This is a genomic window from Albidovulum salinarum, from assembly GCF_025673475.1.
Classification (GTDB): Bacteria; Pseudomonadota; Alphaproteobacteria; order Rhodobacterales; family Rhodobacteraceae; genus Albidovulum; species Albidovulum salinarum.
Map to the genome: position 1 here is coordinate 1 of NZ_JAOVQO010000013.1, position 54,619 is coordinate 54,619.

Here is a 54,619-nt window from a genome sequence, read left to right on the forward strand (position 1 = left end):
ACACCGCCACGCGGCGCGCGGTGCGCGAGATGATCGAGGCCTTCGGCGCCTTCATCGAGGTCCATGTCGCGACCTCGCTTGAGGAATGCGAGCGCCGCGACCGCAAGGGGCTCTACAAGCTCGCCCGTGAGGGCAAGATCAAGGAGTTCACCGGCGTCTCGGATCCCTACGAGGAGCCGCAGAACCCCGAGCTCAAGGTCGAGACCGAGAACGTCGACGTCGACAACTGCGCGCATCAGGTGATCCTGAAGCTTGAGCAGATGGGACTGATCAGGGCCTGACGCATAAAGATAGAGAAGGCCCCGAGGAACTCCTCGGGGCCTTCTCTTTTACCCCTGTCACCCTGCGCGGCGCATCCGTCTCAAGAGCCCGTCCTTCAACACGAAGTGGTGAAGCATTGCGCCGGCGACATGTAAGGCGACCAGCGCGACGAGAAGGTTGAACATCGCCTCGTGGACGTCGCCCAGATCCCGAATCCCTCCGAACCAAGCGGCGAGGCCGGTGGCGGGCATCGCGATCATCAGCGCGTATAGCGACCAATGCGTCACTGCGGCGACGGCCTTCACGCCCGGATGGCCGCCCTCGGGCGCCGCTGGCGCGCCATGCCGAAGCCGCAAATACAACCGCGCGAGCGCCAGCGCGAGAATTGCGCCGCCTGCGACGACATGAACGAGCAGCGCGCCCGGTCCGACCTCCTCGCCGCGACCGAAGGCGCGCCACGCGGAGGCAATCGCATTCCCGCTGCCATAGCTCACGACGATGAGCGCAAGAACGATCCAGTGCAGTGCGATCTGTACGCGAGTATACCCTGACGCCTGTTTCATCTGCTCCTCACACATTCCCGGCGGATATCATCCGCCTTCGACCGAACGCGTGGCGCGACGAAATCCGTCGCGAAGAAATCAGATGCTCAGTGGACGCTGACCGGAGCCATGTCGTTCTGGCGCGCGAGGATAAAGGCCATCTCGCGGTCCTTGACCAGCGCCAGCCGCTCGCCGCTCGCATCATGGACCGCGTAGAGCGTGTCGAGACCGTCCGCCTGCGCCTGGATCTCCTCGGGCAGGTCGGAAACCTCCACCGCGCGGACATAGACGATGCGCTCGCCCGCCTCGGGTCCGAAGTCGTACTTGGTGTGCATGTTACCCTACCTCCTTACCCTTTGGTGATGCGGATCGTCTGCACCACCTTCTCCGGCACCGAGCGGCGCAGATCGACATGGAGAAGTCCGTTCTCCATCGTCGCGCCGGCGACGTCGACGCCCTCGGCCAGAACGAAGCTGCGCTGGAAGGCCCGCGCGGCGATGCCGCGATGCAGGAACACGCGGCCCTCGTCGGCATCGTCGGCCTGGCGGCCGCGAATCATCAACTGCCGGTCCTCGACGGTGATGCCGATGTCGTCCTCGCGGAAACCGGCCACCGCCAGCGTGATGCGGAACTCGTGCTCGGAGGATTGCTCGATATTGAACGGCGGATAGCCGTCATTGCCGGACTTGGCTGTGCGCTCCACCAATCGCTCCAACTGGTCGAACCCCAGAAGGAAAGGGTGGGCGGCAAAGGTCAGTTTTGTCATCTCTGCATGTCCTCGGATACAAGCGACACATCGCGGAACCCCGGTTTCCGGCAGTCCCGCACTGGGAATATGGATATCTCGCGCCGCCGCGACAAGGCATGGCGACGCTAAATGCTTCCCGCAATCACGCGGAATTGCTATCTTTCCAAGGCCGCGATGCCGCGACTCAAGAACACAGGGATGGAATGAACGTCCGAATGGAAATGGACAACACGGAGGTTCTGCGCGTCAAGCTCGAGGTACTCCGACAGGAGCACCGCGATCTCGACGAGGCGATCCATTTGATGGAGACCTCCGGCCGCGCCGATCAGCTCACGCTGAAGCGGCTGAAGAAGCAAAAGCTGATGCTGAAGGACCAGATCGCGCGGATCGAGGACATCCTTACCCCCGACATCATCGCCTGACCCCCAATCAGACCGCGAGCCACCAGAACCCCGCGCCGAGCGCGAGGCAAAGCGGCCCAAAAAGCCGCCGGTCGAGTGTCGCGAAGGGCTCCTCTGGATAGCGCCGGCGCCAGGCCGGCAGCCACGCCGCGACGCCGCGTCCGGCGAGGATCGCGCCCGTTAGCGCGAGCGCGAAGTCGCGCGGCAGGCCCGGCGCCCACCAGAGAAACGAGGCCGCCGCCATCAGTGCCGATGCGCCCAGCGAACAGGCCACCGCACCCGGCATATCCTGTCGGCCCGGCGTGCCGATCACCGCCCGCGCCAGCGCCGCTTCATCGCGTAGCGGAAACCAGAATCCGATTCCCCAGGCGATGTGCAGCACCGCCAAGAGCATGAGGATCGTCGTGAGCGCCAGGACGAGAAGCGTCATGACGGCACCCTAGCGCGGGCCCCGGCGCCGTCAACCGCCGCCACCGGGCGCAATCCGCCCCCGATCCGCCGGTTCGGGCCCTTGCCCCGCCCCCGCCCGTCGCTATAGTGCGCGCTCCATTCCGGGGGTGAAGGACAGCACCATGAGCGTGAAGGTCGGCATCATCATGGGGTCGCAGTCCGACTGGCCCACGATGAAGGAGGCGGCATCGGTTCTCGACGAGCTGGGCATCGCCTACGAGGCGAAGATCGTCTCGGCGCACCGCACGCCCGACCGGCTCTGGGCCTATGGCAAGGCGGCTACGGACCGGGGCTTGCAGGTGATCATCGCCGGCGCCGGCGGAGCCGCGCATCTGCCCGGCATGATGGCCTCGAAGACCCGCGTCCCGGTGATCGGCGTGCCGGTCCAGACCAGGGCGCTTTCGGGCGTCGACAGCCTCTATTCCATCGTCCAGATGCCCAAGGGCTACCCGGTCGCCACGATGGCCATCGGTGCGGCCGGCGCCGCCAATGCCGGGCTGATGGCCGCCGGTATCCTCGCCCTTCAGGACCCCGCCCTCGCCGTCCGGCTCGATGCCTGGCGCGACGCCCTTTCCGCCTCGATCCCCGACGAGCCCAAAGATGACTGACACCCTGCCCGCCGGTTCCGTGATCGGCATTCTCGGCGGCGGCCAGCTTGGCCGCATGCTCTCCGTCGCCGCCGCGCGGCTCGGCTACAGAACCCATATCTACGAGCCGATGGCCAATCCGCCGGCGGCCGATGTCGCCCATGCCGTGACGACCGCGCCCTACGAGGATCTCGCCGCACTTGAAGCCTTCGCGAAGTCGGTCGCCATCGTCACCTACGAGTTCGAGAACATTCCGACCTCGGCCTTGGACGCGCTCGAGGCGCATTGCCCGATCCATCCGAACCGCCGCGCGCTCTCGATCAGCCAGGACCGGCTTATCGAGAAATCGTTCCTGCGCGATCTCGGCCTGATGACCGCGCCCTATGCCGCCGTCGACGACGCCGCCGACCTCGCCGAGGCCGTCGAGGAGATCGGCACGCCGTCGATCCTCAAGACCCGGCGGCTCGGCTATGACGGCAAGGGCCAGGAGCGGCTGAAATCCCCCGATGACGCCGAGGCGGCGCTGGCCGCGATGAAAGACGCGCCGGCGATCCTCGAAGGCTTCGTCGAGTTCAGCCACGAGGTCTCGGTCATCGCCGCGCGCAGCCTCACCGGCGAGGTCGCGGCCTTCGATCCGGGCGAGAACGTGCATGTGGGCGGTATTCTCAGCACGACGACCGTGCCCGCGCGGCTGACCGAGGCCCAGCGCACCGACGCCGTGCTCCTCGCCGCCAAGATCCTCAACGCGCTGAAATATGTCGGCGTCATGGGCGTGGAGCTCTTCGTCACGAAGAAGGGCCTCATCGTCAACGAGATCGCGCCTCGCGTGCACAATTCCGGCCACTGGACCCAGAACGGCTGCGCCGTCGACCAGTTCGAGCAGCACATCCGCGCCATCGCGGGCTGGCCCTTGGGCGACGGATCGCGCCATTCCGACGTGGTGATGGAGAACCTGATCGGCGACGACATCGCCCGCATCCCCGCGATCGCGCGCGAGAAGCACACGGCGATCCATCTCTACGGCAAGGCCGAGGCGCGGGCGGGCCGCAAGATGGGCCATGTGAACCGCGTCACCCCGCGCTAAGCGTCAGCCCCCGGGCAGATGCGCGACGATCCTGAGGGGGCCGCCCGAGCCGCCCTCGATCATCATCGGCAGCGCCACGATCATCGCGCCAGTCGCGGGAAGATCGCTCATGTCGCCGACATTCTCGAAGGCCGGGATGTTGTGGGTCATGAGCTCGACATGGGCCGCGAAATCCTTCGACTGGCCATAGTCGATCGACGGCGTGTCGATCCCGACGGCGGCGATCCCGCGTTCCACCAGCAGCGCCGCGCCATCGGCCCCGAGACCGGGGAAATGCAGCTTCGCCACCGCCTCCTCGCCGCGCTCGTCGGTCCCCATATAGGCGGTGCGGTCACCGTAGAGCCCGGCCCGCCCGGTGTTCAGGAGCACGATCGTGCCGGCCCCGATCGGCCCGTGCTCGGCCTCGAACGCCTCGATATCGGCGGCGCTCACGCGGTAGTCGACATCGGCCGCCGCCTTTTCCGCCACGTCAATCACCACGCCCGGCCCGATGAGCCGGTCGAGCGGCACCTGATCCGTCGTATGCGCCCCTTCGGCGAAGTGGATGGGCGAGTCCATATGGGTGCCACCGTGCTCGGCGGCGGCGAAATTATAGGCCGAGTAGAACCAGCCGCCCTCGGTATGGCCGTGGAAGACCTCGGTCTTGGTGAACATCTCGGCCGTCGGCCAGTAGACCGAGTTCTCGTTGAAGGGATGGGTGAGGTCGATCCAGCGCCCCGCGGTGAGGTCCTGCGCCGTGGCCGACAGCGCGAGGCCGCACCAGAGGACGGCGGTCGACAGTCCGGTATGCATGGCAATCCCCCTGTCTGAGGTCGAGCGGCGTTGCAAGGCGCCGCGGCCATTCACAGGGTAGCGCAGCCGGACCCGGCGACCAAGTCGCCAAGGCTCACTCGATCAGCCGCTCGGCGGCCTCGAGATAGGTGAGGTCGTGGTCGAACCGGCCTTCCGCGAGGAACTCCAGAACCTGGGCAATCACCAGCGGGTTGTTCATCATGAAAGTGTGCGTGACGGGCAGCACGATATGATCCCGCATCCCGCCGATCCGCGTGCTGTCGACGCTGACCTTGCCATCGTCCTCGCCCTTGATCACCGCCGAATAGACCGGGTTGAGCGACCGGTTCCCCGCGATGATGCCAAGGTCGAACTGGACCGCCGGCAGCGCGTTCGGAACACTTCCCGGCCCGGTGCCAAGCTCCAGCCCCGCCGGGCCGTTGATCCAGCGGAACGGGCCGAGATCGCCGAAGGCGTCCACCAGCTCCGAGCCGTGGTTGGGCGGCGCCAGCATCACCACCCGCCCCATCCGCTCCGGCCGGTTGTCGGCCAGCCAGGCCCGGACCAGGATGCCGCCCATCGAATGGGTGACGAACGACACCTGCTCCGCGCCGCATTGTCCGACCGCGGGGCCGACATATTCGGCCACAAGTTCGGCGACCGGCGCCTTCGTGGACGGGTAGTCGACGTTGATCACCTGGTGCCCTGCCCGCTCCAGCGCCGCCCTCATCACCAGCAACGACGTGTCGGTCCGCGCCAGCCCATGCAGCAGCACGATGCAATCGGCCCGCACGGGGCCGGCGGCAATGGTCGCAAGGGCGAGAAGCAGCGGCTTGATCATGGTTCTGACATAAGAAATTCTCGCCCGCGAAGCGAGCCCCTTGCTCTCGCCCCGACGCTTCGTCACTCTGGCGCGATGAAATCCCGACTGCCCCGTCTGGCAACCCGCGCCATAATCCTCGCCGAGGGGAGGCTTCTGCTCGTCAACGCCTTTGCCGGCCGGCGCTCGGATCTCTGGTGTGCGCCGGGTGGTGGGGTGGAGCCGGGCCGCTCGCTGCCGGACAATCTCAAACGCGAGGTGCACGAGGAATGCGGGCTCGACATCGCGGTCGGGCCGCTCGCGCTGGTCAACGAGTTTCACGATCCGCGCACCGGGTTCCATCAGGTCGATCTCTTCTTCCGTTGCACGATCACCGGAGGCCGGCTCGATCCCGGCTGGGCGGACCCGTCGCGCGTCGTTCATACCCGCCGCTTCTTCGCGCGAGAAGAGCTGCAAGATATCCGGCTGAAGCCCGACAGCCTGCCGCGCATCGCCTTCGGCGCGGAAGGACCCGCCCATTACGACCCGCTGGAGGTCATCGTCCAATGAGCCGCGCCTTTGTGAAGGAGGACGGGCCCGACAACGAGCCCCTCCCCGATCTTCCCGTCTCGCCGCATCCGAACTACGTCACGCCGCGCGGGCTCAAGGCCTTGCGCGACCGGCTCGCGACACTCCAGGCCGAGCTTGCCCGGCTCAAGGCGCGCGCCGAGCGGCTCGACAAGCTGCCGGAAAAGGCCGCAGAGCGCGATATCCGCTACGTCGAGGCGCGGCTCCGCTCGGCGATCCCCGTCGACCCGGCTGACCAGCCCTCGGGCGAGGTCGCCTTCGGCGCGCGGGTGACCGTGGCCGACGAGGACGGCGCGGAGGCGGTCTACGAGATCACCGGCGAGGACGAGGCCGACGCGAGCCTCGGCCGCATCGCGCCGCAATCGCCGCTCGCGCGCGCGCTTCTCGGCGCGCGGGTGGGCGACGTGGTGGAGTGGAAACGCCCGGCGGGGCGGGCGGAGCTGGAAATCCTCGCCATCGCCTATGCCTGACGGGCCGGGCGCACCGCGAAGGCGACGCCGCCGAGGACGAGGATCGCCGAGAGCGCGAAGCGTAGGGTAAGGACCTCGCCCAGAAGCGCCATCCCGCCTACCAGCGCGATCACCGGCACGGTGAGCTGCGCCACCGCGCCCCGCGCGGCGCCAAGCTCGGGCAGCACGCGGTACCAGAGCGCGTAGCCAAGCCCCGAAGTCACCGCGCCCGAGATCACCGCGAGGAGCACCCCCGCCGCCGTCGCCGGAACCGCGTCCGCCGGGGCGTATGCGAAGACGAGCCCCGCCACCGGCACCGCGAGGATGAAGTTCCAGGCCGTGGCGCCGAGCGGGTCGCGGGCGCCCCGCGCCGAGAGCGAGTAGAAGCCCCAGCCGATCCCCGCCGCCGCCATCAGCGCAGAATGCAGCAGGACCTCGCCGGCGCCCGATCCCGGCGTAAGGAGGTAGACCAGCCCGAGGAAGGCCATTCCCGCCCCGACCCAGCGCCGGGCCGGCACCCGCTCGCCTAGCGCCAGCGCGCCCGCGAACATCGTGACCTGCACCATCCCGAAGAGGATGAGCGCCCCCGACCCGGCATCGAGCGCGAGATAGGCGAACGAGAAGCCGAAGAGATAGACGAGCAGCGACAAGGATCCCGCGACCCGCCCCCGTGTACCGGGCCAGACCGCGCCGCGCCCGGCCAGTGCCCGCAGCCCGACCAGCGCCCCGAGCATGCCCGCCCCGGCCAGAAGCCGGATCACCGCGAAATCGACCGGACCGATCAGCCCCGTCCCGACCGCCATCCGGTTCAGCACCGAATTCGCGGCGAACGCCGTCATGGTCAGCGCGGTGAGCAAGAGCAGTCGCATGGCCCTGCGTACACCGCCATGCCCGCGCCGCCAACGGCCTTCGTCGCGCGACCGGAGGGGTTAAGTCCTGCGCCCAACGCGGATCATGGCGGGCGTGGTTTCTTCTCCGGAAACGGGAGCAGCGTTGCGTCGTGGCGACGGAGGGCGTGCGTCGACCACCAGCCACGCGCCCGCATTGCGGAGCATGGCCGACGGTCGCGCGAAATCGACGAATCGCCGAGGTGTTCGCGCACCATCCCCTGGAGATCACGTCCAGCGGCTGTTCATGGCCGGATGGTCCGCTCGATCAGCTCGTTGACCTGTGCTGGGGTCTCGATGGACGATGAATGGCCCGCCCGCGTGAACACGACCAGTTCCGATCCCCCGATGGCAGCGTGCATGCGTCGGGATTTTTCGGGCGCGGTGGCCACGTCCTCGTCTCCGACACCGATGCCGACGGGCAGATCGATCCGCTCCAGAAGATCGACGCAGCCGTCGCGGTCTATCACGCTGGCGACCGCGCGGGTAATGCCGACGCGGTCATTTGACAGGATCGCCTGCGACCACCGTTCCCGGTCCCTTGCCCGGGACGGATCCGTCAGGAATGTCCGTCCGAACATGATCGGCATCACGCGACCGATGACGGCCCAAAGACCGATCCAGCGGGCGATGAAGTTCAGCATCCGGTATTTCGGGACATTCTCTCTTGGCTCGGGGTCGGCGGTGGTTTCGAGCAGGGTCAACGACTTCAACAGGTCCGGATGGCGCGCCGCCAAACGCATGCCGACGAAGCCGCCCATGCTCAGACCGACAAAATGGCACGGTGCGACGCCAAGATGTCGGATGAGAGCCGCGGCATCCTCGGTCAGGGTCTCGATATCATACCCGATCTTGGTCACGCCGCTCTTGCCCTGGCCTCGGTGATCGTAGGCAACGCAGCGGTATCGGTCCCGGAAATGGGCCACCTGCGCCTCGAACATGGCGCCGCTGAACAATAGCCCGTGCGAGAAGACGATCGTGTCGCCATCTCCGCCAGTGTCGGAAAAGTAAATGCGCGCGCCATTGAGTTCGGCGTATGGCATGCCACTGTCTCCTTCACAGGCCATCGGACGGCAGACTAACACACCCCGGTCGCGGGCACAGTTATCGGTCGATCAAGATCGGTAACCGCCCGTTCGGGGCCCACACCGATCCGACGCACAGCCAAGTCATTCCCAAGAAGAAAGGGGCCCCTCGCGGAGCCCCTTCCCTGTTCCTAAGCGGAACGGCGTGATTACATCATGCCGCCCATGCCGCCCATGTCGGGCATGCCGCCGCCGGCAGCACCCTTCGGCTCGGGCTTGTCGGCGACCATGGCTTCGGTCGTGATCAGGAGACCGGCCACCGAGGCCGCGTCTTCCAGAGCCGTCCGGGTCACTTTCGCCGGGTCGATGACGCCGAACTTGAACATGTCGCCATATTCTTCGGTCTGGGCGTTGAAGCCGAAGGCGAGGTCCTTCGATTCACGGACCTTGCCGGCCACGACCGCACCGTCGACGCCGGCGTTCTCGGCGATCTGGCGCAGCGGCGCTTCGAGCGCGCGGCGCACGATGGCGATGCCGGCTTCCTGGTCGCCGTTGTCGCCCTTCATGCCTTCGAGAGCCTTCGCCGCCTGGACGAGCGCCACGCCGCCACCGACGACGATGCCTTCCTGAACGGCCGCACGGGTCGCGTTCAGCGCGTCATCGACGCGGTCCTTGCGCTCTTTCACTTCGACTTCGGTCATGCCGCCGACGCGGATGACGGCGACGCCGCCAGCGAGTTTCGCAACACGCTCCTGCAGCTTCTCACGGTCGTAGTCCGAGGAAGTTTCCTCGATCTGGGTGCGGATCTGGGCGACGCGCGCCTCGATCTCGGACTTCTCACCGGCGCCGTCGACGATGGTGGTGTTGTCCTTGGTGATCGAGACCTTCTTGGCGCGGCCCAGCATGTCGATGCCGACATTCTCGAGCTTCATGCCGAGGTCTTCCGAGATGACCTGACCACCGGTCAGGATCGCGATGTCCTGCAGCATGGCCTTGCGGCGGTCGCCGAAGCCCGGCGCCTTCACGGCGGCGATCTTCAGGCCACCGCGGAGCTTGTTGACGACGAGCGTGGCCAGGGCCTCGCCCTCGACGTCTTCCGCGATGATCAGGAGCGGCTTTTGCGACTGGATGACCGACTCCAGCAGCGGAACCATCGGCTGCAGCGACGAGAGTTTCTTCTCGTGCAGGAGGATCATCGCGTCTTCGAGCTCGGCGATCATCTTGTCCGGGTTGGTGACGAAGTACGGCGAGAGGTAGCCGCGGTCGAACTGCATGCCCTCGACGACTTCGGTCTCGGTCTCGAGGCCCTTGTTCTCCTCGACGGTGATCACGCCCTCGTTGCCGACCTTCTGCATCGCGTCGGCGATCTGACGGCCGATCTCGGCCTCGCCGTTCGCGGAGATGGTGCCGACCTGAGCGACTTCGGCGGAGTCAGCGACCTTGCGGGCCGCGCCCTTGATGTGCTCGACGGCCTTGTGCACGGCGAGGTCGATGCCGCGCTTGAGGTCCATCGGGTTCATACCGGCGGCAACCGACTTCAGGCCCTCGCGGACGATCGCCTGGGCGAGAACGGTCGCGGTGGTGGTGCCGTCGCCGGCCTCGTCGTTGGTGCGGGAAGCGACTTCCTTCACCATCTGCGCGCCCATGTTCTCGAACTTGTCGGAAAGCTCGATCTCCTTGGCGACGGTGACGCCGTCCTTGGTGATGCGCGGGGCGCCGAACGACTTGTCGATCACGACGTTGCGGCCTTTCGGGCCAAGCGTCACCTTCACCGCGTCGGCGAGGATGTTGACGCCCTTGAGCATCCGGTCACGGGCATCGGAATTGAATTTGACGTCCTTAGCAGCCATGTTGGCTTCTCCTGGTTGTCTGGATGGAATTCGAGGTCAGCGGGGGTCTCAGGCGATGATGCCGAGAATGTCGCTTTCCTTCATGATGAGCAGCTCTTTGCCGTCGATCGTCACTTCCGTGCCCGACCACTTGCCGAAGAGGATGCGGTCGCCGGCCTTGACCGACGGCGCGATCAACTCGCCGGAATCCTTGCGCGCGCCTTCGCCGCACGCCACGACTTCGCCCTCGGCCGGCTTTTCCTTGGCGCTGTCGGGGATGATCAGACCGCCCTTGGTCTTCTCGTCGCTTTCCACACGCTTGACCAGCACACGGTCATGAAGCGGTTTGAAATTCATCTGGTCACTCTCCCTTGGGGTTCCAGGTTGAAGGATGGTTAGCACTCTCTTCGGGTGAGTGCCAACGAGCCGTAGTTAGGCGTCGCCCCAGCGCGAGTCAACTCCTGCGTCGCGCAAAATTTCTGCGACTTTCACATGGCCCTGCCACGCCGTCCGTGCAAGGATGCCCGGACAGTGAATTTCTGTATGCAGCGAGGAAGTTCCGATGCTTCGCACCGCCTTGGTCTGGCTCATCCTGGCGTTTACCGTGAGGGCGGCGGCAGCCGCCTGCAACGGCGAGGACCTCGCCCCGACAATGGCGCCCGATGACCGTGCCGCGATCGACGCCGCCATCTCGGCGGTGCCCTATGCGCGCGGCAATGCCTGGCTGGCCCAGCGCGGCGATGCGCGGCTGTTCCTCGTCGGCACCTACCACCTCGATGATCCACGCCACGACGCGGTGCTCGAGCGCATTGCCCATGCGCTCGACGAGGCGACGGTCGTCCTGGTCGAGGCGGGACCGGACGAGATGGAGAAGCTGAAGTCCGAAATGACTCGGCGGCCTGACCTTCTGTTCACCACCTCCGGCCCGACCCTGCCCGAGCGCCTCGACGAGACCGACTGGCAGATGTTGGTGGACGCGATGCGCGAGCGCGGCGTCCCGGCCGTCCTCGCCTCGAAGATGCGGCCCTGGTACGTCTCGATGATGCTCGGCATCCCGCCCTGCGCCATGGCGGAGATCGGGGCGGGTTCGAGCGGCCTCGATGCGCGCATCATCGCTCGCGCGGAGGCTCGGGGAATTCCGTTGCGGGCGCTGGAACCCTACGACACGATCTTCGGGCTGTTCGATGCGGTGCCGCCGGAAAAGCAGCTCGACATGATCCGCGCGACGCTCGCCATGAGCGAGCAGGCCGAGGACTACGCCGCCACGCTGACGGAGGCCTATTTCGCCGAGGATGTCCGGCTGTCGTGGGAACTCGGCCGGCTCGCGGCTTACGATCTGCCGGGGATGACGCGCGACGAGGTCGACGGCGATCTGGTCCTAATGGAAGAGTCGCTGGTCAACCGGCGTAACCACGCCTGGCTTCCGGTGCTGGAAGCCGCGGCCGAGGAGGGGCCGGCTTTCGCGGCGTTCGGCGCGATGCACCTGTCCGGGGAGGAGGGCGTGCTGGCACTTTTGGAACGCGAGGGCTTCACGATCGAACGCCAGCCGTTCTGAAAGCTGACACCCCGGCCGGCCGGGGCGTCACGCCCGTTCGAACACCACGACCCCGCCGACCATCGTCATGTCCACCTGCGTGGCACCGATCTCGTGCACCGGGCAGACGAAGACATCGCGGTCGAGCATGACGAGATCGGCATGCCTACCGATGCCGAGCGTCCCGGTATCGGCGCTCCGCCAGGCCGCCGCTGCCGCCTGCACGGTGTAGCCCGCAATGGCTTCGGCGCGCGTGATGCGCTCCTCAGGCAGGAACGGCGGCACCCGTCCCTCCGCGACGGGCGGCTGGCGCGTGACGGCGGTTTCGATGATCTCGAACGGGTTGAGAGTCGAGACACCCCAGTCGCTCGACAGCGCCATGCCCGCGCCCGCGTCGAGGAGCGAGCGGAAGGCGTAGATCCAGCGGCTGCGGTCGTTGCCGACCAGCGACACGGCGGCATCGGTGACGGCAGGCTCGTTCCTAGCCCAGAGCGGTTGCACGTTCGCCATGACACCGAGGGGGCGGAATCGCGGAAGGTCGGCGGGGTCGATGAACTGGATGTGGGCGATCTGGTGTTGCGAGGGCCAGTCCGCGTTCGCCCCGCGCGCCGCCTCGCACCCGTCGAGCGCGGCGCGCACTGCCATGTCGCCGATGGCATGGACATGGATCTGGAACCGCGCGGCGTCGAGCGCGGTGAACATCTCCGCGATCTGGCCGGGATCGAACATCAGCGGCGCGTTGCCGCCGGTCTCGTCCGCATAGGGGGCGATCATCGCTGCGGTGCGGTTCTCGATGACCCCGTCGAGGAAGAACTTGGCCGAATGGACCTTGAAGCGCGGACCACGGGTCATCGCGCGAAAATCCGAAAGCCGCTCCAGCGCCTCCGCTGTCGTGTCGAGTGCATTGACGAGCGCCGCCGAGGCCACGCGCAGAGTGAGATCACCCGCAGTGTCCAGATCCCTGTAGATGCGGATGTGCCGCTCCTCCACCCGCGGATCGAGGACGCCCGTGAAGCCGTGGCTGTGGGCGAGCGCCTGCGCCCACAACACGCCCTTGGTAAAGTCGGCGTCCGTCGGTCGGGGCATCCGGCTTTCGGCCCAGTCGACGGCCTTTTCATAGAGCATTCCGGTGGGCTCTCCGCGCGCGCCGCGCACGAAATGGCCGTTCATGGGATCCGGCGTCTCCGCCGTCAACCCCAGCGCCGCGCAGCCGAGTGTGTTCAGGCAGGCGCTGTGGCCGTCGGAGGAGACGATCAGGCAGGGCCGGTCCGGCACCGCACGGTCAAGGAGATGGCGGTCGAGGTTCCCGGCGTGAAAGATGACCGCGAGCCATCCCGTCCCGTTCACCCAGGGCTTTTCGTGCGTGGCGGCGAAGGCCGACAGCGTGGCGACAAGCTCGCCCGGCGTCCGCGCAGCGGTGAGGTCGGCATTCTGGCTGTAATCCAGCCCGCCATCCTGAAGATGGATATGAGTATCCTGAAAGCCCGGCAGGACGAGCCTGCCGCCCGCATCGATCAGCTTGGTGGCATGACCGGCCATGCCGCGGATATCGGCGTCGGACCCCAGCCCGGCGACACGCCCGTCTCGGATCGCCAAGGCCTGCGCGCGGGGGACGGCGCCGTCCATCGTGACGATGCGCGCATTGAGAACGATCGTGTCGGCGGGCCGCATCGGAACCGCCTTTCAGACCAGAATCCGAATGCCACACCGACGCAGGGCGCGGCGCTGCGACATGCAGACAATTCTCCCTCTCGACACTCCCCCGGCCGTGATCATGGCTTCCGAGCCCTCAGATGGGTCGGGCAGTGTTCGCCGCTGTCGAGAACCGGGATCATCCGCTCCCATATGCCGATGTTTTCGTCGATGAAGTCCTGCCCGACGACATCGGCCGCCGCCCTGCCCACCGGCCCCTTCAGCCGCTCCAGTTCGGACTTCGCCGCGGCGCGATACCAGTCGTTGCGGCTCGTGATCGTGATGTCCGTGAAGCCCGCCACCGCCATCGCGTCCCGGTAGCGTCCGGGCGACGCCATGCCGAAATCGAGCCCCTCGGCGGCGATATAGGCGGCCATCTCGGGGCTCGGGTCGCCGTCATGCCCGATCAGCCAGTCCGAGGCGAGGAACCAACCGCCGGGCCGGAGCACGCGGAACACCTCGCGCATGAGCGCGTGCTTGTCGGGGATGTGGACGATGGAATCCTTGGAAAACACGATGTCGAAGCACGAAGGCGGGAACGGCAGCGGGCCCGGCGCGACCTTCAGGCATCCGATGCGGTCGCCGAGCCCGGCCTCGCCGATCACCTCGCGAGCACGGGCAAGCACCGTGTCCTCGACGTCGATCCCCGAGACGTAGCCCGCGCCGTGGTTGCGCACCAGCGCGACGTCGATCCCGCCCGCACCGCAGCCGATGTCGAGTACCGCCCTGCCGCCGATGTCGATGCCGGCGACGACGCGGCCCACCTCGTCCGGTCCGCCGGGCGACAGGAACCCCGTACCCCAGAGGGCTTCGAGTGTCGCGACGAGCCGATTGTGGTAGAGTTCTCCGCCTTCCGCTTCCATCGTCCTTTCTCCCTGCTTGCCCGGCGGCCGTGCCCTCAGGCCTCGATCACGCCGCGCTCGAGCGTGTCCCAGTCCCCGGCCGGAATGATGCGCGCCGGTTCGTTCGCGTCCTTCGTCCAACAATAGATGCAGAGGAACGGCCGGGGCCCGACCTTCGTCAGATGCGGCACGTCGGGCTCGTTCCAGACCGGCTCATGCGCCGGCTTGATCACGAGCGGGGCGTCGGGCGCGAAGCGCCAGCCGTGCGGCCCGGTCAAAGGCGCATAGAGCTCGGGCGCGCTGTGGGCGTGGTCGCGATAGAGCAGACCCGGTGCGATCAGGAACAGGCCGAGGTCGACGTCCTCGGCGGGGATCGCCCCCTCTCCGATCAGCGAGGCATAGGCATGGCCCGCGCGGAAAGCGGCACCGATCTCCTCCGGCGGATAGCTGTCATAGGCGCGCCAGCCAAGGTGCGGCATGGCCTCCTCGATCGCGGCCGCGAGGGCGGGCCGCTCCGTGGCGAACGCCGCCAGCGCATCGGGAAGATGCGCGCGCACGACCGCGAGGTCGGACCGCGCGCCCGGTCGCACCGGACCGTCGCGATGCGCCGCGAGACCCGCGCGGGTCTCCGAGATTCCCGGCCCGGAAAGCCCCGCCAGATAGCGGTCGATTTCGCCCAGAAGCCCGCGCAGCGCCAGTTCCCGGTCCGGCTGCGGCCGGGGCGGAATGTCAGCCTTCAGAGCGCGGGCGTTCAGAAGCCCGGCCGGGTCCTCGCCATCGCGGGCCGAACAGATGCGGTAAACCTCCAGCACTTCCGCGGACATGAGCCCCTTGCGGTAGAAATGCATCGCCGCCGCATAGCGGACCCGGCCCGAGCCGGGTTGCCCGAACCCGCCATGAAGCTCCGCGAGCGCCTGAAGGTCGTCGGCCGGCAACGTCATTGGTTGGCCTGGTAGGCGAGTTGGATATCGCGCTCTCGCGCCTTCTCGGCCCGGTTGAGAAGCCATCCGGCGATGAAGACCCCGATCCCGACGATCACCACGGTGATCGTGGCGAGCGCGTTGATGTCCGGCGTCACGCCGAGCTTCACCTTCGACCAGATCAGGATCGGCAGGGTCGTCGTCCCCGGCCCGGTGGTGAAGTTCGTGATGACCACGTCGTCGAGCGAGATCGTGAAGGCGAGAAGCCAGCCCGACATGATCGCGGGCGAGATCACCGGCAGGGTGATGTCCTTCATCACCTGCCAGGGGCGGGAGCCCAGATCCATGGCCGCCTCCTCGATCGCCTCGTCGGCCTGGACGAGCCGGGAATGGACGATGGTGGTCACGAAGACCATCGAGAAGGTGATATGGGCGAGCGTCACCGTGGTGAAGCCGCGCGTCGCGGGCCAGCCGATATACTCCGCCATCAGGATGAAGAGCATCAGCGAGGCGATGCCGGTGATCACCTCTGGCATCACGAGGGGCGCCGTCACGAGCCCGGAAAAGAGCGTCCTTCCGCGGAACCGCTTGAACCGGGCCATGGCGATCCCGGCCATCGTGCCGAGGATGGTGGCGAAGGTGGCGCTGAGGACGGCGATCTCGATCGACAGGATCGCGGCCTTCAGCACCTGCCGGTTAGACAGAAGCGAGACATACCACTTCGTCGAGAACCCGCCCCAGACGGTCGCAAGGCGCGATCCGTTGAACGAATAGACCATCATCGACAGGATCGGGATGTAGAAGAACGCAAAGCCGAAGCAGAGCATCGTGATCAGGAAGACCGGACGGCGGTTCATCAGCTCTCTCCCTCCGCCTTCTTCTTCTCCAGCGATTTGCCCTCGAAATAGGTATAGGCCATCAGCGGCCCGACGAGGAGGAGCAGCAGCGCCACCGCGACGGCGGACGCCATCGGCCAGTCCCGCGCCGAGGCGAACTCGTCCGAGATCACGCGCCCGATCATCGGCCGCGAAGACGACCCGACGAGCGAGGGGATGATCAGCTCGCCTGATGCCGGGATGAAGACCAGGAGCGACCCTGCGATGATGCCCGGCAGGGACAAGGGAAGCGTCACGTCGCGGAAGACCTGGAAGGGGCGCGAGCCGAGATCCATCGCCGCCTCGTTCAAGGACAGGTCGAGCTTCTCGAGGTTCGCGTAGAGCGGCAGGATCATGAACGGCAGGTAGGAGTAGACCGTGACCAGCACGACAGCGAAGCCGGTGTTCATCATCGGGATGTAGCGCAGCGCCATGTCGGCGGGCATCACCCAGTTATAGGCGCCGGTCAGGAGCTTGTTGAACCAGCTGTTGGTCCCCATCAGCCCCATCCAGGCATAGACCCGCAGAAGGAACGAAGTCCAGAAGGGCAGGATCACCAGCATCAGGAGGACATTGCGCCACGACCGGCTGACGCGCGTGAGGCCCAGCGCCATCGGGTAGCCGATCAGGAGGCACATGAGCGTGGCGAGCGTCGCGTTGCCGATCGAGTTCAGATAGGCGCGGACATAGAGGTCGTCGTGGATCAGCCGCGCGTAGTGGTTGGTGTTCAACACCGGATAGTCGCCGCCGAAGGAGAACGGCGGCGCGGTCGGCGTGCGCGTCGCGAAGCTCATCGCGATCACGATGACGAAGGGCAGCAGGAAGAACAGCGAGAGCCAGACATAGGGCGTGGCGATCGTGATCTTGATCCAGCCGCGCCGGTTGAACCATCTGCGAAATCCCGGTGACCGATGCGCCGCTTCCATCGCTTCAGTCCTTCAGGAGGATCGCTGCCGCCGGCTCGAACGAGAGCCAGACCGCGTCCTCCCAGTCGGCGACGCGCTCGTTCTCGCCCACGCGCCGCGCATTGACCGAGTTGACGGACATGACGCGACCGGAGGGCATCTGGATGCGGTAGAGCGAATCCTTCCCGAAATAGGCGAGGTCGCGGACCTTGCCCGGAAAGGCATTGGCCGTCGCGGGCTTCCCGCGCGAGATCGTGAGTTTCTCGGGCCGGATCGCCAGCGTGATCGGCTGGCCGGGCGTCAGCCCCGGAATCGCGCGCGCCTCGACCATGCCGCCAAGTTCCGGCACCTCCACCTCCGCCGTGTCGCCCTGGGTGGCGCGGACCGTGGCGTCGAAGAAATTGATCGACCCGATGAAGCCGGCGACCAGCTTCGAATTCGGATACTCATAGACCTCGGTCGCGGTGCCGGTCTGCATGATGCGGCCCTTGTCCATGACCGCGAGGCGCGACGAGAGCGTCATCGCCTCCTCCTGGTCATGCGTCACGACGATGAAGGTCGTGCCGGTCTTGTCCTGGATGTCCATGAGCTCGAACTGCGTCGCCTCGCGCAGCTTCTTGTCGAGCGCCGCGAGCGGTTCGTCGAGCAGCAGAAGCTTCGGCTGCTTGGCAAGCGCGCGCGCGAGCGCCACGCGCTGGCGCTGGCCGCCGGAAATCTGGTGCGGCTTGCGGTGGGAAAAGTCGGAGAGCTGCACGAGCGCCAGCATCTCCCGCACTCGATCCGAACGCTGGGACGGCGTCATGTCCATGTGTTTCAGCCCGTAGGCCACGTTCTTTTCGACCGTCATGTGGGGAAAGAGCGCGTAGGACTGGAACATCATGTTCACCGGGCGCTCGTAGGGCGGCAGGTCGGTCATGTCCTGGCCGTCGATGAAGATGCGCCCCTCGGTCGGGTCCTCGAACCCGGCGAGCATCCTCAGAAGCGTGGTCTTGCCGCAGCCCGAGCCGCCGAGGAGCGAGAATATCTCGCCCTTGCGGATTTCGAGGCTGACGGAGGAGACCGCCGTGAAGGCTCCGAACCTCTTGGTGACGCCCTCGATACGGATGAAGGGCGTTTCCTTGATGGCCGGCGCGACGGCGCGCGGGAATTGCGCAATCTTCGCGTCGGCAGTGGTGGCCGGTTCGGGCATCTCGGCGGTCTCCTCCGGTAGGTGGTGGCAAATGCGCGATGGGCGATCAGCCCGACTTGATCTCCTGCCACGCGCGGGTGATGGCGCGGTCCTGCTCCTCGCTGAAGGGCTTCGGCGCCCACATCCGGCCGATCGTCTCGGCATCCGGATAGACCGCCGGATCGTCGAGGATCTCCTTCAGCACGAACTCCCGCGAGGGTACGTTGGCATTGGCGTAATAGGTGTAGTTGGTGCAGCCCGCCGCGACTTCCGGCTGCATCATGAAGTCGAGGAACTTGTAGGCATTGTCGCGGTTCGGCGCGTCCGAGGTGATGCACATCACGTCGACCCACGCCGGCGCACCGGTCTTCGGCACGAAATAGGCGAGGTTCATCTCGATCCCGGCCTCGGCCGCGCGGCCCGCCGCCGTCGCGTAGTCGCCCGACCAGTTGTTGATGGCGCAAAGCTCGCCGTTCGGGATCGCGTTCAGGTAGTTCGTGTTGTCGAAGGTGCGGATGTACTGGCGGATCGGTTTGAAGGCCTCCACGACCTTCTGGTAGTCCTCGACATTCGTCGTGTCGCCGTCGAGCCCGAGGTATTTCAGCACCATCAGCATGATGTCGGTCGGGCTGTCGAGGATCGAGATGCCGCAATCGGCGAGCTTCGCGGCATTCTCGGGATTGAAGATCAGGTCCATCGAGGTCATGTCGGCATCGGGGATCCGCTCGTTCACCATGTCGACGTTGTAGGTGAAGCCGACCGAGCCCCACATGTAGGGCATGCCGTATTTATTGTCCGGGTCCCAGCCCGACAGGATGCGCAGGATCTCGGTGTCGAGGTTCTTCCAGTTGGGCAGGAGCGACTTGTCGAGCTCCTCGTAGATGCCCGCCGCGATCACCCGCGGCATGTCGATGCCGGCATGGTCGACGACGTCGTAGCCGGTCGATCCGGCGAGCATCTTTGCCTGCATCTCCTCGGCCGAGGAATAGGTGTCGTAGACGACGCCGATCCCGGTCTGTGCCTCGAAATCGGCGAGCGTCGTCTCGCCGATGTAGTCGGCCCAGTTGTAGACGTTGACGGTTCCGGACTGCGCCCAGGACGGGCGCACATAGGGTGTCGCCAGCGCCGCCCCGATCGCGGTGAGCGTCGTTCGTCTCGTCAGCTGTGTCATGCCTTGTCTCCTCCCTTGGTCTTCGCCGTACCTACTGATGTTATTGGGTTTTCGCGCCGGCGCTACGCATTTCTTCGTTGACGTGGGCGAGTTCATCCTCCGGTGGCGCCGCATCCAGCGTCACGACCGGAAGCAGCGCGCGCAGCCGGTCGTGATGGGCCCGCACGCCGAACTCGAGATCTGACAGGTGGAAGTTGTCGAAAGCTGAAGACTTCATCGACTCGTTGGACCAGATCGAGAGCTGCTGGTCCTCGTAGGATGTCTCCCGATCGATCCGATAGGCGAGGTAGCGCGCCGCCCGCTCCTCGCGCGTCTCGTGGGCGCGCCGGTAAAGCCGCCCGCCAACGACGGTCTCGTTCAGCGAGAGCGGAATGTCGTGGTAATACTGCGCGCCGTCCGGGGTGAAGGCGATGACCGAGTTCGGGAAGATGCCGTAGTAGCTCCAGCTGCGCCGCAACCGCTCCGGCAGCCATTCGCGCTCGGGGCTGAACTTCGTGTAGAGCTTGACCGACCAGAGCCGGCCCGGCTGGTCGCCGAACTCGCCGATGGAATGCGATATCCCGCCCGGATAGACCAGGTCCCGGTAGCTCCGGCCGTAAAGATCCTGAAGGGCGGGATGCGCCATCGCGACGTGATAGCCCTCGTTGTCCACGTCGCGCACCGATTTCCAGTTGACCGGCAGCGGTTCGAACGACCACCGGCCGAAGGCCTCCGTGGAGAGCAGCTCTTCCGCGCGATAGGCTTCGAAATCGGCGTCGAACGGCTTCATGAGCTCGGCGACGCTGGGCTGCGGGCCGGGCCGGAACCGCAGGAAGATGAACCCGTGCCAGATCTCCATCTCGACCGGCTTCAGGCCGAACTCGCCCCGGTCCAAGTCGCCGAAACTCTCGGGCCGCGCCGCCCCCCTGAGCGTGCCGTCGAGATTGTAGACCCAGCCGTGGAACGGACAGACCATCGCCGACTTGCACTGCCCCGCCTCGCCATCGACCAGCCGAGCGCCGCGGTGGCGGCAGAGGTTGTGGAACGCGCGCACGACGCCATCCTTGCCGCGGACGATCAGCGCCCGTTCGTTCAGGAAGTCGAACGCCAGCCAGTCGCCCTGCCCCGGAACGTCGCTCACATGGCCCGCGATCTGCCAATGCGTCAGCAGCACCTCCGAGCATTCGAGATCGAAGAGCGCCTGTGAGTGGTAGGTCCAGCCGGGAAGGCCGCGGCGGTCCCAGTCGTTCGGAACGGGAATGGCTTTCAAGCTTTGGTTCATAGCGTCTCTCCTGCGGTCGTCTCCATCTGTCGGCGCACCCAGTCGTGGAACCTCAGGATGTCGAATTCCTGCGGCATGAGGCGGCCGCCTGCATATCGGGCGGATCGGAGCCCGCGCTGGTTCATCTCGCAGGCCTCCGCATCCTGGGACATTACGAGCGTCGCGAACTCCGCGACCGACGCGGCATCGAACCCCGGCTGGGCCAGCGTTTCCTCCGAAAACAGCCATTCCGCCGTGAGCCGCGTCCGCTCCGGCCCGAGCGGCATAAGCGAGACGGAGCGCACATAATCGACATGGGCGACGACGAACATCGTGGGATAGATCGTCACGAAGTTGTGGCCGTTGGCGCGTTCCTCTGCTGTCAGGCGCATGAACTCGGGGCCACAGGGCTCGCCCGTCATGGTCCAGGTCCGCGCCTTTTCGCGCAGGGCCGGGGGTCTCGGGGCGTCGCCGGTCCAGCCGGGCGCCTCCTCTGGCGACATGATCCCGTCGCGGTAGACCGGAACCATGTCGCAAAGCTCGGGGTGAATGCCCGGACAGTGCAGGCATTCGTTGTAATTCTCCCAGAAGACCTTCCAGTTGCAGGCGATCTCCTTGACCACGCGGTGCCCGGTGCGAAGGTCCTCCATCGGCCAGTTGTCGAGCGCCGCGAGCCCGAGATCGGGGGCAAGTTCTTCCGGCTCATCCGCGAGGCAGAGGAAGACGAAGCCGTTCCAGATCCGCACGCGGACCGGGAAGAGGCCATGATCCTCCTTGCGGAAATCCTCCGTCGGCGTGGCGTGGGCCGTCGAGACGAGCCGCCCTCCGGTGTCGTAGGCCCAGGCGTGATAGGGGCAGCGGATGAGCTTGCCGAGCTCCTGCCGGTCCTTCGTGCACAGTTCCGATCCGCGGTGGCGGCAGGCGTTATGGAAGGCGGTCACCGTGCCCTTGCCATCGCGGCAGAGAACAACGTTGTGGCCCGCCAGATCGAACCTCCGCATCGTCCCCGGCGCGAGGTCCGAAAGCCGCCCCGCCGCGATCCAGTTCCGCGACCAGATCGCCTGTCGCTCGCGCTCGTACCAGTCCGGATCGACATAGGCCGCCGCCGGAAGGGTCTCGGGGCAGTGATCGAGGAGCGGCGAGGCGGGATGGCGGTGTTCGGTCATCGGCTTGTCCTCAGAAGCGTCCGGGCGGGGTCGTGCGGCGGCGGGGCGGGGCGAAGAAGGGGCGCTCCGTCATCCGCGCCGTCATCATCAGCTTCACGTAATGCAGCTCGCGCAGGGCATAGATCTCGGCCCGGAGTCCGCCCTTCGCCCCGGCGTGATGCGGACGGCGCACCTGCGCCAGCGCGATGCTGCGCTTGGCCGACGGCGACCAGGCCGCCGAGGTGATCTGGCCGACCTCGCGGTTGCGGCCGTCGTAGAGGATCGCGTGATCGGCGGCTACGTTGCCCTCGATGTCGAGCGCCACGAAGGCCCATTCGGAGGTCTGCCCGTCACGCTCCGCAAGAAGCGCCCGGCGGCCGTTGAAATGGCCCTTGCCGAAGTCGATCATCCAGTCCAGCGCCAGCTCGTATGGCGAGCGCACGCGGTCCTCGCGCAGGGCCTGGTCGGCGGGCACGAAATCCGCGTGCGCGGCCAGGAACCCCGCCTCGATGCGCGCGATGTCGAGCGCGTGCGACCCGACCGGGCGGATGCCGCAATAGGCTCCCGCCGCCATCAGCCGGTCCCAGAGCGGCAGCGCCAGAGCGGGCTCGATCCAGAGCTCATACCCGAGATCGCCGGTGAAGCCGGTGCGCGAGATGATCAGATCGCCGCCGTCGAATGGGAAGGACGCGAAGCGGTAGGGCTTGAGCGCCGAGACGTCGAACCCGGCCGCGTCCAGCACCGAAGCCGTGCAGGGCCCCTGAAGCGAAAGCGCGGCAATCTCCGCCGTGACGTCGTGCACCGACACCTCGAAGCCGATCGCCGAGTCCAGAAGCCACGGCAGATGGCGCTCCTGGCAGCAGAGCAGGAATTCGGCCTCGCCGAGCCGGAAGAGCGTGCCGTCATCGAGAAGCTTGCCCCGGTCGTCGCACCAAGCGGTGTACTGCACCGCCCCAACGGCCACGCGCGCAACGTCGCGGAGCGTCAGCCGGTTGAGGTAATCCACCGCGTCGCGCCCGGCGATCCGGTACTTGATCATCGGGCAGAGGTCGTAAAGGCTCGCCGTGTTGCGGATCGCGGAATATTCCATCTCCGCATCCTCGAGGACGAGCGCGGTCGTGTAGCCCGCCCAAGGCCCCCACTGGTTCAGCACGTTCGCCGCCGCGATGCGGTCGTGGAACGGCGTCGTCCGCAGCGGGGCTTCGTAGTGATGGCGCAGGTCCTTCATGCCGCCACCCCCGAGAGGATGCGCTCCGCCGCGTTCCAGCCCGCCGCGCCGGACACACCGCCGCCCGGATGGCTGCCCGCCCCGGCGAGCCAGAGGCCGGCGACGGGCGTCGCATACTGGGCGACTTCGGCGAAGGGGCGCAGGAACAGCATCTGCTCGACGCTGAGTTCGGCGTGATGCCAGTTGCCACCCGCCATGCCGTAACGCGCCTCGATGTCCTGCGGCATGAGAAGCTCGCTATGCGTGATCAGGCCGCCGATCCCCGGCGCGTAGGTTTCGAGAACCTCAAGCGTGTTCGCGAGCATCCGGCGGCGCGCCTCGTCGAGACCGGCACGCGGCGCGTGGGGCGCGAACTGTACGATGGCGGACAGAACGTGACCGCCGCCCGCTTCGCGCTCATGCGCCTTCGGCAGCACGATCTCCATGACCGGGCGTTCGGGAACCTCGCCGTATTTCGTCGCGTTGAAGGCCTCCTCCACCGACGCGATATCCGGCGCGATCACCAGCCGGGTCGCCGGGTCGGCGCCGCGGAAGTCGGGGGCGCCCTTCAACGCGAGATGCAGCTTGGCAGCGCCGCCGCGTGCGCGGATATTCGTGGCGCGACGCACGAAGCCGGTATCGAGGTGCCGCGCCCCGACCAGATCGAGGAACGTGGCCTTCGGCCCGATCGCCGAGACGACGAGACCGGCCCGGATCTCCTCGCCGTCCGCGAGGATGACACCGCAGGCCCGGTCCTCCTCGATCAGCACGCGCCCGACGCGCGCGCCGGTGCGCAGGGTCACGCCCGCGGCTTCGGCCGACCGCGCCATCGCGTCGGCGACCGCGCCCATGCCGCCCCGCGGCAGCGCCAGCGCGGCCCGCGTTCCGGCGGCCTCTCCGGCAAGGCGGTTGAGGTAGAGGATCAGCGAGTTCGGTGACCGCGGCCCGAGCCAGGCGCCGAGCACCGCATCGAAGGCGACGAGCCCCCGCAGCCGGTCGTCCGCGATCTCGTCCTCGAGCACGTCCGCGATGTTGATGAGGGCCATCCGCAGGAACTCGCGGAACTCGTCCTGGCCGAGCCGGCGGAGCCCGAGGCCGATGCGGGCCAACTTCAGATTGTCGTTCCCGGCCTTCCGCGCGATCCGTGGCGGCGTGACGGCGCGAAACGGCGCGAGGGCCTCCGCGAAACTCATCAGACGCCGGCGCAGCGCCTCCCATGCGGCCCGCCCGGCATCGTCGATCGTGCCGGAGAGCCCTGCCCCGGCGGGCCCCTCCAGAACCAGATGATCGCCGGTCGGCGACAGCGCCGTCGTCGTGAGCCCGGTCGCGGCATAGCTCAGCCCGTGCCGCTCCAGCTCCATCCCGTCCAGAACCCTCGGGTCGAGCGTCGTGAGAAGATGCGCGAGCGGCATGGGCGCAAGGTCTGGCGCGAGCGCCGCGCCGGTCGCCCCGCCGCCCGCGCGCTCGGCGGCTTCGAGCACGAGGACGCGCTTGCCCGCCTTCGCGAGCCGTGCAGCACAGGCGAGCCCGTTCGTTCCGCCGCCGATGATGATGGTGTCATACGACGGCATAGGCCTGCCTCATCTCGGTCTTTGCGCGCAGATCGCGCAGGATTTCGGAAGCCGCGTTGCGGCCGGGCGCGCCCATCACGCCGCCGCCGGGATGGGCGGACGAACCGCAGAGCCAGAGGTCGCGGATCGGCGTCTTGTACTGGGCGTATCCGGGCACCGGGCGGTTGAAGAGGAGCTGGTCGAAGGTCAGCTCGCCCTGGAAGATGTTGCCGTCGGTGAGACCGACCTCGGCCTCCAACTCGCGCGGGGTCCGCACCTCCATATGCAGGATGCGGTCCTTGAAGCCCGGCGAATATTCCGCGATCTGGTCGATGACCGTCTGCCCGAAGGCGTCGCGGTCAGCGTCGGTCCAGTCGCGCCCCTCGATCTTCGGCGGCGCGTACTGGATGAAGCAGGACATGAAGTGCTTGCCTGGCGGCGCCATCGTCGGGTCGATCATCGTCGGGATCATCGTGTCCTGGAACGGATCGCGGCTGAAATGCCCCGCCTTCCAGTCGTCATAGGCCCGCTCCATCCGCTCGACGCTGTCGGTGAAGTGGAGATCGCCCTTCAGCATCGGCGCGCCGTCGGGAAGCGCCGGGAAGTGCGGCGCGGCATCGAGGGCGATGTTGAGCTTGCCCGACGAGCCGCGGCTCTTGAAGGTCTCGACCCGCTTGACGAAGGCGGGCGGCAGTTCGGCCGTGTCGACATGCTTCAGGAAGGTCCGCTTCACATCCATGTTGGACAGCACGCGCCTTGCGGCGATCTCCTCGCCGCCCTCCAGCCGCAGCCCCGTGGCCCGGCCATTGGCGACGAGAACCTTCTCGACCCCGGCGCCCGTCCGCACCTCGCCACCGGCTGCCCTGAGCGACGCCGTCAGCGCCTGCGTGATCGCCCCCATGCCGCCGCGCGCGAAGCCCCAGGCGCCGACATTGCCGTCCACGTCGCCCATGTAGTGATGCAGCAGCACATAGGCCGAGCCCGGCGACATCGGGCCGAGCGCGGTGCCGATGATCGCCGAGACGGCAAGATAGGCCTTGATCACCGGGCTTTCGAAATACTCGTCGAGAAAGTCGGAGATCGACATGGTCCAGAACCGGATCATGTCGCAGATCTGCCCTTCCGACATCTCGCCGACCTTCCGGCCGAGCCACGCCAGTTCGGCAATGTCGCGTGGACGGAAAGTCGCCGGATCGGGCGGTGTGCGCAGCAGCAGCGGCCGGATGAAGCGGCAGTGTCGCATCACGTCGCGCGAGTAGCGATCATAGGCCTCCGCATCGCGCGGCGAATGACGCGCGAGCTCGCGGCGGTTGGCGTCGTGATCGCGGAAGGTCGCGAGATAGCCACCGTCGCGGGTAAAGACCGCGCCGCCCTCATAGGGCAGTACCTGCAGCCCGTGTTTCGGCAGTTCGAGATCGCGCATGATCTCGGGCCGGAAGAGCGAGCAGACATAGGAGCAGTTGGAATAGGTGAAGCCCGGATGCAGCTCGCGCGACACCGCGGCGCCGCCGATCCAGTCGTTCTTCTCGACGACGACGACCTTCAGCCCGGCACGGGCGAGGTAGCAGGCCGCCACCAGCCCGTTGTGCCCCGCCCCGATGATCGCCGCATCGTAGTTCATGCGCGCTTCTCGGCTTCGAAGTGCTCCAGCGTCATGTCGACCGCGGTCTCGAACGCCTGCAACGTATCGTCGAGACAGCCCGCGTCATGCGCCTCGCACATGAACCAGGGCTCGCGGCTGTCGGGCTCGCAGATGACCCCGAGATCGTGGAGAAAATAGGCCATCTGGTCGTAGAAGGAATAGTCCGACCGCTTCCAGTCGCGGTAGTTGTCCGGCGCCTTCTCGGCGAAGAAGAGGCCGAACATCGAGGAATGACCGGCATAGGAATGCACGATCCCGCGCCGGTTCAGGATCTTGGACATGCCGGCCTTCAGGTTCTCGCCATATGTCGCGAGCGTCTCCAGCGCCGGGGTTTCGTCGAGGATGCGCAGGCATTCCTCGGCCGCCGCGAGGCTCACGGAATGCGCGGTGTAGGTGCCGCCATGGGCCGCGCCGCCGTAGCGGAAGGTCCGCATGACCTCCTCGCGACCGGCGACCACAGCGATCGGATAGCCGTTGGCCATCGCCTTGGCGAAGGTGCAGATATCCGGCGTCACACCAAGAAGCGATTGCACACCGCCGCGCGCGACCCGGAAACCGGTCTTGACCTCATCGATGATCAGCAGGACGCCATACTCGTCGCAGAGTTTGCGCGCGAGCCGCACATAGTCGCCCGCGGCCGAGATCCCGCAGCAATTGCCCTGGATCGGTTCGATCAGCATCGCTGCCATCTCGTTGCCGTGACGCTTGAACGTGTCCTCGAGCCGCTGGAGATCGTTCATCGGCACAAGATGAGCGAGTGTCTTCAGTTCCTGCGGGATGCCCTTCGAATAGGCCACGACCTCCGGGTCGCCGCCGCCGCGCTGGCTCCACTCCTCGACATTGGCCATCCACATCGCGGCATCGAAGAGACCGTGATAGGCACCCTCTATCAGCAGATAGCTGTCGCGACCGGTATGCGCCCGCGCCAGCCGCAGCGCCGCCATCACCGCCTCGGTGCCGGAGTTTGAGTAACGCACCAGATCGACGCCCGGCACCATCTTCGCGATGCGATCCGCCACGGCAAGCTCGCGCTCGGTCGAGAGCGCGAAGACGCCGCCGACCTCCATGCCGCGCCGGGCGGCGGCGTCGACCCGTTCATCTGCGTAGCCGAGGATCGCCGGGCCGTAGCCGAGGCGGTAGTCGACATAGCCGTTTCCGTCGATATCCCAGATCCGCCCGCCCTTGCCGTGATCGACATAGATCGTCCGGTCGTCGCCCCAGTACCGGAACGTCGAGGCCACGCCGAGCGGCAGCCGCTTCAGGGCCTTCTGGAACTGTGCGTTGGATTTTTCGATTGAGCGTCGGGGTGCCGCGCGCATGACCTGTCCTCTGGTTGATGTGCGAAGGCCGGATGACGGAATGTCGGCCGATCTTCGCTGTCGTTCCCATCTCACACGCATTTTGACTGGGCTGTCAATCAGTTTTTGACTGACAGCCCAGTCAAAATATGGTCTAGTTGACATCGTGACGGATTGCGTATGTCTGTCGGCACGCGAGGGGGCAGGACCGGAGCGGGGCAGGATGACCGAGATCGAGAGCAGCACGACCGACCAACAGCCGCAGCCGCGCAAGCTGAGCCGCGAGGCCCGGCGCGAACAGCTCATCGAGGCGACGATCGAGACCATCGGCCGGCAAGGCTACGCCAAGACCACTCTGACGGACGTCTCCCGCCACGCGGGGCTGTCGCACGGGCTGGTCAACTTCCACTTCGAGACCAAGGAAAAGCTGCTCGCGGAGACGCTCTCCTATCTTGCCGAGGAGTACCGGCGGAACTGGACGACCGCGCTGGAAGCGGCCGGTTCCGACCCCGCGCGACGCCTCGACGCGATCTTCAGGGCCGATTTCAACCCGACGATCTGCACGCCGTCGCGCTTGGCGGCCTGGTGCGCGTTTTGGGGCGAAGCGCAAAGCCGGCCGCTCTACCAGGAGCAATGCGGATCGAACGACCGGGAATACAACCGGGTGCTTGAGGAGATCTGCCGCGAGCTTCTTGCCGAGACCGGCCGGCCCGGCGACCCCGTGCGCATCGCCCGGGTCCTGCGCGTCACCACGGAAGGCGTCTGGATGGACCTGATGACGATGAGCGCCCCCTACGACAAGGAAGAGGCGCTCTGCACGGTCTTCACCTGCGCCGCAGCCTTCTTTCCGGAGAAGTTTACGTCGCAAGGTGCCGTGTCTTCGGGTTCGGCCGGGTATTCCCCTCAGGCCGGTCCGGTCTGACGGCGAGCTTGGAACAGAGTGGGCGTGCCCGAAACGCCGGACCACCATCGTGATCGTCTTGTCGTCGTCCGTGAAATCGGTGGGTGAAACGGCCTGGGGCAGCCTAGCAGCACCACTCGGACATCATCGAAGGCACATCGTGCGAGATCGCGCTGTCGCTCGGTCTCGTCGTGGCGAAGGTCTGCGCCGTGAACTGGGGCGGCCGGGGCGGATGCTCGCCATCGCCCAGGAAGTGCGCTAGCACCCTTCGCCAGCACCGCCGGCGATCTCGGCAGAGCGCGGTGCGTCAATCATGTCGGCGCCAATGTCAGACGCAGGGATCGCAGCGGACTATGTCGTGATCGGCGCCGCGGCGATGGCCTTCACGGACACGCTGCTCACCGAAACTGACGCGACCTTGGTCATGGTCGACCGACGCCCCCGGCCCGGCGGGCATTGGAACGACGCCTATCCGTTCGTGCGCCTCCACAGCGCCGCAACGTTCTACGGCGTGAACTCCGCCCCGCTCGGCGAAGGGCGTATCGACCGGGTCGGCTGGAACAGCGGCCATCTGGAACTGTCGAGCGGCGCCGCAATCTGCGGCTACTTCGACGACGTCATGCGCCACCGATTCCTTGCCAGCGGCCGCGTCACCTTCCTGCCTAGCCACGAGTACGGGCCCGGTGGTTTTGCCACGTCCCGCTTGACCGGGTCCCGCACGATCCTGCACGCGCGGCGCCGGATCGTCGACGGCACCCATGCTGATACCCGGTTGCCGTCGACCCATCCGCCGTCGTTTCCGATTGCGCCGTCCGTCCGGCTCGTGACGCCGGACGCCCTGCCCGGCATCACCCGGCCCGCGACCGACTTCGTCATCATCGGCGGCGGAAAGACCGCGATAGACTGCGTGTTGTGGCTTCTCGAGCAGGACCTTCCGCCCGAGCGGATCTTCTGGATCAGGCCCCGCGACAGCTGGTTCTACAACCGCAAGCGCATGCAGCCGCAGTCAGACGTGGCCGCAGGGACCATCGAGCAATACGTGATCGACATGGAGTCCGCGCGCGACGCGAAGAACATCGACGATCTGTTTCGCAGGCTCGAAACGAAGAACGCGCTTCTCAGGATCGACCCCGAGGTTACGCCGACGATGTTTCACTGCGCCACGGTCACGGAGGCGGAACTGTCGCAGCTTCGCCGCGTCCGCAACGTCATCCGAAAGGGCCGGGTGACGGCGATCGAGCCGGACCGGATCATGCTCGAACATGGCGAAATACCGACGGGCCGCGAAACGGTCCACGTCCACTGTGCCGCAAGCGGCGTTCCGGTCCGCCCCTCGGAGCCGGTCTTCCAGCACGGCCGCATCGTGCTGCAATTCATCCAGCACTGCTGGCCGACATTCAGCGCGGCGGCAATCGCCCTTCTGGAAGCGCGCCGATCCGACGACGCCGTGCGCAATCGCCTCGCCGTGCCGGTTCGGATGGCGGATCGGCCCATTGACTGGTTGCGCGGCGAACTCGCGAGCCGGGAAAACGAAGCCCTGTGGTTTGCCGAACCCGATCTCGCGGAATGGAGCGCCGGCGCAAGGGTCGACGGGTTCACCCGGCTGTTCCTGGCGGCCGAGAAAAGCCCCGATCCGGCATTGCGGGAGCTGGTCAGCCGCCTTGAAGCAGCCAGCGGGCCGGGCATCGCGCGCATCCGGGCGCTGCTCGAAGCGGCGGGCCGAGCGGACCATATGTAGCGATCCGCCGGGCCCGCCCGAAAACGGCGTCTAGATCAGCCCGTGCGCGCGGAACAGCGCCTTGACGTCGGTCTCGGGGCGCGCGCCGAAATGGCTGATCACCTCGGCCGCAGCGATGCAGCCCATCCGCCCCGCCGTCGCCAGCGTCTGCCCGGTGGCCATCCCGTAAAGGAAGCCCGCCGCGAACTGGTCGCCAGCCCCGGTCGCATCGACCGGCACCACCCGGTGCACCGGCACCTCGGCCCGCTCCTCGCCGCGCAACAGGATCACGTCGGCGCCCGAGCGGGTGCAGACGATGAGCGGGCAATCTGCCTGCGCCTCCTTCAGCGCCGCCTCCAGGTCCTCGGTCTGGTAGAGAGAACACCATTCGTGCTGGTTGCCGATGACGTAGTCCATCTGGTCGTGGACGAGCTGCCGGAAATCCGCCCGGTGGCGGTCGACGCAGAACGGGTCGGAAAGCGAGATCCCGGCGCGGCCGCCACCCCGGTGGCAGGCTTCGGCGGCCTTGAGGAACGCCGCCTTGCCCTGGTCCTTGTCGAAGAGATAGCCCTCGAGGAAGAGGTAGTCCGACGCCCGCACCACCTCCTCGTCGAGGTCCTCCGCCCCGAAATCCGCCCCCGCGCCGAGATAGGTGTTCATCGACCGCTCGCCGTCTCGCGTGACGAAGATCATCGAACGCGAGGTCGGCAGCTCCGCCCGCGCCGAGGGCGGGTTCGGGAAGTCCGTCCCCTCGCCCTCCAGCGACTTCGCGTAGAACCGGCCAAGCGCATCGTCCTTCACCTTGCCGACGAAGGCGGTCTTCAGCCCGAGATTGCCCAAGCCCGCCAGCGTGTTGCCGACCGAGCCGCCGGGCGCCTGGGTGCGCTCCTTCATCGCGGCATAGAGCGTCTCGCCCCGCTCGCGGTCGACGAGCTGCATGATCCCCTTCTCGATCCCCATCCAGTCGAGGAAATCGTCGTCGCACTGGGTCAGGACATCGACGATCGCGTTGCCGATGCCGACCACCTGATAGCGGTTGGTCAAAGCGTCTTCTCCTCGTAGGGACAGAGGTCACGGATGTGGCAGGCGCGGCATTTGGGCTTCCGCGCCACGCAGATATAGCGGCCGTGCAGGATCAGCCAGTGATGGGCGTGTTGCTGGAACTCGGCCGGCACGTTGTCCTCGATCGCCCGCTCGACCGCCTCAACGGTCTTGCCCGCAGCGATGCCGGTGCGATTTCCGACCCGGAAGATATGAGTGTCGACCGCCTGCGCCGGGAAGTGGAACCACATGTTCAGCACGACATTCGCGGTCTTGCGCCCCACGCCGGGCAGCGTCATCAGCGCCGCGCGCGAGGACGGCACCTCGCCGCCGCACTCCTCGACGAGGATGCGCGAGAGCTTGATCACGTTCTTCGCCTTCTGGCGGAAGAGCCCGATCGTCTTGATATGCTCGATCAGTCCCTCTTCGCCGAGGGCGAGCATCTTCTCGGGCGTGTCGGCCACCTTGAAGAGCGCCCGCGTCGCCTTGTTCACGCCGGCATCCGTGGCCTGCGCCGAGAGCGCCACCGCGACGAGGAGCGTGAAGGCATTGACATGCTCGAGCTCCCCCTTCGGCTCGGCCTCGGCCTCGCGGAAGCGGGTGAAGATCTCGCGGATCGTTTGGTAGTCAAGTTGGCGTGCCATTGAAGCGGTCTATGCCCGCGCGGCCGGGGCGCGGCAAGGGCTGAGCGCGCCGATCCCGTCGTTTTACCGCTCCCCGCGCCTGTTAACCGGGCTTTCGCCGTTCCGCGCGATCATCGCATCGGACCGGCAGGGAGGGACGGCAAGGGGAGCGAAACGGGCCTCGCGGCGGGCACCCGCGCCGCCACCACACGCGGCCCGGTCGCGGTGGAAGGGCTCTGCCCCGGCGACCGGCTCCGGACCCGCGATCACGGCTACCGGCCGCTTCGGGCGCTCGCCGGCACGCTGCTCGCCCGTCCGGTCGAGATCGCGGCGGGCCGCTTCGGCGTCGGGTTTCCGGACGATCCGCTGCGTCTCGGCCCGGAGCACGGTGTCCTCCTCCGCGCACCCCTCCTTGCCGCCCAGCTCGGCACCGCCGAGCTGCTGGCGCATGCGGCCGACCTGTCGCGATCCCGGTCGCCGGGCCCGCTCCTCGGGTTTCTCCCGCTCCTCGACACGCCCGCGCTGATCCTGGCCGACGGCCTCTAGCTCGCGGCCCCGGCCATCGCCGCGACAGACCCCGCCCGGCCGCTCCGGCCCGGCCTCGCCCCGGACGGGCTCGCCGCATTGCTGGCCACGCCAACCGACGCCGCGGCCTGAGCACCAAACCGCAGCTTTCGGGTCGCCGTCGCCCGCCCCGCGCCCTATCTTCGGGTCAAGGAGACAGACCATGCTGAACGAACCGCCCGACCGGGGCTACCATTACGGCGTCATCGCCCGCGCCCTCGCCCTCATCGAGACCGAGGGCGACCTCGGCCTAGACGACCTCGCCGCCCGGCTCTCGATGAGCCCCGCGCATTTCCAGCGCGTCTTCTCGCGCTGGGTCGGCGTCTCGCCGAAACGTTACCGCCAGTACCTCACGCTCGACCTCGCCAAGCGGCTCCTGGCTGAACGCCACACGCTGCTCGACACCGCAACCGAGACCGGGCTGTCCGGCGCGGGCCGCCTGCACGACCTCTTTCTGCGCTGGGAAGCGATGAGCCCCGGCGAATACGCCCGCGCGGGCGAGGGGCTGTCGGTGCGCTACGGCTGGTACGACTCGCCCTTCGGCGCCGCGCTCGCGATGGGCACCGACCGCGGCCTTTGCGGCATCGCCTTCGCCGAGGACTGCGGCCGCGACCACGCCTTCGCCGACCTCGCCGGCCGCTGGCCGCGCGCCTCTTTCACGGAGGCGCCCGAGGCGATCGCGCCGTGGGTGACGGCGGCCTTCGAGCAGAAGGGCGAGGCGGCGCTCCACATGATCGGCGCGCCGTTCCAGATCAAGGTCTGGGAGGCGCTGCTCGCGATCCCTTCGGGCCAGGTGTCGACCTATTCCGACATCGCCAGCCGGATCGGCAATCCCCGTGCGGTGCGCGCGGTCGGCACCGCGGTCGGGCGCAACCCGGTCAGCTGGCTCATCCCCTGCCACCGGGCACTGAGGAAATCCGGCGGGCTCGGCGGCTATCACTGGGGCCTGCCGGTGAAGCGCGCGATGCTGGCCTGGGAAGCCGCCCGCGCCGACGCCGAATCCGCCACCGCGACATGATGCGCGGAATGCTGCCGGAACCGCTTTTCCCCGCCTGCGTTATTGCCTAACAGTCGCTAATCTCACACTTAACGCACAACGAACACCAAGCGGAGCAGCTTTCATGCGTTTCACCACCCTCCTGACCGGCGGCACCGCCGCGGCGATCCTGCTGGCGGCCTGCACGCCGGTCGACCAGTACAATCCGAACGACCCGAACCAGCGGACCCGCCAGGGTGCGCTCACCGGGGCGGGCGTCGGCGCGCTCGCCGGTGCGCTGACGGGGGAAGGCGGCATCGACAAACGCGACCGGGCGATCGTCGGCGCGGTGGCCGGCGGCCTGATCGGCGGCATGGTCGGCAGCAACCTCGACCAGCAGGCGGCCGAACTCGACCGCGCCATCGTCAACGACCGCGTGCGCGTCATCAACGAGGGCAACCAGCTCCGCGTCATCATGCCGGAAGGCATCCTCTTCGCCGTCGACAGCGCCTCGGTCAATCCCGGCATCATCGGCGACCTCTATGCGGTGGCCGACAACCTCAACCGCCATCCCGACAGCCGCGTCGAGGTCATCGGCCACACCGACAACACCGGCGCCGCGGCCTACAACTTCGACCTCTCGCAGCGCCGCGCCAGCGCGGTGGGCGCGATCATCCGCGACGGCGGCGTCGCCCCCGGCCGCATCGCCGCCTTCGGCCAGGGCGAGAACCAGCCCGTCGCCTCGAACCTGACGCCCGAGGGCCGCGCCCAGAACCGCCGGGTCGAGATCCTGATCATCCCGACCCGCTGACACAGCGCGGATCCGGGAACCCGCCGCCGATGGCGGCGAAGCGCCCGGACGAAGAACTGGAACGGCCCTCGCCGCGCGCGCCGCGACGGGGGCCGTCCGCCCTGGGCTCCGGCACTTGCGCGGGGCACTCACCGAATGCCCCTCACCGATGGGTGACAAGCCCGATCGCAGCGCCTATAAGGCCGGCGATTTCCAATTCTCCCTGATGGATGACAGACATGATCAAGGTTTTCGGCCACAAGTCCCCCGACACCGACTCCACCGGCTCGCCCATCATCTGGGCCTGGTACCTCTCGGATGTGAAGGGCACCCCCGCGACGCCCGTCCTCCTTGGCGAGCCGAACACCGAAGCCGCCTTCGTCCTGAAGCGCTGGGACCTGCCGAAGCCCGAGATCATCGCCGACGTGGCGGCCGGCGAAACCTGCGTCGTCGTAGACACCAACAACCCGGCGGAGCTTCCCGCCTCGATCAACGAGGCGAACGTGGTCCAGATCATCGACCACCACCTCCTCGCCGGCGGGCTGAAGACCAAGGGGCCGATCGACATCACCATCCGCCCGCTCGCCTGCACCGCGACCATCATGCACGACCTGATGGGCGATGACGCGGCGAAGATGCCCGAGAGCATCAAATGCGCGATGCTCTCCTGCATCCTCTCCGACACGCTGGAGTTCCGCTCGCCGACCACGACCGCGCATGACCGCGCCGTGGCCGAGAAGCTGGCCACCGAGCTTGGCATCTCGATCCCCGACTACGCAGCCGAGCTCTTCGCCGCGAAATCCGACGTCTCGGCCTTCTCGGACGCGGAACTGCTGCGCATGGATTCCAAGGAATACAACGTCGCCGGCAAGGAGCTGCGCGTCTCGGTGCTGGAGACGACCGCGCCGAAGGTGGTGCTCGACCGCAAGGACAGCCTGATGGCCTCGATGATCGATGTCGCGAAAGAGGACGGCGCCGACCAGGTCCTGCTCTTCGTCGTCGACATCCTCAAGGAAGAGGCGACGCTTCTCGTGCCGAACGACCTCGTGAAGCAGTTCGCCGAGGCGAGCTTCGGCGCGAAGGTGACGGGCGACACCGTGGTCCTGCCCGGCATCATGAGCCGCAAGAAGCAGATCATCCCGGCGCTGAAACTCTGAGCCGCCGAAAACGTTGCATGAGGGCGCCTTCGGGCGCCCTTACCTTTTTCCGGCCCGGCCTGTAACAAGGGCCGCAACACGAGGAGGCGCCCATGACCCGGATCATTCAATCGCTGTCGGAGGTTGCAGCCGGCTACGACGCGCTCTTCTGCGATCTCTGGGGCTGCGTCCATGACGGGCTGCGCCCCTTCCCCGCCGCCGTGGCCGCCCTTCAGGCCTACCGGGCCAGTGGCGGCAAGGTCGTTCTCGTCACCAACTCGCCCCGCCCGCGCGCCGGCGTCGCAACGCAGCTCGACCAGATCGGCGTGCCGCGCGACGCCTGGGACACGATCGCGACCTCGGGCGACAGCGCGCGGGCGGCGATGTTCCAGGGCGCGGTCGGCCACAAGGTCCACTTCATCGGCAACCCCGAGACCGACATGGGTTTCTTCGAGCCGCTGAAGATCCTCGACAACCCCGCCCGGATCGAGATCGTGCCGCTCGCCGAAGCGGAGGGCATCGTCTGCACCGGCCCCGCCGATCCCATGGCCGATCCGGCGGTCTACCGGCCCGACTTCCTCTACGCCAAGGCGAAGGGGCTGAAGCTCCTCTGCGCCAATCCCGACATCGTCGTCGACCGCGGCGAGCGGCGGGAATGGTGCGCCGGCGCGCTCGCGCGGCTCTACACCGAAATGGGTGGTGAGAGCCTCTATTTCGGCAAGCCGCACCCGCCGATCTACGACCTCGCCCGGCGGCGGCTGACCGCGCTCACCGGCGCCGCCATCGGCGACGCCGGCATCCTCGCCGTGGGCGACGGGATCGGCACCGACATTCAGGGGGGCATGGGCGAGGGGATCGACACGCTCTTCATCACCGGCGGCCTCGAGGCGGCCCGCTTCGGCGCGGATGTCGAGGCGCCCGAACCGGGCAAGCTGACCGCGTGGCTCGACGAGATGCAGATGGCGCCGACCTTCGCCATCGGCCGCCTGCGATAGATTATTGCCAGACGGCAACATTCTTTCGATCCAGACACCACTTCGGCAAAATAATTACTTCCCCAGATTGCGCGGAGGCCCGCACTCATCTATGCTGCACTGCAACATGGATGTTTGGGATTCGTGATGATGCTCGACAATCAGCCGCGCGGGACGATCTGCATCGAGGACCTGGAGATCGGGATGACCCGGTATCTCCAGAAGGAGATCACGGACCGCGACATCGAGATGTTCGCCGAGGTCTCGACCGACCGCAACCCGGTCCATCTCGACGAGGATTACGCCCGCGAGACGATCTTCGAGGGGCGCATCGCCCACGGCATGCTGACCGCGGGCCTGATCTCGGCGGTGATCGGCGAGCAGCTGCCGGGCCACGGCACGGTCTATCTTGGCCAGACGCTGAAGTTCATGGCGCCTGTCCGCCCCGGTGACGTGGTCTATGCCGAGGTCAAGGTCACCGCGATCGACCACGCCAAGCGCCGCGTCACTCTTGAAACCCATTGCGCGGTGGGCGATACGGTCGTCCTGAAGGGCGAGGCGCTGGTTCTGGCGCCGAGCCGCAAGTTCGACTGATCCGGCGGGCGCTCCCGCCACACGGGGGCCGATGCGCACGCATTTCCATTGGACGGAACTGGCGGAGGCCGACCGGGGCGCCTCGGTCGCGATGGGCAACTTCGACGGCGTCCATCTCGGCCACCAGGCGGTGATCGACCAGGCGCGCCGCGCCGATGCGCCGCTTGGCATCGTCACCTTCGAACCCCATCCCCGCCAGTTCTTCGCCCCCAAGGCCCCCGCCTTCCGCCTGATGAACGCCGAGGCGCGGACCCACCGGCTGGAAAAGCTCGGCGTCGAACAGCTTTACGAACTCCCCTTCAACGCGGATCTCGCCGGGATGGAGGCGGAAGACTTCGTGGCCGAGGTGCTGGTCCGGGGGCTCGGCGTCGCCCATGTCACGGTCGGCGCGGATTTCTGCTTCGGCAAGGGCCGCAAGGGCAATGTCGACACCTTGCGTGACTGCGCCCGCCGCCACGGCTTCGGCGTGACCATTGCCGAACTCGTCGAGATGGGCGGCGAGGAAATCTCCTCGACCGCGATCCGCACGGCGCTTGCCGAGGGACGCCCGCGCGACGCCGCACAGATGCTCGGCCACTGGCACCGGATCGAGGGCGAGGTCCTGCACGGCGACAAGCGCGGCCGCGATCTCGGCTTTCCGACCGCCAACATGGGGGTCGGCGGGCTGCACCTGCCGAAGCTCGGCGTCTACGCGGTGAAGGTCGATGTCCTGACCGGGCCGCATCAGGGCAGCTACAACGGCGCCGCGAGCCTCGGCGTGCGGCCGATGTTCGGCGAGAACAAGCCCAATCTCGAAAGCTTCCTCTTCGACTTCAAGGGCAACCTTTACGGCGAGCACCTCTCGGTCGCGCTGATCGACTATCTGCGCCCCGAGATGAAATTCGACGGCCTGCCCGCGCTCGTGGAGCAGATGAACGCGGATTGTCACCGCGCCCGGACGATCCTCGCGGCGCTCTGAGCGCGGGGCAGAACGGTCTGCATCGGAAAATCCGCGCAGACGGGATCATCGCCCTTCCCTTTAGGCCCGCTCTCGGCCAATGTCGCGCGCCATGAAAAGCTCGAACGTTCGCGAAGCCCTCCGGCCCGGATTCTGGAACCGCCCCCTCGACACGCTGACCGCGTCCGAATGGGAGGCGCTCTGCGACGGCTGCGGCAAGTGCTGCCTCAACAAGCTCGAGGATGCCGATACGGGCGAGATCTACTTCACCCGCATCTCCTGCCGCCTTCTCGACGACCACAGCTGCCGCTGCACGCAGTACGAGAACCGCAAGACCTTCGTCCCCGAATGCGTCGTCCTGACCCCGAAGACGATCGACAAGGTCGCCTACTGGCTGCCCTCGACCTGTGCCTACAAGCTCCTGCACGAGGGCAAGCCGCTCTTCGACTGGCATCCGCTGATCTCCGGCGACCCGGAAAGCGTACACCGCGCCGACGAGTCGGTGCGCGGCTGGACCCTGCCGGAATTCGAGGTCGCGGAAGAGGACTGGGAAGACCACATCATCGAGGACCTGTAATGGAATTCGCCTCCGACAACGCCTCCAGCGCCGCGCCGGAGATCCTCGCCGCCGTCACCGCGGTCAACGCGGGCGCGGCGCCCTCCTACGGCGCGGACGCGTCGATGGCGCGGGTGCGGGCGCTCATCCGCGAGACCTTCGAGGCGCCGGAGGCCGAGGTCTATCTCGTCGCCACCGGAACCGCGGCGAACTCCCTGGCGCTCGCCTGCCACTGCCCGCCCTGGGGTGCCATCTATGCCCATGCCTCGGCGCATGTCGACACCGACGAATGCGGCGCGCCGGAGTTCTACATCGGCGGCGGCAAGATCGTGCGCATCGCCGCGCCCGACGGAAAGCTGACGCCTGGCATACTGAAAGCCGCCATCGAGGCGACGCCGCAGGGCTTCGTCCATTCCCACCAGCGCGGCATGGTCACGATCACCAACACCACCGAGGCCGGCACCGTCTACAGCCCCGCCGAGGTCGCCGCCCTGACCGCCATCGCCCGCGACCATGCGCTGCCCGTCCACATGGACGGCGCGCGTTTTGCCAATGCCGTCGTCGCGGCGGATTGCAGCCCGGCAGAGATGACCTGGAAGGCCGGGATCGACGTCCTGTCCTTCGGCGGCACCAAGAACGGCTGCATGGGCGTCGAGGCGGTGGTGCTCTTCGATCCCGCGAAAGCCTGGGAGTTCGAGCTCCGCCGCAAGCGCGGCGGGCATCTTTTTTCCAAGCACCGGTTCCTCTCCGCCCAGATGGAGGCCTATCTGACGGGCGACCTTTGGCGCCGCCTCGCGGCCCGCGCCAATGTCCGGGCCGAGCGCCTCGCCGCCGGGATCGCCGCGATGCCCGAAGCCTCGCTCCTCCATCCTCGCGAGGCGAACATGGTCTTCGCCTACCTGCCGCGCCGCCTGCACCGGCGGCTCACGGAGCGCGGGGCGCACTACTATTTCTGGCCCGTCGACCCCTCGGCCGAGGGGCCGGAAGACGAGCCGCTGGCGGCGCGGTTCGTCTGCTCCTGGGCGACACAAGAGACGGAAATCGACGCCTTTCTCTCGGTCATCCGCGGTCGAGATTGACCCCGGTCAGCCCGGCGGTCTCGTCGGGATGGGTGATCGGCACCATGTGCCCCGCACCCGGCACGGTGGCGACGCCGACATCGGGCAGCCGCGCCGCGATGTTTTCCGCGATCCGCTCGATGACCGGCGGCGACTGCTCGCCCCGGATCAGCAAGACCGGCATATCGAGGCGCTCGAGCGCGTCTGGCTTCAGAAAACCGGCGCTGTCCGAGAGCGTCGCGGGATCGCCCGCGCAGATCAGGCGGATCCTCTCCACGATCCGCGCCCGGGCGCGGGGCTCCATCCGATCCCAGTCCTCGCCGGCGCCCCAGACCTGCATGAAGGCGCGTGCCGCCCCGGTGTCGTCGCCCGCCGCGAGAGCCGCGCGGAACGGCCCCTCGGCGGCGAGATGCTCCTCCCATTCGGGGGACCCCTTGGCGGCGGCGAAGAGAACCGGCTCGATCAGCGTCAGCGTACGGATCGCCTCCGGCGCCGCGCGCGCGAGCCGCATCGCGACCAGCGCACCGTAGGAATGGCCGATGAGGTCCACCGGTTCCTCGACGAAACTCGCGGCAATCCGCGTGGCCAGCGTCAGGAAATCGCCCTCGCCCGACCAGTCCGCCGATTTGCCGTGGCCGGGCAGGTCGAAGGCCGTGAGCGTGACCCGATCGGTAAGCCGCGACGCGACACCCGCCCAGGCCGAGGAGGCGGCGAGCGAGCAGTGGATCGCCAGCGCCGGCCGCGCACCCTTGCCGAAACTCTGCCAAAAGGTCGGATGGCCTGCCCGCTCGTCGAGCGGCATCAGAGCTTGCCGGACAGGTGCAGGTCGAGGTCGTCGAGCCGGTCCTGCCCCCAGAACCGCTGGCCGCTGTCGACGAGGTAGAAGGGCGAGCCGAACACGCCGCGGCTCACCGCCTCTTCGAGGTTGTTGGCATAGGTCTCGGCCCCGAGAAGCATTCCCTTGTCGGCGAGATCGGGCTCGAACCCGGCCATGGTCAGGAGATCGCGGATCACCTCGTCGGCGGAAATATCGCGCTCCTCGGCCCAGCAGGCGCGGAGGATGGATTGGACGAAGCCACCGAGATCGCCCTCGGCGCCTTTTGCCTTTGCCGCCTGCGCCGCGATGATCGCGTAGGACGAGGGCGCGGCATTCGCCGGCCAGAACATCGGCTGGAGGTTGATCTTCATCCCCGTCTTCGCCGCCTGCCGGGCGATCTCCTGCAGCCGGTATTCCTTGCGGCTGTCGTGCCGGTCCTTGAGTGCCGTCCCGCCGGTCCTCGCAAAGACCGCGCCGATGTCGACCGGCTTGTAGGTCACCGTCGCACCGTGCTTCGTCGCGATCGCCTCGAGCCGGGTGCCCGCCAGATAGGTGAAGGGCGAGATCGTGGACAGGAAGTAGTCGATCTGTGGCATATCCGGCACTCCTTCGGGTTTGCCGGGAAGCTAGCCCGGTGGTAAGCGGGGTGCAACGTCACGAATCCGTCATCCGGCCCGGTTTTGCGGCCAACGACAAGGACCCGCCATGCCCTCCATGACCGAACCGAAGCTGATCGCCGGCAATTCGAACCGCACGCTCTCCAACGCCATCGCCCGGCGGATGTCGATGCACCGGGGCATGAGCGTCGGGCTCGTCGATGCCCGGGTCGAGCGCTTCAACGACCAGGAAATCTTCGTCGAGGTCTTCGAGAACGTCCGCGGCGAGGACATGTACATCATCCAGTCGACGTCGAACCCGGCGAACGACAACCTGATGGAACTCCTGATCATGGCCGACGCGCTGCGCCGCTCCTCGGCCGACCGGATCACCGCCGTGATCCCCTATTTCGGCTATGCCCGCCAGGACCGCCGCGCCAAGGCGCGGACGCCGATTTCAGCGAAGCTCGTCGCCAACCTCCTGACCGAGGCCGGAGTCGACCGGGTGCTGACGATGGATCTCCATGCCGCACAGATCCAGGGCTTCTTCGACATTCCGGTGGACAACCTCTATGCCGCGCCGATCTTCGCGCTCGACATCGAGCATCACTTCAAGGGCAAGCTCGACCAGATCACCGTGGTCTCGCCGGACGTTGGCGGCGTGGCGCGCGCCCGCGAACTCGCCCAGCGGATCGGCTGCGGGCTGGCCATCGTCGACAAGCGGCGCGTGAAGGCGGGCGAAGTCGCCGAGATGACCGTGATCGGCGATGTCGCGGGCCAGACCTGCATCATCGTCGACGATATCTGCGACACCGCCGGCACGCTCTGCAAGGCCGCCGAAGTGCTCATCCAGGGCGGCGCGAGCGAGGTCCATTCCTACATCACCCATGGCGTGCTGTCCGGACCGGCGGTCGAGCGGGTTGCCAATTCCGTGATGAAGAGTCTTGTCATCACCGATTCCATCGAGCCGACCGAACCGGTCCGCAAGGCCAAGAACATCCGCATCGTTCCGACCGCGCCGCTCTTTGCTCAGGCGATCATGAACATCTGGTCGGGAACCTCGGTTTCCTCGCTCTTCGACGCGGAGACGCTGGGGCCGATCTACGAGGGCATGTATTCGCGCGGCTGACCGGAAGCCGCTCGAAGACCGCGCGAAGTCGCGCCTCAGCGCGTCAGGTCACGTCCCACGCGTCAGGATCGGGAAGCTCGCCGATCGCGAGCCAGTCGGCGCGAATCCGGGCGATCCGCGTGTCCCCCCAGGTGCGGAAAATGATCTCGAATCCATCGGGCTTTATCTGGCCCGTCGAAATATCTGCGCGTGGGTTCGTCATCTGGTCCATGTCCCACATGGACATCGAGATTTGAACGACCGGCATTGACTGGAATCGCTCGGAAAACCCGACCTGGCGGCGCGTCTCGCGCGCACCGTTTCCGGTCCACATCTGCCCGCCTTCTTCGAAATCCGAAAACAACAGAACGGAGCCGCGTTCGACCCCAATCAAATGACTCTTCAGTCGCAACATCTAAGTCCCCGATTTAGCACCACCGTAGCTAGTGGATGCTGGTAGACAATTGGTAAATTGGTTCTGACACGGACACATAGATCCGGTTGAGATTGTGTCTCGATAATTCATCGGCCGTCCACGAAAAGCAACGGGCGGCCCGAAGGCCGCCCGGATGATCGCGTCGCATATCTGAGGCTCAGAGCCCGAGCGCGGCCTTCAGGGCCTGAAGGTCCGCAACGAGCTTGTTCGCGGCGTCCTTGCCCTCGGCCGGGGCCTCGGCGACCTCGGCCGTCGCATCTGCAATGAGCGCGTCCATGTCGGACGCCTTCACCTCGGCTTTCGGCATCGCACGCTCGGCCAGAACCGAGGCGCCCGCTGCCGAAATCTCGGCGAAGCCGCCGATGACGGCATAGTCGTTCATGCCTTCGGCGGTGACGACAGTGAGAATGCCGGGACGCAGCGTCGTGATCAGCGGCGAATGGTCGGGCATTGCCGTCAGGTCGCCATCGGCGCCCGGAATGCGAACCTCGCGGGCCTGAACGGAGGCAAGCCGCCGTTCAGGGCTGACGAGGTCGAACTGCATCGTATCGGCCATCTCGCCCCCTTACGCCGCTTCCGCGGCCAGACGCTGCGCCTTGGCTTTCACTTCGTCGATGTCGCCGACCATGTAGAAGGCGGCTTCCGGCAGGTGGTCGTACTCGCCGGCAACGACGGCCTTGAACGAGGCGATCGTCTTGTCGAGCGGCACCTGGACGCCGTCCGAACCGGTGAAGACCTTCGCCACGTCGAAGGGCTGGCTGAGGAAACGCTGGATCTTCCGGGCGCGGGCCACGGTCAGCTTGTCCTCTTCCGACAGTTCGTCCATGCCGAGGATGGCGATGATGTCCTGCAGCGACTTGTAGCGCTGGAGGATACCCTGGACATCGCGGGCGACGTTGTAGTGCTCTTCGCCGACAACGGCCGGGTCGAGGATCCGGCTCGTGGAGTCGAGCGGGTCAACGGCCGGGTAGATGCCGAGTTCCGAGATGGCGCGCGACAGAACCGTGGTGGCGTCGAGGTGAGCGAACGAGGTCGCCGGCGCCGGGTCGGTAAGGTCGTCGGCCGGAACGTAGATGGCCTGCACCGAGGTGATCGAGCCCGCCTTGGTCGAGGTGATGCGTTCCTGCATCGCGCCCATGTCGGTGGCGAGCGTCGGCTGGTAGCCCACGGCCGAAGGAATACGGCCGAGAAGTGCGGACACTTCCGAACCCGCCTGGGTGAAGCGGAAGATGTTGTCGACGAAGAAGAGAACGTCCGTGCCCGACTGGTCGCGGAACTGCTCGGCCAGCGTCAGGCCCGAGAGGGCGACGCGCATCCGGGCTCCCGGCGGCTCGTTCATCTGACCGTAGACAAGGGCCACTTTGGACTTCTCCAGATCGTCCGGAACGATAACGCCCGACTCGATCATCTCGTGATAGAGGTCGTTGCCCTCGCGGGTCCGCTCGCCGACACCGGCGAAGACCGAGAAGCCCGAGTGCACCTTGGCGATGTTGTTGATCAGTTCCATGATCAGAACCGTCTTGCCCACGCCGGCGCCGCCAAAGAGGCCGATCTTGCCACCCTTCGAGTACGGGGCGAGAAGGTCGATGACCTTGATGCCGGTGACGAGGATCTCCGACGAGGTCGACTGTTCCGAGAAGGCCGGGGCCGGCTGGTGGATCGGACGGGTTTCCTTGGCCTTGACCGGGCCCTTTTCGTCGACCGGCTCACCGATGACGTTGAGGATGCGGCCGAGCGTCGGGTTGCCGACCGGAACCGAGATCGGCTCGCCGAGGTCGGTCACGGCAGCGCCGCGCACGAGGCCCTCGGTCGCGTCCATGGCGACGGTGCGGACCGTGTTCTCGCCGAGGTGCTGGGCAACCTCGAGAACCAGACGCTTGCCGTTGTTGTCGGTTTCGAGCGCGTTCAGAATCGCCGGGAGTTGATCGTCGAACTGTACGTCCACGACGGCGCCGATGACCTGCGTCACCCGGCCCGCTGCGGCAGCTGCTTTCGGTGCTTTTGCCATCTAGTTTCTCCGGTTTCGTCAGAGCGCCTCGGCGCCCGAAATGATTTCGATGAGTTCCTTGGTGATCGCGGCCTGACGCGAGCGGTTGTACTCGATGGTCAGCCGGTCGATCATGTCGCCGGCGTTGCGGGTGGCGTTGTCCATCGCGGTCATCCGCGCGCCCTGCTCCGAGGCCGCGTTCTCCAGAAGCGCGGTGAAGACCTGCGTGGCCACCCCGCGCGGCAAGAGGTCGGCGAGGATCTCCTCCTCCGAGGGCTCGTAGTCGTAGAGCGTCGAGGCGCCTTCCTCCGCGTCCGCGTCGAACTTCGCCGGGATCACCTGCTGTTCGGTCGGGACCTGGGAGATCACCGACTGGAAGCGGTTGAAGAAGATCGTCGCGACGTCGAACTCGCCGTGGTCGAAGCGGTGGATCAGGTCACGCGCAATGCCTTGCGCATTGTCGTAACCCATCTTCTTGACGTCGGAGAGATCGATATGCGCGACGAAATACTTCGCGAAATCGCGCTTCAGCTGCTCGCGGCCCTTCTTGCCGACGGTCAGGATCTTCACCGTCTTGCCCTGCTTCAGAAGGTCGTTCGCCTTCGTGCGGGCAAGCCGCACGATGGTCGAGTTGAAACCGCCGCAGAGGCCCCGCTCGGCCGTCATCACGACCAGAAGGTGGGTCTGATCGGCACCGGTCCCGGCCAGAAGCCGCGGCGCCGCATCGGACCCGCCGACCGACGCGGCGAGCGAAGACATGACCGCGTTCATCCGCTCGGCATAGGGCCGGGCGGCTTCGGCGGCCTCCTGGGCGCGGCGGAGCTTGGCCGCCGCGACCATCTGCATGGCCTTGGTGATCTTCCGCGTCGACTTGACGCTTCCGATCCGGTTCTTAAGGTCCTTAAGGCTGGGCATATCCCTGTCCCTCCCCTCGCTTAAGCGAAGGTCTTGGCGAACTCGGCGATCGCGGCCCGGATCTTGTCCTCGGCTTCACCCTTGATCTTCGGGTCTTCCTTGGTGATCCAGTCCAGAAGGTCCTTGCGATTGGTGCGCAGGTACTTGAGCAGGTCCGCCTCGAACCGACCGACATCCTTGACGGGAAGCTTGTCGAGGAAGCCCTTGGTGCCGGCGAAGATGACGCAGACGATTTCCGCGTTGGTCAGCGGCGAGTACTGCGGCTGCTTCATCAGCTCGGTCAGGCGCGCGCCCCGGTTCAGGAGCTTCTGCGTCGCGGCGTCGAGGTCGGAGCCGAACTGCGCGAAGGCCGCCATTTCGCGGTACTGCGCCAGTTCCAGCTTCACCGGGCCGGCGACCGACTTCATCGCGTTGGTCTGGGCCGAGGAGCCCACACGCGACACCGACAGACCGGTGTTCACGGCCGGGCGGATGCCCTGGTAGAAGAGTTCCGTCTCGAGGAAGATCTGGCCGTCGGTGATCGAGATCACGTTGGTCGGAATGAAGGCCGACACGTCGCCGCCCTGGGTTTCGATGACCGGCAGAGCCGTCAGCGAACCCGCGCCGAAATCTTCGTTCAGCTTCGCCGAACGCTCGAGGAGACGCGAGTGCAGGTAGAAGACGTCGCCCGGATAGGCTTCGCGCCCGGGCGGGCGGCGAAGGAGCAGCGACATCTGGCGATAGGCCACGGCCTGCTTGGAGAGGTCATCGTAGATGATCAGCGCGTGGCGGCCGTTGTCGCGGAAGTATTCCGCGATGGCAGTCGCCGAGTAGGGCGCGAGGAACTGCATCGGCGCGGGGTCCGAGGCGGTCGCGGCCACGACGATCGAGTAGTTGATGGCGCCGGTCTCTTCCAGCTTCTTCACGAGCTGGGCGACGGTCGAGCGCTTCTGGCCGATCGCGACGTAGACGCAGTAGAGCTTCTTCGACTCGTCGTCGCCGGCGGCGTCGTTGTAGGTCTTCTGGTTCAGGATCGCGTCGAGCGCCACGGCGGTCTTGCCGGTCTGGCGGTCGCCGATGATCAGCTCGCGCTGGCCGCGGCCGATCGGGATCATCGCGTCAACCGACTTGAGGCCGGTCGCCATCGGCTCGTGCACCGATTTCCGCGGGATGATGCCGGGGGCCTTCACGTCGGCCACCGAGCGGGTCTTGGCGTTGATCGGGCCCTTGCCGTCGATCGGGTTACCGAGACCGTCGACAACGCGGCCGAGAAGCTCGTCACCGACCGGCACGTCCACGATGGACTTCGTGCGCTTGACGGTGTCGCCTTCCTTGATCGAGCGATCGTCGCCGAAGATAACGACGCCGACGTTGTCGACTTCGAGGTTCAGCGCCATGCCGCGGATGCCGCCCGGGAACTCGACCATCTCGCCCGCCTGGACGTTGTCGAGGCCGTGGACGCGCGCGATGCCGTCACCGACCGAAAGCACGCGGCCGACTTCGGCCACCGCTGCTTCCTGACCGAAGTTCTTGATCTGCTCCTTAAGGATCGCAGAGATCTCGGCTGCCTGGATTCCCATTATCCGACCTCTTTCATAGCATTCTGCAGGGAAGCGAGCTTCGAGCGGATCGAGGTGTCGATCATCTTCGAGCCCACTTTGACGATAAGGCCGCCGATGAGGCTTTCATCGACGGTGGTGTCGAGCTTGACGGTCTTGCCGACTGTCTTCTTGAGCGACGCGGCGAGCTTCTCGGCCTGCGTCTTGGTCAACGCGGCGGCGGCGGTAACCTCGGCGGTCACTTCGCCCTTCTCCTCCGCGATCATGTCGCGCAGGGCCGTCAGGAGTTGCGGCAGCACGAAGAGCCGGCGGCTCGAAGCCATCAGGCCGAGCGTATTGGCGAGCGTCGCGGAGAGCCCCATCTTCGCAGCAAGCGCACCGACCGATTTGGCCTGCTCCTCGCGCGAATAGACCGGGGAGGCGATCAGCGTCCGCAGATCCGCGCTTTCCGCCAGCGCGGCGCCGAGCGCGTCCACATCCCCCTCGAGCGCCTTGAGGCCATTGGCCTCCTTGGCGAGTTCAAACACGGCCGTCGCATAGCGACCGGCGATCCCTGCGGAAATCGAAGCTGGTTCGGACACGTCCACCCTTCCGATTGTTCTGTCCCATCGCCTCTTTTTTATTGTCAGGTCAGAGGCCACCTATGGCGTGCGCGGACGCGCACGGCCGAAGTTCGGCGCGGGTGTAGCAGAGCCGTCCGGACCTAGCAACCGCCTTGACGAACTTATTGGGACGAGGGTTTTTCTGCCTTTTCAAAGAGTTCCCGAAGATTCTCCAAACACGGCGGGAAATGTTGCTTTTTCGCAGCGCGGGTTTGGGCGTTAACAGTACGGATACGAAACAGAATCCTGTTTCATTGGCCGCGAGTCACGCCGGCTCGGCCGTCGGCTTGGGGAGCGCCTCGAGCACTTTCAGCGGCCGCCGTACCGCGGTCGCGAGGCCCGGGCGCTGTGGCGCGTGGACCTGTTTCGAAACCTCGAGCATCAGCACGCCGCCCGCCAGAACCGACGACACGCGGTGTCCGAAGCGTTCCCACATCGGTGCGGTGCGCAGCCAGAAGCGGCGCGAGCTTGGTGGCGCGAAGAGCGCGGATTGCTGGCGTTCGGCCGCGAAGTTGTGGCGGCGGAGTTGGCCGTCGAGCTGGCTCATCGAATAGGGGCGACCATAACCGAACGGAGTCCGGTCCGAGCGCGACCAGAGGCCGGACCGGTTCGGAACGATGAAGAGCGCCCTGCCTCCCGGGCCGAGCACGCGCCAGCACTCGTCAAGCAGCGCCGTCGGATTTTCCGACGTCTCCAGGCCGTGCAGCACTACGAGCCGATCGACCATGCCCGTCTCGAGCGGCCATTGCGTCTCCTCGCAGAGGACCGAGACGTTCTCCATCCCGGCGGGCCAGGGCATCACGCCCTGCGGTCCGGGCATCAGACCGACCACGCGCCGCGCCTCGGCCAGATAGGGGCGCAGCAAGGGTGCGGCGAATCCGAATCCGGCCACCGTCTGACCCTTCGCAGGCGGCCAGAGATCGACGACCTGATCCCGAATGGCCTTCTGGGCGACGCGCCCGAGCTGGGTGCGGTAGTAGAAATTCCTCAGGTCGAGAACGTCGAGATGCATTGCGCCCGTCGCTTCCATCGGCAAAAGTCAGTGGAAGCATACGGAAACATACACGAAACGCCATGCCCCTGGAAATCGTCACCGTTCCCTGCCTGAGCGACAACTACGCTTACCTCGCCCATGATGTCGCGACCGGCGCGACCGCCGTCGTGGACGTCCCAGAAGCAGCGCCGATCCTCAACGCCCTGTCCGCCCGGGGCTGGCGGGCTAGCCACATCCTGATCACCCACCACCACGGCGACCACATCGACGGCGTCCCCTCCCTTGCCGCCGCGACCGGCGCCCGCGTCATCGGCGCCGCGGCCGACGCCCATAGGTTGCCACCGCTGGACGAGGCGGTCACCGCGGGCGACACCGTTCGGATCGGAATGTGCAGAGGCACTGTGATCGACGTTTCCGGCCATACCATCGGCCATATCGCCTACCATTTCGCAGACTCGGGAATTGTCTTTACCGGGGACAGCCTCATGGCGCTCGGCTGTGGCCGGCTTTTCGAGGGCACCGCTCACCAGATGTGGGACAGTCTCTGCAGGCTGGCGGCCCTGCCTCCGGAAACACTGGTCTGTTCGGGCCATGAATACACCCAGTCGAATGCCCGCTTCGCCCTGACGATCGAGCCGGGGAACGCCGCGCTGGCGGCACGTGCGAAATCGGTGGACGCCGCGCGTGCGAAAGGGCGTGCGACCGTTCCCTCGACCCTCGCCGAGGAGCTTGCGACGAACCCGTTCCTGCGCGCACGCCTTGCAGAGGTGAAGACCGCGCTCGGCATGCAGGGCGCGGGCGACGCCGAGGTCTTCGCCGAGATCCGCGCGCGCAAAGACCGGTTCTGACCTGTCACATTTCCGAACCGATTAGGCACGAATCGGTCACGAAAGGCCGAAAATCGTTCAAATTTTGCGTCACTGATCGAGCATTGGGCGAAATCGGCAAGAAAACACTTGAAGCCGCCCGAATTCCACCGAACTTTAATAGTATGAGGCGAAAGTAGGTACCGGCCCACGGGCCACCCTGCTGGATGGGAAAGGAGCACGAACGTGCCGTCATTTTCGAACACGCTCGAACAGGCAATCCACGCGGCGCTGGCCTTGGCCAATGCGCGGCGCCATGAACTTGCAACTCTCGAACATCTGCTCCTCGCCCTGATCGACGAGCCGGACGCCGCAAAAGTGATGCGCGCCTGCTCGGTCGACATCGAGGAACTGCGCAAGACGCTCGTAGAATTCATCGACGACGACCTTTCGACGCTCGTGACCGATGTGGACGGGTCGGAGGCCGTGCCAACGGCCGCGTTCCAGAGGGTCATTCAGCGGGCCGCGATCCATGTCCAGTCCTCGGGCCGGACCGAGGTCACCGGTGCCAACGTTCTCGTCGCGATCTTCGCGGAACGGGAATCGAACGCCGCGTACTTCCTGCAGGAACAGGACATGACCCGCTACGACGCAGTGAATTTCATCGCTCATGGCGTGGCCAAGGATCCGTCCTTCGGGGAAACCCGGCCGATCACCGGCGCACAGGAGCAGGAGGACCATCCGACCTCGCAGGCGGATGGAGAGGCCAAGGAATCGGCGCTCTCGAAGTTCTGCATCGACCTCAACGCAAAATCCAAGAAAGGCGATGTCGACCCGCTCATCGGCCGCGAGGCGGAGATCGAGCGCTGCATCCAGGTCCTGTGCCGCCGGCGGAAGAACAATCCCCTGCTGGTGGGCGAGCCCGGTGTCGGCAAGACCGCCATCGCCGAGGGCCTCGCGCTGAAGATCACGCGCGGCGAGACACCCGAGGTGCTCGAACATGCCACGATCTTCTCGCTCGACATGGGCGCGCTCTTGGCCGGAACTCGTTATCGCGGAGATTTCGAGGAGCGGCTCAAGGCCGTCGTGAAGGAGCTCGAGGACCATCCCGACGCGATCCTCTTCATCGACGAGATCCATACCGTGATCGGCGCCGGGGCGACTTCAGGCGGGGCGATGGACGCGTCGAACCTGCTCAAGCCCGCGCTCCAGGGCGGACGGCTGCGCTGCATGGGCTCGACCACCTACAAGGAGTTCCGCCAGCATTTCGAGAAGGACCGCGCGCTTAGCCGCCGGTTCCAGAAGATCGACGTGAACGAACCGACGGTCGAGGATGCGGTCAAGATTCTGATGGGGCTGAAGCCCTATTTCGAGAAGCACCACGACCTGCGTTACACGCATGATGCGATCAAGGCCGCGGTCGAACTCTCGGCGCGCTACATCCACGACCGCAAGCTGCCGGACAAGGCGATCGACGTGATCGACGAGGCCGGCGCGGCGCAGCACCTGGTGGCGGAATCGAAGCGGCGCAAGACGATCGGCCCGAAGGAGATCGAGGCCGTCGTCGCCAAGATCGCGCGGATCCCGCCGAAGAACGTCTCGAAGGACGATGCCGAGATCCTCAAGGATCTCGAGAAGACCCTCAAGCGCGTCGTCTTCGGTCAGAACAAGGCGATCGAGGCGTTGTCCTCCGCGATCAAGCTGGCTCGTGCGGGCCTGCGCGAACCGGAAAAACCGATCGGCAACTACCTCTTCGCCGGTCCGACCGGCGTCGGCAAGACCGAGGTCGCCAAGCAGCTCGCCGATACGCTCGGCGTCGAGCTTCTGCGTTTCGACATGTCCGAGTACATGGAGAAGCACGCCGTCTCGCGGCTGATCGGCGCGCCGCCGGGCTATGTCGGCTTCGACCAGGGCGGGCTGCTGACCGACGGCGTCGACCAGCATCCGCATTGCGTGCTCTTGCTCGACGAGATCGAGAAGGCGCATCCGGACGTGTTCAACATCCTCCTGCAGGTGATGGACCACGGCAAGCTCACCGACCACAACGGCCGGCAGGTCGATTTCCGCAACGTCGTGCTGATCATGACCTCGAACGCAGGTGCGGCCGAGCTTGCCAAGTCCGCGATCGGCTTCGGCCGTGACCGGCGCGAGGGCGAAGACACCGCCGCGATCGAACGCACGTTCACGCCCGAGTTCCGCAACCGGCTCGATGCGGTCATCTCGTTCTCGGCGCTGCCGCGCGAAGTGATCCTGCAAGTCGTGGACAAGTTCGTCCTGCAGCTCGAGGCGCAGCTGATGGACCGCCACGTCCATATCGAGCTGACCCCGGAAGCGGCCAACTGGATCGCCGAGAAGGGCTACGACGACCGGATGGGCGCCCGTCCGCTTGCTCGCGTGATCCAGGAACACATCAAGAAGCCGCTCGCCGAGGAGCTTCTGTTCGGCAAACTCACGAAGGGTGGCGTCGTTCATGTGAAGGTACGCGACGGCGCGATCGTGCTCGAGATCGAGGAGCCGCAGAAGGCGCGGATTGCCGGCTCGAAGCCACCGCTCCTGACCGCGGACTGAGCCTGGATTGACACGAACACACGCGGCCGACACCTTCCCGGTGCCGGCCGCGTTTCGTTTGGACCGTGTGGCGGAAAGATTGTGCCGGCCCCGGCCGGAACAAGAAAACGGGCGCCCCCGTCGGCTACGACTGCGTTTTCCCGATCTTCCGCGCGGCAGACCGAGCAAAGGCTCCGGGCGGATTAGCCAGTCGCATAGGCCGCCAGCGCCTCGGCCGCGAGTGCCGCGGCGGCGTCGGCATAGCGCGCGGAGTGGTGAAACGGCGTGAGTCCGGCCACGCCCGCCGCCCGCGCGATCTCTCCGGCCGCCCGCGCCGTCAGGTGGCGCGACGTGGTCGCGAAGGAGCGGTCGGCCTCGGGAAAGACCGCTTCGATGAAGAGGTGATCCGCGCCCCGGGCAAGCTCGACGATGCGGGCGCGGTTGTCCGCGGTATCGGCGGCGTCGGTCACATAAGCGAAATGCTGCCCCTTCTCGCGCCGGAACACCCGCGCGCGCAGGAGGCCGAGCGGAACCTCCCCGGCCCCGGGCACCGCGATCCGGTGGCGGTCAGGCAATCCGTCGCGCAGCGCCCGCTTGGCGATGTCGATCCACGGACCGACCGGAAGCCCCAACTCATCGAGCGCGCTGCGCCAGACATTCACGCGAAGGCGCTGCCGGAATGCAAACCCCAGCGACGGGATGCCGTGGTCCAGTGCGACCGCGCGGATCTCGAATTCGCGTTCGCTCAACACAAGGCCGGTGCTCAGATCGGGCACTGCCACATCACATCTGCGAAAACGCCTGCGGGCACAGAACTCGGCGGCCCGGGTGATCCGCCCGCCTTCAAAATCATGCACGGTGACTCGGAAATCAACCGAGGTCTCGTCAAGCAGGTTCCAGGTATAGGAGCCGAACCGACTTTCCATCTGGCCGACGAACCCGGCCGGCCCAAGGAGATGGAGCGGCAGCGGCCTGTGCAGGCGCAGGCGCAAGAGCCGCTCGAGACCGGCAATGTGATCCATGTGGGCGTGACTGACAAAGACATGCGACACCCGGAGGAGTTCTCGTGGCGACAGCGGCGCGGTGTCGCCGAGATCGAACAGCATCGCCCGGCGGCCGAAGCGGAAGTCGAGATAGAGACCGGGATCTCCGCATGGGTCGTTGATCAGCCGGGGTTGGACGAGTAGGCTCATCGGTCACGCTCTCCGGTCCGGCGCGTCCGGCCCGCTCACCGTTCGGTAAGCTTGAGTTCGATCCGCCGGTTCTGCGCCCGCGCCTCCGGCGTGTCGCCCTCGGCCACCGGATGGTACTCACCGAATCCCGCCGCGACGAGGCGCTCCGGCGGGAAGCCAAGCTGGCCCTGCAAGAAGCGCACCACCGAAAGCGCCCGCCCCTGGCTGAGCTCCCAGTTGTCGCGGAACCGGCCGAAGCCCGAGAGCGGCAGGTTGTCGGTGTGGCCGTCGACACGGATTACCCAATCGATTTCGGACGGGATCGCAACCGCAAGCTCCTGAAGCGTGGTCGCCACATTGGCGATCTGACTGCGCCCCTCGGCGGCGAGATCCGCCGAGCCGGGTTCGAACAGGACTTCGGCGGAAAAGACGAACCGGTCCCCGACGACGCGCACGCCCTCGCGTCCGGCGAGCACCTGCGAAAGCCGCGCGAAGAACTCCGAGCGGTAGCGGGCAAGCTCCTTCGTTTCCTCCTTCAGCGCCGCGGCCTCGGCCTCCAAGCGCTTGCGCTCGGCCTCCTCCAGCTCTGCGCGGCGGCGCTGCTCGCTCGCCACCTGCGCGAGTGCGGAGTTCAGCCGGGTCCCGAGCGCCTCGATCTGTACCTTCGCGTCGGCATCGCGGGCCGCGGAAGCGTCGAGAAGGTTCTGCAGCCCGCCCAACTGGCTGCGCAGCGCGAGGATCTGCTGGTTCAGCAGCGCGACCTTGCGCGCGGCTTCGGCCGATGCCGCACGCTCCTCGGCCAGGGCCGCATTCGCGGTCGCGAGCAGCGCCTTCTGGCGGTCCGCCTCGCTCAGCGTCTCCTCCGCCTGCCCGGCCGCCGCTTCCCGTTCGGCGCGGGCAGCGGCCAGAAGCGTCAGCGTCTCCTCGGCGCGGCGGCGCTGTTCCTCGAGCGCCAGCGTCATCGCGGTCAGTTCGTCCTCAGCCCCCTTCAGCTTCTCGCGCAGAGCGGCGGCGGCGGCGGCCTCCGTGAGGCGCGTGGCCTCCGCCTCGCTCAGCTGCTCGGCGGCTGACTCCTGCTTCGCCCGCAGATCGTTTACAAGCGCCTCCAGCGCATAGCGCCGGGCCGCCGCAAGGCGCGCGGCCTCCGCCTTTTCGTCAACTTCGGCCCGCGCCGCCGCAACCGCGAGGTTCAGCGCCTCCTGCGCCGATTTCAGTTCGTCACGCTCGGCGATCAAGGCTTCGGCCGCACCGCGGGCCGTGTCGCGCTCCGCGGTCATGGCTTCGGCCTTGGTGCGGGCCGCGTTGCGCTCGGCAAGCAGGCTGGCGACCTGTGTCTCGAATGCCGTGACCTTCGCCTGCGCGGCGGTGAGTTCCGCCCCCTGCCCCTCGAGCTTGGCGGTGAGCGTGGAGAGCAGCGCCGTCTGGCGGTCGGCGGCAGCCTGGGCCGCCGCGATGTCGGCGCTCAGGCCGGACACCTCGCCCTCGAGTTCCGCCGAACGGGCGCGTTCAAGACCCAACGCATCGGCAAGGCCGGCGACCTGCTCGTTGAGCGCGGCGAGTTCGTCGCCCTGGGTGTCGATCGTCTCGCGCAAGGTGAACTGGACGATCATGAAGATCGTCAGAA

At 66.9% G+C, this 54,619-nt stretch carries 57 protein-coding genes (1 of these 57 cut by a window edge); 21 read left to right on the forward strand and 36 right to left on the reverse strand.

Annotated features, from left to right (window positions below; translation table 11 throughout):
* A partial coding sequence (locus OEZ60_RS14015; RefSeq protein ID WP_263337431.1) for an adenylyl-sulfate kinase occupies window positions 1–281 on the forward strand: 281 nt, incomplete at its 5' end.
* Between the two features lie 57 nt (window positions 282–338).
* Here OEZ60_RS14015 and OEZ60_RS14020 read toward each other — a convergent pair.
* From OEZ60_RS14020 to OEZ60_RS14030, 3 genes are all read right to left on the reverse strand, one after another.
* Window positions 339–824, reverse strand: coding sequence for a cytochrome b (locus OEZ60_RS14020; protein ID WP_263337433.1), 486 nt, complete (start codon window positions 822–824; stop codon window positions 339–341).
* A gap of 86 nt (window positions 825–910) precedes the next feature.
* A complete protein-coding gene (locus OEZ60_RS14025; protein ID WP_263337434.1) occupies window positions 911–1,138 on the reverse strand; it encodes a DUF1150 domain-containing protein in 228 nt (75 codons plus the stop codon).
* A gap of 14 nt (window positions 1,139–1,152) precedes the next feature.
* Window positions 1,153–1,569 carry an Hsp20 family protein gene (locus OEZ60_RS14030; protein WP_263337436.1) on the reverse strand — a complete coding sequence of 139 codons (417 nt, stop codon included), beginning with the start codon at window positions 1,567–1,569 and terminating at the stop codon, window positions 1,153–1,155.
* 197 nt (window positions 1,570–1,766) lie between these two features.
* Between OEZ60_RS14030 and OEZ60_RS14035 the strand changes: the two genes are divergently transcribed.
* Entirely contained in the window at window positions 1,767–1,973 is a 207-nt protein-coding gene (locus OEZ60_RS14035) for a YdcH family protein (RefSeq protein WP_411709805.1), read from the forward strand.
* Between the two features lie 7 nt (window positions 1,974–1,980).
* Here the strand turns inward: OEZ60_RS14035 and OEZ60_RS14040 are convergent, their stop codons facing one another.
* Window positions 1,981–2,382, reverse strand: coding sequence for a DUF3995 domain-containing protein (locus OEZ60_RS14040; protein WP_263337440.1), 402 nt, complete (start codon window positions 2,380–2,382; stop codon window positions 1,981–1,983).
* 142 nt (window positions 2,383–2,524) lie between these two features.
* Here OEZ60_RS14040 and purE point away from each other — a divergent pair, with 142 nt between their 5' ends.
* Window positions 2,525–3,010 (forward strand): 5-(carboxyamino)imidazole ribonucleotide mutase, encoded by a 486-nt coding sequence (gene purE, locus OEZ60_RS14045; RefSeq protein ID WP_263337441.1) that lies wholly within the window; start codon window positions 2,525–2,527, stop codon window positions 3,008–3,010.
* The gene (locus tag OEZ60_RS14050) at window positions 3,003–4,073 is read left to right on the forward strand and encodes a 5-(carboxyamino)imidazole ribonucleotide synthase (protein ID WP_263337442.1); all 1,071 of its coding nucleotides are present in this window, start codon (window positions 3,003–3,005) and stop codon (window positions 4,071–4,073) included. The genes purE and OEZ60_RS14050 overlap by 8 nt, the downstream gene beginning before the upstream one ends.
* 3 nt (window positions 4,074–4,076) lie before the next feature.
* Here the strand turns inward: OEZ60_RS14050 and OEZ60_RS14055 are convergent, their stop codons facing one another.
* Window positions 4,077–4,865: a cyclase family protein gene (locus OEZ60_RS14055; RefSeq protein ID WP_263337445.1), complete on the reverse strand. Its 789-nt coding sequence runs from the start codon at window positions 4,863–4,865 to the stop codon at window positions 4,077–4,079.
* 94 nt (window positions 4,866–4,959) lie between these two features.
* A complete protein-coding gene (locus tag OEZ60_RS14060) occupies window positions 4,960–5,685 on the reverse strand; it encodes an alpha/beta fold hydrolase (protein WP_263337447.1) in 726 nt (241 codons plus the stop codon).
* A gap of 75 nt (window positions 5,686–5,760) precedes the next feature.
* Here OEZ60_RS14060 and OEZ60_RS14065 point away from each other — a divergent pair, with 75 nt between their 5' ends.
* The gene (locus tag OEZ60_RS14065; protein WP_263337449.1) at window positions 5,761–6,213 is read left to right on the forward strand and encodes an NUDIX domain-containing protein; all 453 of its coding nucleotides are present in this window, start codon (window positions 5,761–5,763) and stop codon (window positions 6,211–6,213) included.
* A complete protein-coding gene (locus OEZ60_RS14070) occupies window positions 6,210–6,701 on the forward strand; it encodes a GreA/GreB family elongation factor (RefSeq protein ID WP_263337450.1) in 492 nt (163 codons plus the stop codon). Before OEZ60_RS14065 ends, OEZ60_RS14070 begins: the two co-directional genes overlap by 4 nt.
* On the opposite strand, the gene OEZ60_RS14075 is transcribed toward OEZ60_RS14070, so the two are convergent.
* The 4 genes from OEZ60_RS14075 to OEZ60_RS14090 form a co-directional block, all read right to left on the reverse strand.
* Window positions 6,692–7,549: a DMT family transporter gene (locus OEZ60_RS14075; RefSeq protein ID WP_263337452.1), complete on the reverse strand. Its 858-nt coding sequence runs from the start codon at window positions 7,547–7,549 to the stop codon at window positions 6,692–6,694. The genes OEZ60_RS14070 and OEZ60_RS14075 overlap by 10 nt on opposite strands.
* Before the next feature lie 263 nt (window positions 7,550–7,812).
* The gene (locus tag OEZ60_RS14080; RefSeq protein WP_263337455.1) at window positions 7,813–8,610 is read right to left on the reverse strand and encodes an alpha/beta fold hydrolase; all 798 of its coding nucleotides are present in this window, start codon (window positions 8,608–8,610) and stop codon (window positions 7,813–7,815) included.
* 191 nt (window positions 8,611–8,801) lie between these two features.
* Window positions 8,802–10,442, reverse strand: coding sequence for a chaperonin GroEL (gene groL / locus OEZ60_RS14085; protein ID WP_263337456.1), 1,641 nt, complete (start codon window positions 10,440–10,442; stop codon window positions 8,802–8,804).
* 48 nt (window positions 10,443–10,490) lie between these two features.
* Complete coding sequence (locus OEZ60_RS14090; protein ID WP_263337459.1) at window positions 10,491–10,778, reverse strand: co-chaperone GroES; 288 nt, start codon at window positions 10,776–10,778, stop codon at window positions 10,491–10,493.
* Window positions 10,779–10,983: 205 nt separating this feature from the next.
* Here OEZ60_RS14090 and OEZ60_RS14095 point away from each other — a divergent pair, with 205 nt between their 5' ends.
* Window positions 10,984–11,976, forward strand: a complete 993-nt coding sequence (locus tag OEZ60_RS14095; RefSeq protein ID WP_263337463.1) for a TraB/GumN family protein — start codon at window positions 10,984–10,986, stop codon at window positions 11,974–11,976.
* A gap of 27 nt (window positions 11,977–12,003) precedes the next feature.
* On the opposite strand, the gene OEZ60_RS14100 is transcribed toward OEZ60_RS14095, so the two are convergent.
* The 13 genes from OEZ60_RS14100 to OEZ60_RS14160 all read right to left on the reverse strand — a co-directional run bounded on the left by OEZ60_RS14100 (window position 12,004) and on the right by OEZ60_RS14160 (window position 27,631).
* Window positions 12,004–13,626, reverse strand: coding sequence for an amidohydrolase (locus OEZ60_RS14100; RefSeq protein WP_263337465.1), 1,623 nt, complete (start codon window positions 13,624–13,626; stop codon window positions 12,004–12,006).
* Between the two features lie 101 nt (window positions 13,627–13,727).
* Window positions 13,728–14,510 carry a methyltransferase domain-containing protein gene (locus OEZ60_RS14105; RefSeq protein WP_263337466.1) on the reverse strand — a complete coding sequence of 261 codons (783 nt, stop codon included), beginning with the start codon at window positions 14,508–14,510 and terminating at the stop codon, window positions 13,728–13,730.
* A 35-nt stretch (window positions 14,511–14,545) separates the two neighbouring features.
* Entirely contained in the window at window positions 14,546–15,430 is an 885-nt protein-coding gene (locus OEZ60_RS14110; protein ID WP_263337468.1) for a dimethylsulfoniopropionate lyase, read from the reverse strand.
* The gene (locus tag OEZ60_RS14115) at window positions 15,427–16,266 is read right to left on the reverse strand and encodes an ABC transporter permease subunit (protein ID WP_263337471.1); all 840 of its coding nucleotides are present in this window, start codon (window positions 16,264–16,266) and stop codon (window positions 15,427–15,429) included. The genes OEZ60_RS14110 and OEZ60_RS14115 overlap by 4 nt, the downstream gene beginning before the upstream one ends.
* The gene (locus OEZ60_RS14120; protein WP_263337473.1) at window positions 16,266–17,210 is read right to left on the reverse strand and encodes an ABC transporter permease; all 945 of its coding nucleotides are present in this window, start codon (window positions 17,208–17,210) and stop codon (window positions 16,266–16,268) included. Before OEZ60_RS14120 ends, OEZ60_RS14115 begins: the two co-directional genes overlap by 1 nt.
* Before the next feature lie 4 nt (window positions 17,211–17,214).
* On the reverse strand, window positions 17,215–18,378 hold the full coding sequence (locus OEZ60_RS14125; RefSeq protein WP_263337475.1) for an ABC transporter ATP-binding protein: 1,164 nt from the start codon (window positions 18,376–18,378) through the stop codon (window positions 17,215–17,217).
* A 46-nt stretch (window positions 18,379–18,424) separates the two neighbouring features.
* Entirely contained in the window at window positions 18,425–19,528 is a 1,104-nt protein-coding gene (locus tag OEZ60_RS14130; protein ID WP_263337477.1) for a polyamine ABC transporter substrate-binding protein, read from the reverse strand.
* 40 nt (window positions 19,529–19,568) lie between these two features.
* On the reverse strand, window positions 19,569–20,789 hold the full coding sequence (locus OEZ60_RS14135) for an aromatic ring-hydroxylating oxygenase subunit alpha (RefSeq protein WP_263337478.1): 1,221 nt from the start codon (window positions 20,787–20,789) through the stop codon (window positions 19,569–19,571).
* Window positions 20,786–21,934 (reverse strand): aromatic ring-hydroxylating oxygenase subunit alpha, encoded by a 1,149-nt coding sequence (locus OEZ60_RS14140; protein WP_263337479.1) that lies wholly within the window; start codon window positions 21,932–21,934, stop codon window positions 20,786–20,788. The genes OEZ60_RS14135 and OEZ60_RS14140 overlap by 4 nt, the downstream gene beginning before the upstream one ends.
* Before the next feature lie 10 nt (window positions 21,935–21,944).
* Window positions 21,945–23,141 (reverse strand): aminomethyltransferase family protein, encoded by a 1,197-nt coding sequence (locus OEZ60_RS14145; protein WP_263337480.1) that lies wholly within the window; start codon window positions 23,139–23,141, stop codon window positions 21,945–21,947.
* Window positions 23,138–24,691 carry a phytoene desaturase family protein gene (locus OEZ60_RS14150; protein WP_263337483.1) on the reverse strand — a complete coding sequence of 518 codons (1,554 nt, stop codon included), beginning with the start codon at window positions 24,689–24,691 and terminating at the stop codon, window positions 23,138–23,140. The genes OEZ60_RS14145 and OEZ60_RS14150 overlap by 4 nt, the downstream gene beginning before the upstream one ends.
* Complete coding sequence (locus OEZ60_RS14155; RefSeq protein ID WP_263337486.1) at window positions 24,678–26,291, reverse strand: phytoene desaturase family protein; 1,614 nt, start codon at window positions 26,289–26,291, stop codon at window positions 24,678–24,680. Before OEZ60_RS14155 ends, OEZ60_RS14150 begins: the two co-directional genes overlap by 14 nt.
* Complete coding sequence (locus OEZ60_RS14160) at window positions 26,288–27,631, reverse strand: aspartate aminotransferase family protein (protein WP_263337489.1); 1,344 nt, start codon at window positions 27,629–27,631, stop codon at window positions 26,288–26,290. The genes OEZ60_RS14155 and OEZ60_RS14160 overlap by 4 nt, the downstream gene beginning before the upstream one ends.
* Before the next feature lie 202 nt (window positions 27,632–27,833).
* Between OEZ60_RS14160 and OEZ60_RS14165 the strand changes: the two genes are divergently transcribed.
* Window positions 27,834–28,532 carry a TetR family transcriptional regulator C-terminal domain-containing protein gene (locus tag OEZ60_RS14165; RefSeq protein WP_263337491.1) on the forward strand — a complete coding sequence of 233 codons (699 nt, stop codon included), beginning with the start codon at window positions 27,834–27,836 and terminating at the stop codon, window positions 28,530–28,532.
* A gap of 304 nt (window positions 28,533–28,836) precedes the next feature.
* Complete coding sequence (locus OEZ60_RS14170; protein WP_263337494.1) at window positions 28,837–30,249, forward strand: hypothetical protein; 1,413 nt, start codon at window positions 28,837–28,839, stop codon at window positions 30,247–30,249.
* Window positions 30,250–30,279: 30 nt separating this feature from the next.
* On the opposite strand, the gene OEZ60_RS14175 is transcribed toward OEZ60_RS14170, so the two are convergent.
* Together OEZ60_RS14175 and nth are read right to left on the reverse strand one after the other, a co-directional pair.
* On the reverse strand, window positions 30,280–31,272 hold the full coding sequence (locus tag OEZ60_RS14175) for an adenosine kinase (protein ID WP_263337497.1): 993 nt from the start codon (window positions 31,270–31,272) through the stop codon (window positions 30,280–30,282).
* A complete protein-coding gene (gene nth, locus OEZ60_RS14180; protein ID WP_263337499.1) occupies window positions 31,269–31,913 on the reverse strand; it encodes an endonuclease III in 645 nt (214 codons plus the stop codon). The genes OEZ60_RS14175 and nth overlap by 4 nt, the downstream gene beginning before the upstream one ends.
* A 117-nt stretch (window positions 31,914–32,030) precedes the next feature.
* On the opposite strand from nth, the gene OEZ60_RS14185 reads away from it, so the two are divergent.
* From OEZ60_RS14185 to OEZ60_RS14225, 9 genes are all read left to right on the forward strand, one after another.
* Window positions 32,031–32,438 carry a Hint domain-containing protein gene (locus OEZ60_RS14185; RefSeq protein ID WP_263337716.1) on the forward strand — a complete coding sequence of 136 codons (408 nt, stop codon included), beginning with the start codon at window positions 32,031–32,033 and terminating at the stop codon, window positions 32,436–32,438.
* Window positions 32,439–32,619: 181 nt separating this feature from the next.
* On the forward strand, window positions 32,620–33,474 hold the full coding sequence (locus OEZ60_RS14190; RefSeq protein WP_263337501.1) for a methylated-DNA--[protein]-cysteine S-methyltransferase: 855 nt from the start codon (window positions 32,620–32,622) through the stop codon (window positions 33,472–33,474).
* Between the two features lie 103 nt (window positions 33,475–33,577).
* Window positions 33,578–34,243 (forward strand): OmpA family protein, encoded by a 666-nt coding sequence (locus OEZ60_RS14195; RefSeq protein ID WP_263337503.1) that lies wholly within the window; start codon window positions 33,578–33,580, stop codon window positions 34,241–34,243.
* Window positions 34,244–34,461: 218 nt separating this feature from the next.
* Window positions 34,462–35,379 (forward strand): manganese-dependent inorganic pyrophosphatase, encoded by a 918-nt coding sequence (locus OEZ60_RS14200; protein WP_411709807.1) that lies wholly within the window; start codon window positions 34,462–34,464, stop codon window positions 35,377–35,379.
* A gap of 92 nt (window positions 35,380–35,471) precedes the next feature.
* A complete protein-coding gene (locus tag OEZ60_RS14205; protein ID WP_263337509.1) occupies window positions 35,472–36,353 on the forward strand; it encodes a TIGR01459 family HAD-type hydrolase in 882 nt (293 codons plus the stop codon).
* Between the two features lie 129 nt (window positions 36,354–36,482).
* Complete coding sequence (locus tag OEZ60_RS14210; RefSeq protein ID WP_263337717.1) at window positions 36,483–36,926, forward strand: MaoC family dehydratase; 444 nt, start codon at window positions 36,483–36,485, stop codon at window positions 36,924–36,926.
* Between the two features lie 31 nt (window positions 36,927–36,957).
* A complete protein-coding gene (locus OEZ60_RS14215) occupies window positions 36,958–37,884 on the forward strand; it encodes a bifunctional riboflavin kinase/FAD synthetase (RefSeq protein WP_263337512.1) in 927 nt (308 codons plus the stop codon).
* Between the two features lie 91 nt (window positions 37,885–37,975).
* Window positions 37,976–38,440, forward strand: coding sequence for a YcgN family cysteine cluster protein (locus tag OEZ60_RS14220; RefSeq protein ID WP_263337514.1), 465 nt, complete (start codon window positions 37,976–37,978; stop codon window positions 38,438–38,440).
* Window positions 38,440–39,498: a threonine aldolase family protein gene (locus OEZ60_RS14225; RefSeq protein WP_263337516.1), complete on the forward strand. Its 1,059-nt coding sequence runs from the start codon at window positions 38,440–38,442 to the stop codon at window positions 39,496–39,498. The genes OEZ60_RS14220 and OEZ60_RS14225 overlap by 1 nt, the downstream gene beginning before the upstream one ends.
* Here OEZ60_RS14225 and OEZ60_RS14230 read toward each other — a convergent pair.
* Together OEZ60_RS14230 and OEZ60_RS14235 are read right to left on the reverse strand one after the other, a co-directional pair.
* Entirely contained in the window at window positions 39,479–40,279 is an 801-nt protein-coding gene (locus tag OEZ60_RS14230; RefSeq protein WP_263337517.1) for an alpha/beta fold hydrolase, read from the reverse strand. The two genes, OEZ60_RS14225 and OEZ60_RS14230, sit on opposite strands and share 20 nt — an antisense overlap.
* The gene (locus tag OEZ60_RS14235) at window positions 40,279–40,890 is read right to left on the reverse strand and encodes a 2-hydroxychromene-2-carboxylate isomerase (RefSeq protein WP_263337520.1); all 612 of its coding nucleotides are present in this window, start codon (window positions 40,888–40,890) and stop codon (window positions 40,279–40,281) included. The genes OEZ60_RS14230 and OEZ60_RS14235 overlap by 1 nt, the downstream gene beginning before the upstream one ends.
* A gap of 109 nt (window positions 40,891–40,999) precedes the next feature.
* Here OEZ60_RS14235 and OEZ60_RS14240 point away from each other — a divergent pair, with 109 nt between their 5' ends.
* A complete protein-coding gene (locus tag OEZ60_RS14240; RefSeq protein WP_290428665.1) occupies window positions 41,000–42,019 on the forward strand; it encodes a ribose-phosphate pyrophosphokinase in 1,020 nt (339 codons plus the stop codon).
* Window positions 42,020–42,062: 43 nt separating this feature from the next.
* Here the strand turns inward: OEZ60_RS14240 and OEZ60_RS14245 are convergent, their stop codons facing one another.
* The 7 genes from OEZ60_RS14245 to OEZ60_RS14275 all read right to left on the reverse strand — a co-directional run bounded on the left by OEZ60_RS14245 (window position 42,063) and on the right by OEZ60_RS14275 (window position 48,488).
* Entirely contained in the window at window positions 42,063–42,413 is a 351-nt protein-coding gene (locus OEZ60_RS14245) for an H-type lectin domain-containing protein (RefSeq protein ID WP_263337526.1), read from the reverse strand.
* Between the two features lie 178 nt (window positions 42,414–42,591).
* Window positions 42,592–42,990 carry a F0F1 ATP synthase subunit epsilon gene (locus OEZ60_RS14250; RefSeq protein WP_263337527.1) on the reverse strand — a complete coding sequence of 133 codons (399 nt, stop codon included), beginning with the start codon at window positions 42,988–42,990 and terminating at the stop codon, window positions 42,592–42,594.
* A 9-nt stretch (window positions 42,991–42,999) separates the two neighbouring features.
* Window positions 43,000–44,442, reverse strand: a complete 1,443-nt coding sequence (gene atpD / locus OEZ60_RS14255) for a F0F1 ATP synthase subunit beta (protein ID WP_263337530.1) — start codon at window positions 44,440–44,442, stop codon at window positions 43,000–43,002.
* An 18-nt stretch (window positions 44,443–44,460) separates the two neighbouring features.
* A complete protein-coding gene (locus tag OEZ60_RS14260) occupies window positions 44,461–45,336 on the reverse strand; it encodes a F0F1 ATP synthase subunit gamma (RefSeq protein ID WP_263337533.1) in 876 nt (291 codons plus the stop codon).
* A 20-nt stretch (window positions 45,337–45,356) separates the two neighbouring features.
* The gene (atpA, locus tag OEZ60_RS14265) at window positions 45,357–46,895 is read right to left on the reverse strand and encodes a F0F1 ATP synthase subunit alpha (protein ID WP_263337536.1); all 1,539 of its coding nucleotides are present in this window, start codon (window positions 46,893–46,895) and stop codon (window positions 45,357–45,359) included.
* Window positions 46,895–47,455 (reverse strand): F0F1 ATP synthase subunit delta, encoded by a 561-nt coding sequence (locus OEZ60_RS14270; RefSeq protein ID WP_263337538.1) that lies wholly within the window; start codon window positions 47,453–47,455, stop codon window positions 46,895–46,897. The genes atpA and OEZ60_RS14270 overlap by 1 nt, the downstream gene beginning before the upstream one ends.
* A gap of 286 nt (window positions 47,456–47,741) precedes the next feature.
* Complete coding sequence (locus tag OEZ60_RS14275; protein WP_263337720.1) at window positions 47,742–48,488, reverse strand: class I SAM-dependent methyltransferase; 747 nt, start codon at window positions 48,486–48,488, stop codon at window positions 47,742–47,744.
* A 62-nt stretch (window positions 48,489–48,550) separates the two neighbouring features.
* On the opposite strand from OEZ60_RS14275, the gene gloB reads away from it, so the two are divergent.
* Both gloB and clpA read left to right on the forward strand, forming a co-directional pair.
* Entirely contained in the window at window positions 48,551–49,318 is a 768-nt protein-coding gene (gene gloB, locus OEZ60_RS14280) for a hydroxyacylglutathione hydrolase (protein WP_263337541.1), read from the forward strand.
* Between the two features lie 204 nt (window positions 49,319–49,522).
* The gene (gene clpA / locus OEZ60_RS14285) at window positions 49,523–51,844 is read left to right on the forward strand and encodes an ATP-dependent Clp protease ATP-binding subunit ClpA (RefSeq protein WP_263337544.1); all 2,322 of its coding nucleotides are present in this window, start codon (window positions 49,523–49,525) and stop codon (window positions 51,842–51,844) included.
* Window positions 51,845–52,026: 182 nt separating this feature from the next.
* On the opposite strand, the gene OEZ60_RS14290 is transcribed toward clpA, so the two are convergent.
* Both OEZ60_RS14290 and OEZ60_RS14295 read right to left on the reverse strand, forming a co-directional pair.
* Window positions 52,027–53,016 carry an MBL fold metallo-hydrolase gene (locus tag OEZ60_RS14290; RefSeq protein WP_263337547.1) on the reverse strand — a complete coding sequence of 330 codons (990 nt, stop codon included), beginning with the start codon at window positions 53,014–53,016 and terminating at the stop codon, window positions 52,027–52,029.
* A 35-nt stretch (window positions 53,017–53,051) separates the two neighbouring features.
* Window positions 53,052–54,619, reverse strand: the 3' portion of a protein-coding gene (locus OEZ60_RS14295; protein WP_263337549.1) for a peptidoglycan -binding protein. It continues 100 nt past the right edge of the window; 1,568 of the gene's 1,668 nt are visible here — the last part of the coding sequence; the start codon falls outside the window, past its right edge; it ends in the stop codon at window positions 53,052–53,054.

Excerpts from the sequence above, each read along its gene's own strand:
- OEZ60_RS14020 (WP_263337433.1), bottom strand. The coding sequence starts at position 824 with ATGAAACAGGCGTCAGGGTATACTCGCGTACAGATCGCACTGCACTGG.
- OEZ60_RS14025 (WP_263337434.1), bottom strand. The coding sequence starts at position 1,138 with ATGCACACCAAGTACGACTTCGGACCCGAGGCGGGCGAGCGCATCGTC.
- OEZ60_RS14030 (WP_263337436.1), bottom strand. The coding sequence starts at position 1,569 with ATGACAAAACTGACCTTTGCCGCCCACCCTTTCCTTCTGGGGTTCGAC.
- OEZ60_RS14035 (WP_411709805.1), top strand. The coding sequence starts at position 1,767 with ATGGAAATGGACAACACGGAGGTTCTGCGCGTCAAGCTCGAGGTACTC.
- OEZ60_RS14040 (WP_263337440.1), bottom strand. The coding sequence starts at position 2,382 with ATGACGCTTCTCGTCCTGGCGCTCACGACGATCCTCATGCTCTTGGCG.
- purE (WP_263337441.1), top strand. The coding sequence starts at position 2,525 with ATGAGCGTGAAGGTCGGCATCATCATGGGGTCGCAGTCCGACTGGCCC.
- OEZ60_RS14050 (WP_263337442.1), top strand. The coding sequence starts at position 3,003 with ATGACTGACACCCTGCCCGCCGGTTCCGTGATCGGCATTCTCGGCGGC.
- OEZ60_RS14055 (WP_263337445.1), bottom strand. The coding sequence starts at position 4,865 with ATGCATACCGGACTGTCGACCGCCGTCCTCTGGTGCGGCCTCGCGCTG.
- OEZ60_RS14060 (WP_263337447.1), bottom strand. The coding sequence starts at position 5,685 with ATGATCAAGCCGCTGCTTCTCGCCCTTGCGACCATTGCCGCCGGCCCC.
- OEZ60_RS14065 (WP_263337449.1), top strand. The coding sequence starts at position 5,761 with ATGAAATCCCGACTGCCCCGTCTGGCAACCCGCGCCATAATCCTCGCC.
- OEZ60_RS14070 (WP_263337450.1), top strand. The coding sequence starts at position 6,210 with ATGAGCCGCGCCTTTGTGAAGGAGGACGGGCCCGACAACGAGCCCCTC.
- OEZ60_RS14075 (WP_263337452.1), bottom strand. The coding sequence starts at position 7,549 with ATGCGACTGCTCTTGCTCACCGCGCTGACCATGACGGCGTTCGCCGCG.
- OEZ60_RS14080 (WP_263337455.1), bottom strand. The coding sequence starts at position 8,610 with ATGCCATACGCCGAACTCAATGGCGCGCGCATTTACTTTTCCGACACT.
- groL (WP_263337456.1), bottom strand. The coding sequence starts at position 10,442 with ATGGCTGCTAAGGACGTCAAATTCAATTCCGATGCCCGTGACCGGATG.
- OEZ60_RS14090 (WP_263337459.1), bottom strand. The coding sequence starts at position 10,778 with ATGAATTTCAAACCGCTTCATGACCGTGTGCTGGTCAAGCGTGTGGAA.
- OEZ60_RS14095 (WP_263337463.1), top strand. The coding sequence starts at position 10,984 with ATGCTTCGCACCGCCTTGGTCTGGCTCATCCTGGCGTTTACCGTGAGG.
- OEZ60_RS14100 (WP_263337465.1), bottom strand. The coding sequence starts at position 13,626 with ATGCGGCCCGCCGACACGATCGTTCTCAATGCGCGCATCGTCACGATG.
- OEZ60_RS14105 (WP_263337466.1), bottom strand. The coding sequence starts at position 14,510 with ATGGAAGCGGAAGGCGGAGAACTCTACCACAATCGGCTCGTCGCGACA.
- OEZ60_RS14110 (WP_263337468.1), bottom strand. The coding sequence starts at position 15,430 with ATGACGTTGCCGGCCGACGACCTTCAGGCGCTCGCGGAGCTTCATGGC.
- OEZ60_RS14115 (WP_263337471.1), bottom strand. The coding sequence starts at position 16,266 with ATGAACCGCCGTCCGGTCTTCCTGATCACGATGCTCTGCTTCGGCTTT.
- OEZ60_RS14120 (WP_263337473.1), bottom strand. The coding sequence starts at position 17,210 with ATGGAAGCGGCGCATCGGTCACCGGGATTTCGCAGATGGTTCAACCGG.
- OEZ60_RS14125 (WP_263337475.1), bottom strand. The coding sequence starts at position 18,378 with ATGCCCGAACCGGCCACCACTGCCGACGCGAAGATTGCGCAATTCCCG.
- OEZ60_RS14130 (WP_263337477.1), bottom strand. The coding sequence starts at position 19,528 with ATGACACAGCTGACGAGACGAACGACGCTCACCGCGATCGGGGCGGCG.
- OEZ60_RS14135 (WP_263337478.1), bottom strand. The coding sequence starts at position 20,789 with ATGAACCAAAGCTTGAAAGCCATTCCCGTTCCGAACGACTGGGACCGC.
- OEZ60_RS14140 (WP_263337479.1), bottom strand. The coding sequence starts at position 21,934 with ATGACCGAACACCGCCATCCCGCCTCGCCGCTCCTCGATCACTGCCCC.
- OEZ60_RS14145 (WP_263337480.1), bottom strand. The coding sequence starts at position 23,141 with ATGAAGGACCTGCGCCATCACTACGAAGCCCCGCTGCGGACGACGCCG.
- OEZ60_RS14150 (WP_263337483.1), bottom strand. The coding sequence starts at position 24,691 with ATGCCGTCGTATGACACCATCATCATCGGCGGCGGAACGAACGGGCTC.
- OEZ60_RS14155 (WP_263337486.1), bottom strand. The coding sequence starts at position 26,291 with ATGAACTACGATGCGGCGATCATCGGGGCGGGGCACAACGGGCTGGTG.
- OEZ60_RS14160 (WP_263337489.1), bottom strand. The coding sequence starts at position 27,631 with ATGCGCGCGGCACCCCGACGCTCAATCGAAAAATCCAACGCACAGTTC.
- OEZ60_RS14165 (WP_263337491.1), top strand. The coding sequence starts at position 27,834 with ATGACCGAGATCGAGAGCAGCACGACCGACCAACAGCCGCAGCCGCGC.
- OEZ60_RS14170 (WP_263337494.1), top strand. The coding sequence starts at position 28,837 with ATGTCAGACGCAGGGATCGCAGCGGACTATGTCGTGATCGGCGCCGCG.
- nth (WP_263337499.1), bottom strand. The coding sequence starts at position 31,913 with ATGGCACGCCAACTTGACTACCAAACGATCCGCGAGATCTTCACCCGC.
- OEZ60_RS14190 (WP_263337501.1), top strand. The coding sequence starts at position 32,620 with ATGCTGAACGAACCGCCCGACCGGGGCTACCATTACGGCGTCATCGCC.
- OEZ60_RS14195 (WP_263337503.1), top strand. The coding sequence starts at position 33,578 with ATGCGTTTCACCACCCTCCTGACCGGCGGCACCGCCGCGGCGATCCTG.
- OEZ60_RS14200 (WP_411709807.1), top strand. The coding sequence starts at position 34,462 with ATGATCAAGGTTTTCGGCCACAAGTCCCCCGACACCGACTCCACCGGC.
- OEZ60_RS14205 (WP_263337509.1), top strand. The coding sequence starts at position 35,472 with ATGACCCGGATCATTCAATCGCTGTCGGAGGTTGCAGCCGGCTACGAC.
- OEZ60_RS14210 (WP_263337717.1), top strand. The coding sequence starts at position 36,483 with ATGCTCGACAATCAGCCGCGCGGGACGATCTGCATCGAGGACCTGGAG.
- OEZ60_RS14215 (WP_263337512.1), top strand. The coding sequence starts at position 36,958 with ATGCGCACGCATTTCCATTGGACGGAACTGGCGGAGGCCGACCGGGGC.
- OEZ60_RS14220 (WP_263337514.1), top strand. The coding sequence starts at position 37,976 with ATGAAAAGCTCGAACGTTCGCGAAGCCCTCCGGCCCGGATTCTGGAAC.
- OEZ60_RS14225 (WP_263337516.1), top strand. The coding sequence starts at position 38,440 with ATGGAATTCGCCTCCGACAACGCCTCCAGCGCCGCGCCGGAGATCCTC.
- OEZ60_RS14230 (WP_263337517.1), bottom strand. The coding sequence starts at position 40,279 with ATGCCGCTCGACGAGCGGGCAGGCCATCCGACCTTTTGGCAGAGTTTC.
- OEZ60_RS14235 (WP_263337520.1), bottom strand. The coding sequence starts at position 40,890 with ATGCCACAGATCGACTACTTCCTGTCCACGATCTCGCCCTTCACCTAT.
- OEZ60_RS14240 (WP_290428665.1), top strand. The coding sequence starts at position 41,000 with ATGCCCTCCATGACCGAACCGAAGCTGATCGCCGGCAATTCGAACCGC.
- OEZ60_RS14245 (WP_263337526.1), bottom strand. The coding sequence starts at position 42,413 with ATGTTGCGACTGAAGAGTCATTTGATTGGGGTCGAACGCGGCTCCGTT.
- OEZ60_RS14250 (WP_263337527.1), bottom strand. The coding sequence starts at position 42,990 with ATGGCCGATACGATGCAGTTCGACCTCGTCAGCCCTGAACGGCGGCTT.
- atpD (WP_263337530.1), bottom strand. The coding sequence starts at position 44,442 with ATGGCAAAAGCACCGAAAGCAGCTGCCGCAGCGGGCCGGGTGACGCAG.
- OEZ60_RS14260 (WP_263337533.1), bottom strand. The coding sequence starts at position 45,336 with ATGCCCAGCCTTAAGGACCTTAAGAACCGGATCGGAAGCGTCAAGTCG.
- atpA (WP_263337536.1), bottom strand. The coding sequence starts at position 46,895 with ATGGGAATCCAGGCAGCCGAGATCTCTGCGATCCTTAAGGAGCAGATC.
- OEZ60_RS14275 (WP_263337720.1), bottom strand. The coding sequence starts at position 48,488 with ATGCATCTCGACGTTCTCGACCTGAGGAATTTCTACTACCGCACCCAG.
- gloB (WP_263337541.1), top strand. The coding sequence starts at position 48,551 with ATGCCCCTGGAAATCGTCACCGTTCCCTGCCTGAGCGACAACTACGCT.
- OEZ60_RS14290 (WP_263337547.1), bottom strand. The coding sequence starts at position 53,016 with ATGAGCCTACTCGTCCAACCCCGGCTGATCAACGACCCATGCGGAGAT.